Annotated in this window: 49 protein-coding genes and 1 pseudogene; 19 read left to right on the forward strand and 31 right to left on the reverse strand. The window is 65.7% G+C overall.

Features of this window, described 5'->3' with window-relative positions:
* Positions 1-490: 490 nt before the first annotated feature.
* On the reverse strand, positions 491-1,462 hold the full coding sequence (locus NQV17_RS26800) for a LysR substrate-binding domain-containing protein (RefSeq protein ID WP_124485204.1): 972 nt from the start codon (positions 1,460-1,462) through the stop codon (positions 491-493).
* A 136-nt stretch (positions 1,463-1,598) separates the two neighbouring features.
* Between NQV17_RS26800 and NQV17_RS26805 the strand changes: the two genes are divergently transcribed.
* The 4 genes from NQV17_RS26805 (at position 1,599) to NQV17_RS26820 (ending at position 7,000) form a co-directional block, all read left to right on the forward strand.
* Positions 1,599-3,899, forward strand: a complete 2,301-nt coding sequence (locus tag NQV17_RS26805; protein WP_257774588.1) for an NADP-dependent malic enzyme — start codon at positions 1,599-1,601, stop codon at positions 3,897-3,899.
* Positions 3,900-4,023: 124 nt separating this feature from the next.
* Positions 4,024-4,752 (forward strand): transporter substrate-binding domain-containing protein, encoded by a 729-nt coding sequence (locus tag NQV17_RS26810; RefSeq protein WP_257774589.1) that lies wholly within the window; start codon positions 4,024-4,026, stop codon positions 4,750-4,752.
* A gap of 414 nt (positions 4,753-5,166) precedes the next feature.
* Positions 5,167-5,835 (forward strand): hypothetical protein, encoded by a 669-nt coding sequence (locus NQV17_RS26815; RefSeq protein ID WP_257774590.1) that lies wholly within the window; start codon positions 5,167-5,169, stop codon positions 5,833-5,835.
* 145 nt (positions 5,836-5,980) lie between these two features.
* Complete coding sequence (locus NQV17_RS26820; protein WP_257774591.1) at positions 5,981-7,000, forward strand: HEAT repeat domain-containing protein; 1,020 nt, start codon at positions 5,981-5,983, stop codon at positions 6,998-7,000.
* 374 nt (positions 7,001-7,374) lie between these two features.
* Here the strand turns inward: NQV17_RS26820 and NQV17_RS26825 are convergent, their stop codons facing one another.
* The 6 genes from NQV17_RS26825 to NQV17_RS26850 all read right to left on the reverse strand — a co-directional run bounded on the left by NQV17_RS26825 (position 7,375) and on the right by NQV17_RS26850 (position 14,950).
* A complete protein-coding gene (locus NQV17_RS26825; RefSeq protein ID WP_257774592.1) occupies positions 7,375-8,769 on the reverse strand; it encodes a kelch repeat-containing protein in 1,395 nt (464 codons plus the stop codon).
* 210 nt (positions 8,770-8,979) lie between these two features.
* Positions 8,980-9,543: a hypothetical protein gene (locus NQV17_RS26830; protein WP_257774593.1), complete on the reverse strand. Its 564-nt coding sequence runs from the start codon at positions 9,541-9,543 to the stop codon at positions 8,980-8,982.
* 328 nt (positions 9,544-9,871) lie between these two features.
* A complete protein-coding gene (locus tag NQV17_RS26835) occupies positions 9,872-10,999 on the reverse strand; it encodes an aminotransferase class V-fold PLP-dependent enzyme (RefSeq protein WP_257774594.1) in 1,128 nt (375 codons plus the stop codon).
* 144 nt (positions 11,000-11,143) lie between these two features.
* Positions 11,144-12,505: an epoxide hydrolase family protein gene (locus tag NQV17_RS26840; protein WP_257774672.1), complete on the reverse strand. Its 1,362-nt coding sequence runs from the start codon at positions 12,503-12,505 to the stop codon at positions 11,144-11,146.
* A gap of 209 nt (positions 12,506-12,714) precedes the next feature.
* Positions 12,715-13,707 carry a carbon-nitrogen hydrolase family protein gene (locus tag NQV17_RS26845; RefSeq protein ID WP_257774595.1) on the reverse strand — a complete coding sequence of 331 codons (993 nt, stop codon included), beginning with the start codon at positions 13,705-13,707 and terminating at the stop codon, positions 12,715-12,717.
* Positions 13,708-13,912: 205 nt separating this feature from the next.
* Positions 13,913-14,950, reverse strand: coding sequence for a GlxA family transcriptional regulator (locus tag NQV17_RS26850; protein ID WP_257774596.1), 1,038 nt, complete (start codon positions 14,948-14,950; stop codon positions 13,913-13,915).
* Between the two features lie 104 nt (positions 14,951-15,054).
* Here NQV17_RS26850 and NQV17_RS26855 point away from each other — a divergent pair, with 104 nt between their 5' ends.
* The 6 genes from NQV17_RS26855 (at position 15,055) to NQV17_RS26880 (ending at position 21,103) form a co-directional block, all read left to right on the forward strand.
* Positions 15,055-15,600, forward strand: coding sequence for a tautomerase family protein (locus NQV17_RS26855; protein ID WP_257774597.1), 546 nt, complete (start codon positions 15,055-15,057; stop codon positions 15,598-15,600).
* A 5-nt stretch (positions 15,601-15,605) separates the two neighbouring features.
* A complete protein-coding gene (locus NQV17_RS26860) occupies positions 15,606-16,082 on the forward strand; it encodes a hypothetical protein (RefSeq protein ID WP_257774598.1) in 477 nt (158 codons plus the stop codon).
* Positions 16,083-16,125: 43 nt separating this feature from the next.
* Complete coding sequence (locus NQV17_RS26865; protein ID WP_257774599.1) at positions 16,126-16,464, forward strand: muconolactone Delta-isomerase family protein; 339 nt, start codon at positions 16,126-16,128, stop codon at positions 16,462-16,464.
* 82 nt (positions 16,465-16,546) lie between these two features.
* Positions 16,547-17,521 (forward strand): alpha/beta fold hydrolase, encoded by a 975-nt coding sequence (locus NQV17_RS26870; protein WP_257774600.1) that lies wholly within the window; start codon positions 16,547-16,549, stop codon positions 17,519-17,521.
* Between the two features lie 242 nt (positions 17,522-17,763).
* Entirely contained in the window at positions 17,764-19,551 is a 1,788-nt protein-coding gene (locus NQV17_RS26875) for a SulP family inorganic anion transporter (RefSeq protein WP_257774601.1), read from the forward strand.
* Between the two features lie 25 nt (positions 19,552-19,576).
* Positions 19,577-21,103, forward strand: coding sequence for a CHAD domain-containing protein (locus NQV17_RS26880; RefSeq protein WP_308237171.1), 1,527 nt, complete (start codon positions 19,577-19,579; stop codon positions 21,101-21,103).
* 37 nt (positions 21,104-21,140) lie between these two features.
* Here the strand turns inward: NQV17_RS26880 and NQV17_RS26885 are convergent, their stop codons facing one another.
* From NQV17_RS26885 to NQV17_RS26915, 7 genes are all read right to left on the reverse strand, one after another.
* Entirely contained in the window at positions 21,141-21,518 is a 378-nt protein-coding gene (locus NQV17_RS26885) for a RidA family protein (RefSeq protein WP_044847766.1), read from the reverse strand.
* A gap of 133 nt (positions 21,519-21,651) precedes the next feature.
* Complete coding sequence (locus tag NQV17_RS26890; protein WP_374692754.1) at positions 21,652-22,179, reverse strand: cytochrome c; 528 nt, start codon at positions 22,177-22,179, stop codon at positions 21,652-21,654.
* Positions 22,176-22,679, reverse strand: a complete 504-nt coding sequence (locus tag NQV17_RS26895) for a cytochrome c (protein WP_257774604.1) — start codon at positions 22,677-22,679, stop codon at positions 22,176-22,178. The genes NQV17_RS26890 and NQV17_RS26895 overlap by 4 nt, the downstream gene beginning before the upstream one ends.
* A complete protein-coding gene (locus NQV17_RS26900; protein WP_257774605.1) occupies positions 22,676-23,221 on the reverse strand; it encodes a methylamine dehydrogenase light chain in 546 nt (181 codons plus the stop codon). The genes NQV17_RS26895 and NQV17_RS26900 overlap by 4 nt, the downstream gene beginning before the upstream one ends.
* A 39-nt stretch (positions 23,222-23,260) precedes the next feature.
* Positions 23,261-23,896 carry a methylamine dehydrogenase accessory protein MauD gene (gene mauD / locus NQV17_RS26905; protein ID WP_257774606.1) on the reverse strand — a complete coding sequence of 212 codons (636 nt, stop codon included), beginning with the start codon at positions 23,894-23,896 and terminating at the stop codon, positions 23,261-23,263.
* Positions 23,893-24,453, reverse strand: coding sequence for a MauE/DoxX family redox-associated membrane protein (locus NQV17_RS26910; protein ID WP_257774607.1), 561 nt, complete (start codon positions 24,451-24,453; stop codon positions 23,893-23,895). The genes mauD and NQV17_RS26910 overlap by 4 nt, the downstream gene beginning before the upstream one ends.
* 7 nt (positions 24,454-24,460) lie before the next feature.
* Positions 24,461-25,618, reverse strand: a complete 1,158-nt coding sequence (locus tag NQV17_RS26915) for an amine dehydrogenase large subunit (protein WP_257774608.1) — start codon at positions 25,616-25,618, stop codon at positions 24,461-24,463.
* Between the two features lie 241 nt (positions 25,619-25,859).
* Between NQV17_RS26915 and NQV17_RS26920 the strand changes: the two genes are divergently transcribed.
* The 5 genes from NQV17_RS26920 (at position 25,860) to NQV17_RS26940 (ending at position 31,903) form a co-directional block, all read left to right on the forward strand.
* Entirely contained in the window at positions 25,860-26,822 is a 963-nt protein-coding gene (locus NQV17_RS26920) for a helix-turn-helix domain-containing protein (protein ID WP_257774609.1), read from the forward strand.
* Positions 26,823-26,953: 131 nt separating this feature from the next.
* A complete protein-coding gene (locus NQV17_RS26925) occupies positions 26,954-27,898 on the forward strand; it encodes a GlxA family transcriptional regulator (RefSeq protein ID WP_044847758.1) in 945 nt (314 codons plus the stop codon).
* Between the two features lie 474 nt (positions 27,899-28,372).
* Positions 28,373-30,085, forward strand: a complete 1,713-nt coding sequence (locus tag NQV17_RS26930) for a M36 family metallopeptidase (protein WP_257774610.1) — start codon at positions 28,373-28,375, stop codon at positions 30,083-30,085.
* 76 nt (positions 30,086-30,161) lie between these two features.
* A complete protein-coding gene (locus tag NQV17_RS26935; RefSeq protein ID WP_257774611.1) occupies positions 30,162-31,415 on the forward strand; it encodes a M20/M25/M40 family metallo-hydrolase in 1,254 nt (417 codons plus the stop codon).
* A 119-nt stretch (positions 31,416-31,534) separates the two neighbouring features.
* Positions 31,535-31,903: a YbjQ family protein gene (locus NQV17_RS26940; protein WP_257774612.1), complete on the forward strand. Its 369-nt coding sequence runs from the start codon at positions 31,535-31,537 to the stop codon at positions 31,901-31,903.
* Here the strand turns inward: NQV17_RS26940 and NQV17_RS38100 are convergent.
* From NQV17_RS38100 to betC, 5 genes and pseudogenes are all read right to left on the reverse strand, one after another.
* A pseudogene (locus NQV17_RS38100) lies at positions 31,861-32,048 on the reverse strand (hypothetical protein); the annotation flags it as partial. The gene NQV17_RS26940 and the pseudogene NQV17_RS38100 overlap by 43 nt on opposite strands.
* 174 nt (positions 32,049-32,222) lie before the next feature.
* Positions 32,223-33,473: an MFS transporter gene (locus NQV17_RS26945; protein ID WP_257774613.1), complete on the reverse strand. Its 1,251-nt coding sequence runs from the start codon at positions 33,471-33,473 to the stop codon at positions 32,223-32,225.
* A 225-nt stretch (positions 33,474-33,698) separates the two neighbouring features.
* Positions 33,699-34,838 carry a porin gene (locus NQV17_RS26950; RefSeq protein WP_124666898.1) on the reverse strand — a complete coding sequence of 380 codons (1,140 nt, stop codon included), beginning with the start codon at positions 34,836-34,838 and terminating at the stop codon, positions 33,699-33,701.
* A 256-nt stretch (positions 34,839-35,094) separates the two neighbouring features.
* Positions 35,095-36,066: a choline ABC transporter substrate-binding protein gene (choX, locus tag NQV17_RS26955; RefSeq protein WP_257774614.1), complete on the reverse strand. Its 972-nt coding sequence runs from the start codon at positions 36,064-36,066 to the stop codon at positions 35,095-35,097.
* 43 nt (positions 36,067-36,109) lie between these two features.
* The gene (gene betC, locus NQV17_RS26960; RefSeq protein ID WP_257774615.1) at positions 36,110-37,645 is read right to left on the reverse strand and encodes a choline-sulfatase; all 1,536 of its coding nucleotides are present in this window, start codon (positions 37,643-37,645) and stop codon (positions 36,110-36,112) included.
* A gap of 202 nt (positions 37,646-37,847) precedes the next feature.
* Between betC and NQV17_RS26965 the strand changes: the two genes are divergently transcribed.
* On the forward strand, positions 37,848-38,774 hold the full coding sequence (locus tag NQV17_RS26965; RefSeq protein WP_257774616.1) for a choline sulfate utilization transcriptional regulator: 927 nt from the start codon (positions 37,848-37,850) through the stop codon (positions 38,772-38,774).
* A 473-nt stretch (positions 38,775-39,247) separates the two neighbouring features.
* Positions 39,248-40,135, forward strand: coding sequence for a formyltetrahydrofolate deformylase (purU, locus tag NQV17_RS26970; protein ID WP_044844353.1), 888 nt, complete (start codon positions 39,248-39,250; stop codon positions 40,133-40,135).
* A gap of 150 nt (positions 40,136-40,285) precedes the next feature.
* On the opposite strand, the gene NQV17_RS26975 is transcribed toward purU, so the two are convergent.
* From NQV17_RS26975 to NQV17_RS27025, 11 genes are all read right to left on the reverse strand, one after another.
* Positions 40,286-41,941 (reverse strand): APC family permease, encoded by a 1,656-nt coding sequence (locus NQV17_RS26975; RefSeq protein ID WP_257774617.1) that lies wholly within the window; start codon positions 41,939-41,941, stop codon positions 40,286-40,288.
* 179 nt (positions 41,942-42,120) lie between these two features.
* Complete coding sequence (locus NQV17_RS26980) at positions 42,121-42,984, reverse strand: glycine betaine ABC transporter substrate-binding protein (RefSeq protein WP_044844355.1); 864 nt, start codon at positions 42,982-42,984, stop codon at positions 42,121-42,123.
* Positions 42,985-43,133: 149 nt separating this feature from the next.
* Positions 43,134-44,282 carry a hybrid-cluster NAD(P)-dependent oxidoreductase gene (locus NQV17_RS26985; protein ID WP_124521490.1) on the reverse strand — a complete coding sequence of 383 codons (1,149 nt, stop codon included), beginning with the start codon at positions 44,280-44,282 and terminating at the stop codon, positions 43,134-43,136.
* Between the two features lie 27 nt (positions 44,283-44,309).
* Positions 44,310-45,551, reverse strand: coding sequence for an aromatic ring-hydroxylating dioxygenase subunit alpha (locus tag NQV17_RS26990; protein WP_044844357.1), 1,242 nt, complete (start codon positions 45,549-45,551; stop codon positions 44,310-44,312).
* Positions 45,552-45,603: 52 nt separating this feature from the next.
* The gene (locus tag NQV17_RS26995) at positions 45,604-46,389 is read right to left on the reverse strand and encodes an electron transfer flavoprotein subunit beta/FixA family protein (RefSeq protein ID WP_257774618.1); all 786 of its coding nucleotides are present in this window, start codon (positions 46,387-46,389) and stop codon (positions 45,604-45,606) included.
* The gene (locus NQV17_RS27000) at positions 46,386-47,555 is read right to left on the reverse strand and encodes an electron transfer flavoprotein subunit alpha/FixB family protein (protein WP_257774619.1); all 1,170 of its coding nucleotides are present in this window, start codon (positions 47,553-47,555) and stop codon (positions 46,386-46,388) included. Before NQV17_RS27000 ends, NQV17_RS26995 begins: the two co-directional genes overlap by 4 nt.
* 4 nt (positions 47,556-47,559) lie before the next feature.
* Positions 47,560-49,485 (reverse strand): (Fe-S)-binding protein, encoded by a 1,926-nt coding sequence (locus NQV17_RS27005; protein ID WP_257774620.1) that lies wholly within the window; start codon positions 49,483-49,485, stop codon positions 47,560-47,562.
* Between the two features lie 3 nt (positions 49,486-49,488).
* A complete protein-coding gene (locus NQV17_RS27010) occupies positions 49,489-51,552 on the reverse strand; it encodes an NADH:flavin oxidoreductase (RefSeq protein WP_044844361.1) in 2,064 nt (687 codons plus the stop codon).
* Between the two features lie 72 nt (positions 51,553-51,624).
* The gene (locus NQV17_RS27015) at positions 51,625-52,158 is read right to left on the reverse strand and encodes a DUF5943 domain-containing protein (protein ID WP_089475447.1); all 534 of its coding nucleotides are present in this window, start codon (positions 52,156-52,158) and stop codon (positions 51,625-51,627) included.
* Between the two features lie 139 nt (positions 52,159-52,297).
* Positions 52,298-53,269 carry a dipeptidase gene (locus NQV17_RS27020; RefSeq protein ID WP_044844362.1) on the reverse strand — a complete coding sequence of 324 codons (972 nt, stop codon included), beginning with the start codon at positions 53,267-53,269 and terminating at the stop codon, positions 52,298-52,300.
* Positions 53,270-53,312: 43 nt separating this feature from the next.
* Positions 53,313-54,587: a serine hydroxymethyltransferase gene (locus tag NQV17_RS27025; protein WP_044844363.1), complete on the reverse strand. Its 1,275-nt coding sequence runs from the start codon at positions 54,585-54,587 to the stop codon at positions 53,313-53,315.
* Between the two features lie 9 nt (positions 54,588-54,596).
* On the opposite strand from NQV17_RS27025, the gene NQV17_RS27030 reads away from it, so the two are divergent.
* Together NQV17_RS27030 and NQV17_RS27035 are read left to right on the forward strand one after the other, a co-directional pair.
* Positions 54,597-54,821: a hypothetical protein gene (locus NQV17_RS27030; protein ID WP_082088477.1), complete on the forward strand. Its 225-nt coding sequence runs from the start codon at positions 54,597-54,599 to the stop codon at positions 54,819-54,821.
* Positions 54,822-55,045: 224 nt separating this feature from the next.
* On the forward strand, positions 55,046-56,071 hold the full coding sequence (locus tag NQV17_RS27035) for a GlxA family transcriptional regulator (RefSeq protein WP_257774621.1): 1,026 nt from the start codon (positions 55,046-55,048) through the stop codon (positions 56,069-56,071).
* A 64-nt stretch (positions 56,072-56,135) separates the two neighbouring features.
* Here NQV17_RS27035 and NQV17_RS27040 read toward each other — a convergent pair whose 3' ends face one another.
* Positions 56,136-57,548 (reverse strand): discoidin domain-containing protein, encoded by a 1,413-nt coding sequence (locus tag NQV17_RS27040; RefSeq protein WP_044844365.1) that lies wholly within the window; start codon positions 57,546-57,548, stop codon positions 56,136-56,138.
* Positions 57,549-57,671: the final 123 nt, after the last annotated feature.

Below are 57,671 nucleotides of genomic sequence, written 5' to 3' on the forward strand. Positions count from 1 at the left end.
CAAGCCCGCCTCCTCCACGTCTCGACCGTCCGATGCGTTGGCCGGCAACCCATGCCATCACGGCAGCGATGGTGCAACGCATACCATACGAATCGACATGCACGCGTCTGACGTTGATAATCCGCCGAACTGCGACGGAACAAGCGACAAAGACGATGGAATCGATACGGTACGCGGCCGCCGCGAGCCTTCCTTGTGGACCGATTATGAGGGTAGGACAAGCACCGCTCGATGAACAACCACTATTTGGAAATTCACCCATGCCGCTCGTTTCTTGATGACGAAATCGAGTCGTGCCAGCATCGGACTTGCCGCCTCTGTTGCCGGCCATGCGCCGTGACGATCCAGTGATGGTTGACGACGCAGTTGACGATGACGATCCATGCAATTGCAACACGCGCGCCGGAGCACGCCATCTGCATCGGCGGACGATGCAAAGCGGGGATGACGCGGTTGCCGGCCGCGTGCGTACCGGCCGGCAATCGAACGCTTATCGCGGCGCTTCGACGTAGGTTTCCCTGCAGATCTCGCGCAGCGCCTGGACGAGCACATCCCGCGTCGGCGCATGCGATTCGGCAGCGCGGGTAAACAGCGCGATGGGCGGCAGCGTCCAGACCAGCGAGTAAGGCACGATCGCCACGCCGGCGATGCGCACCATTTCTTCCGCGATATCGGCCGGCACGATCGACACCGCGTCGTCGCTCGACGCAATCATTTCGCCGATCAGCTTCGACGAGTAGCTTTCGACGATCGGCACGGGCGGCGCGATGCCCGCCGACAGAAACAGGTCGGTCACCTGCTCCCGCATCGGCGTGTGGGGCGCGCCGAGAATCCAGTCCAGCGCGTGCAGCTTCTCCCAGTCGAGCTTCGTGCGAGCCAGTTTCGCTGCGAGCCGCCGGCTCGCGATCATGCGGGGCTGCTGCTGGTACAGGACTTCGAAGGAGACCTGCCCCAGATCGATCGCCGACGATGCGCGCCCGATCACGAGATCGACGCTGTGGTCCTTGAGCTGCAACAGCAGCTGATCGCTGGTGCCTTCGTGGATCGTCACGGTCAGGCGCCGTTCCATCCGGGACTGCAGCCGCTTGAGCGCCGCCGACAGCATCTGGCCCGAAATAAACGGAATCACGCCGATATGCAGGTGCGCCGCATGGCCGGCGGCGACCGCCTCCATCTCGCGGGCGAGATGGTCGAGATCCTTCAGCATCGCCTTCGCGCGCTCGAGCACGACCGAACCGAGCGCGGTCGGCCGCATGCCGCGCGACGAGCGCTCGAACAGCGGCGTGCCGAACATGCTTTCCAGTTCGGACAGCGCATTCGTCACGGCGGGCTGGCTGCTGGCCATGTGCTCCGCGACGCGCGTCAGCGACCCGTGCTGCTGGATCTGCAGCAACAGCATCAGGTGCCGCATCTTCAGGCGCGCGCCAAGCCGCCTGACCACGTCGTTCGCGTCGAATGTCATTGCCGTCCCGCCGCACCATCATGAAAAAGTGATGAACCGATATTAAAACAGAATCATCTCCTTATGGCCGATCCCTAGAATCACCTCCATGGATCGCGTCGGGACTGGCCTGACGCGCACGCCCGGACCCGACAACATGAAACAGACAGAGACCCAGCAGCAGGCCGCGTACGACTATCACGAGTTTCCGACCCCGGGGAAGATCTCCGTCGTCGCCAGCAAGCCGCTCGTGACGCAGCGCGATCTCGCGCTCGCCTACACCCCCGGCGTCGCCAGCGTCTGCGAGTCGATCGCCGCCGAGCCGCTGAACGCGCACCGCTTCACGAGCCGCGGGAATCTGGTGGGCGTCATCACCAACGGCACCGCCGTGCTGGGTCTGGGCAACATCGGCGCGCTCGCGTCCAAGCCGGTCATGGAAGGCAAGGCCGTGCTGTTCAAGAAGTTCGCGGGGATCGACGTGTTCGACATCGAGATCAACGAAACCGACCCGGACAAGCTCGTCGACATCATCGCCGGCCTCGAGCCGACCTTCGGCGGGATCAACCTCGAGGACATCAAGGCGCCGGAGTGCTTCACCGTCGAGCGCAAGCTGCGCGAGCGCATGAAGATTCCCGTCTTTCACGACGACCAGCACGGCACCGCGATCACCGTCGCCGCCGCGTTCATCAACGGGCTGAAGGTGGTCGGGAAGTCGATCAAGGAAGTGAAGGTCGTGACGTCCGGTGCCGGCGCGGCGGCGCTGGCCTGCCTGGACCTGCTCGTCGACCTCGGGCTGCCGGTCGCGAACATCTGGGCGACGGATATCGAAGGCGTCGTCTATCGCGGCCGCACCACGCTGATGGATCCGGCCAAGGAACGCTTCGCGCAGGAAACCGATGCGCGCACGCTGTCCGAAGTGATCGGCGACGCGGACGTGTTCCTCGGGTTGTCGGTCGGCGGCATCCTGAAGCCGGAGATGCTGAAGGCGATGGCCGCGCGGCCGCTGATTCTCGCGCTCGCCAACCCGACGCCGGAGATCTTCCCCGAACTCGCGCACGCGACGCGCGACGACGTCGTGATCGCGACCGGCCGCTCGGATTTCCCGAACCAGGTCAATAACGTTCTCTGCTTCCCGTACATCTTCCGCGGCGCGCTGGATGTGGGCGCGACGACGATCACCCGCGAAATGGAAATCGCCGCGGTTCACGCGATCGCCGGCCTCGCGCAGGAAGAGCAGAACGATATCGTCGCGGCGGCCTACGGCGGCGACGAAGTGTCGTTCGGTCCGCAATACCTGATTCCGAAGCCGTTCGATCCGCGCCTGATCGTGCGTATCGCACCGGCCGTCGCCAAGGCGGCGATCGAAGGCGGCGTGGCGACGCGTCCGCTCGCGGATCTCGACGCGTATGTCGAGCAGCTGCAGCAGTTCGTCTACCACTCGGGCGCGTTCATGAAGCCGCTGTTCGCGACCGCGCGCCAGCTCGTGCGTGACGGCGGCAAGGCACGCATCGTGTTCACCGAAGGCGAGGACGAGCGTGTGCTCCGCGCGGTGCAGGTGATCGTCGACGAGAAGCTTGCGCGCCCGATCCTGGTCGGCCGTCCGGAGGTGCTGCTCGCGCGGATCGAGCGGTTTGGCCTGCGCCTGCGTCTCGGTCAGGACGTCGAGGTGACCAATCCGGAATATGACGAGCGCTTCCCGCAATACTGGACCACGTATTGGGAACTGCGCTGCCGCGACGGCATCTCGAAGGAAATGGCGCGCGTCGAGATGCGCCGGCGCCTGACGCTGATCGGCGCGATGATGGTGCGGCTCGGCGATGCGGACGGGATGATCTGCGGGACGGTCGGCGAGTATCACAATCACCTGCGCTTCGTCGATGAAGTGATCGGCAAGAAGCCCGATGCATCGACCTACGCGGCGATGAACATCCTGCTGCTCAATCAGCGGACGGTCGCGCTCGTGGATACGCACGTGAACGACAACCCGGATGCGGAGCAGATCGCGGAATTCGCGATCGCGGCCGCGCGGCAGATGGAATGGCTGAACCTCACGCCGAAGGCTGCGCTGCTGTCGCGGTCGAACTTCGGGTCGGGCAGCGCGGCGTCGGGCGTGAAGATGCGCAAGGCGCTCGAGATCATCCGCGCGCACGCGCCGGATATCGAAGCCGATGGCGAGATGCATGGCGACTGTGCACTCGATGAAGCGCTGCGCGCGCGGCTGCTGCCGATGTCGCCACTGAAGGGCGCGGCGAACCTGCTCGTGTGCCCGAACGTCGATGCAGGGAACATCGCTTACAACCTGCTCAAGACGGAAGCCGGCAGCAACGTCGCGGTCGGGCCGTTCCTGCTGGGGGTCAATGCGCCGGTGAACATTCTCACGTCGAGCGCGACCGTGCGACGGATCGTGAACATGACGGCGTTGACCGTGATCGAAGCGAATCGGAACGTGGCGGGTTGAGTGCGGCCTGGGTAGTCGCATGATGGGGGCCGGCTGCTGCCGGCCCTGTCCTGCGAGCGAAGTATTAGAATCGTCGGCAATCGGCTGCCGATTCGGCGACCGTCCCTGCTCGCGAGAAGACGCGATGAAGGTAACGATTGCATACCTCGACGAACCGCCATTTGGATGGACGGAACCGGATGGCACGGCAACCGGTGCCGACCTCGATCTCGCCGGCGAGATCCTTCGGGCGATCGGTGTCACGCGGATCGAACCTCACCTTACGACGTTCAGTGAACTGCTGCCCGGTGTCGCCGCAGGCCGCTGGGACATGAACGTTCCGCTCTTCGTTACGCCGGAACGCGCCGCCATGGTCGCGTTCAGCGTACCCGTGTGGGGAATCGCGGACGGCTTTCTCGTTCGTGCCGGAAACCCGAAGCAACTGACCGGCTATGCGTCGCTTGCCGCGCGTCCCGATGCACGTCTTGGCATCATTACCGGACAGGTACAGCACGACTCGGCGAAAGCCGCGGGCGTGAGCGAGCATCAGATCACCCTGTTCGACCGGCAAGCCGATGCGATCGACGCGGTGCGCGCCGGCACGGTCGACGCGTACGCCAGTACTGCGCTCGGACTTCGGATCGTGGCGAAGCGGATGGGCGGCGCATTGCTCGAGGCCGTCGCGCACGAACCGGTAGCGGACCGGATACACCACCGGCCGCCGTTGGGCGCCTTCTCGTTCAATCGACAAAACAGCGCGTTGCTCGATGCGGTCAACCGGCAGCTGCGCGCGTATCTGGGCTCACCGGAGCATCGCGCGCGCATGGCGGGATTCGGATTGAGCAGCGCCGAAATCGATCCTGCCCTCCGCTGAAACGGTGGCGCGACGATGAGCACCGGTAGCTGGAGAAAGCGCATTCGACATGGTGACGCTGGAAGCTGCGCATCGCGCACGCTCGTGCTCGTGCTCGCGAAAGCGGGCGACGCGGCTGGCGCGCGTCGAGAGCCGAGCTGTTTTCTGGAGGGACGTTCGCCGCTCGACTTACGGTCAGACCGGCTTCCCGGGCTACCTGTGTATGGGCCTGCTTGCGTCATAGATCGGACACACTGATGTCCAATGTAGAGAACAATCGAACGTCGCTTGTTGGCCACCCGTCGCCCGTCACCCGCGGAGGAAGCGGTGATCGCCCCCACGAACGGCTGCCTGGGCGTGCAATTCGCCCCTCGCCCGAAAACGCTTGACCTTGTCACAGTGACAAGGCGTCCACTGTCGGGCGAGGAGGCGTTCATGACCCGTCACTATCCCCCGACTTCCCGTCACGCACTGACCACGGCACTCGAGCATCCGGACGCTTCGCTCCGTCTTGCGGCTGCGCTTGGCGCCGGCACGGCTCCCGATCCAGGCCAGGTCACGCTACTGGTGAAGCGTTGCGGTGTCGAACCGGATTTCTTCGTTCGCGACATGCTCACCTGGGCGCTCACCCGGCATGCGCAGGATCTGACCTTGCCATTGCTGCTTGACGAGCTGCGCTCGCCGTTGGCGCAAACGCGTAGCCAGGCGCTGCATACGCTCTCGAAGATCGGCGACCCCGCAACCTGGTCAGCGATCACGAGCGGGCATCTACATGACCCCGATCCGGAGGTGGCACGAACTGCGTGGCGCACCGCGGCAGGGCTGGTGCCGACCTGGCAACGAGCCGCCTTGGCACGCGAACTGGTTCTCGAGCTGGGCCGCGGCGACAAAGACCTCAAGCGCAGTCTGAGCCGGGCCTTACTCATGCTTGGAGACGACGCCATTGCCCCGCTCGATGCGGCGGCGGCCCGACACACGGACCCGGCGGTTCGCGTTCATGCCTGCGCGAGCCTCAGGCTCATCGCGGACCCGGAGAGTGCGTTTATGCTCGATCCAGCCGATGCGTGGCGCGCAAGTGCACCCTTGCCCTACGCCGATGAATAGGCGGGTTGACGGCGATCGATGTGACGAGCCACGTGTTGGCCGAGGTGATGGAAGCCGTTGGCGGTTTGTTAGAATCTTCGAGGCTCGATGGGAGCCAAGGCCGAGACACGAGGCGGCGTGAACCAGATGACACCGGAGACAAGTGATGCGCATCAGCGAGTTGGCCAATCGTTCCGGCGTCAGCGCGCGCATGCTGCGGCACTACGACGCGATCGGACTGGTCAGCCCATCGGGACGTACGGAAGCGGGATACCGCGAGTATTCGCAAGCCGATGCCTTGCGCCTGTTCCAGGTGGAGAGCCTGCGTTCGCTGGGCCTTGGGCTGGCCGAGGTGCGTCAGGCGCTCAGCCAACAGGCGCCTCACCCCGATGTGCTCATTGACGCGCTGATGGTTCGCAGCCGCGAGCGGCTGGCCGCAGAGCAAGCGTTGCTTTGCCGGCTGACTTCTGTGTCCGCCACCACTCCCGATGATTGGTCAGCAGTGCTTGAGGTCGTGCATCTGTTGAAAGGACTGGAGTCGACGCATGCGCCTGAGAGACAGCGTGCTGCGTTCGACGCCGCGTCCAGCGATGCCCCGCTTGCAGCACTCATCGCCCACGCACTGCTCCAGGAGCAAGAGCCGAATGTCGCAGGTGCGCTGCACTGGGCGCTGGGAAGAACCGTAGGCAGCGGCGCCAGCGTACTTGGCGCGGCGCTTCAACAGCCCGATCCGGCAGTACGCGAACGGGCCGTGCTCGCGCTGGCGAAACTCGGTGGTTCCGATGCGGTGGAGACCTTGCGTGGCTCGCTCCTCGACCCCGCGGAGCGCGTGCGGTATCGCGCTGCGCGGGTGCTTGGCGGATGGGGGATACGCGACGCCATTCCCCTGCTGATCGAGCAGGTTCTTGGCGGGACTCACGATGTCGAGGCGGCCGATGCGTTAGCCGATTTGGCGGAAGACCCCGCGATCGCAAGGCAAATTGTGGAGCGCTTTGAAGCAGCGATCTCGGACGGTCGAGCCGATGTCCAGACCCGTGTACGTGTTTGTCAGGCGCTCGCCGAATTCAATGGCACGGCGTCGGCCCTGCTTGCCCGGCTGGCCGCCGATCCAGACCCGTCCGTGGCACGCAATGCGCGTTACGTGATGGGTATTCGCAACGACACGCGCCAACGTAGTCGAGTTTGAGTTTGATAGTCGGCCTCTTCCTTGGAGGCGAATGCCCTCGTCTCCTGTCTCTCCCGGATCTGTCGGCGGGGAAATAGTCTGCTCGCTTGCTCGGCAGCAGACGTGCGCTTGTCCGGGAGGGTCTCATATCAGGAGCGGCTGGAGATAGCCGAGAAGCCAGCATTTCGACTTCAGACGCCAAATGTCAGCTGGTGGCCGGCTACCGCCCCACGCGGTCGACTGTCGCCGACCCACTGCGGTCACCCGTTTTTCTCCGAACCAGTCGTTCGTGTTAGCGTAGTCTCCTCCCCACCGCTCCGGGTTCTGCTGTGGCTTATCGGTTGTACATGAACGTGACCAACGCAGCGTTTCGCGAGGTGCGTCGCATCAAGTGATCAGTAGCGCAGGATTTCTGCGGAGGAGAGTGCGCTGTTATCGTTGAAATCGCCTGCCCGATAGATTCCTCGCGCCAAACGCTCTCGAAGACCCGGCTTGGACTTGACGTAACCTCGATCCCCGCCCGCAGCGAGCACATCACCACCGGGCAGCACGGTAAGCGTGGCCCCTATGCCCACGCCGTCGTTCATGGGCGCCGTCAGGCGCCACACACCCGTCTTTACGTCATAGATCTCTGAAGAATTAAGGTCGAGGCTTTCGTCATCAGCGCCTCGTGCCACAAGCACGTTTCCATTCGGCAACAGCACAGCGCGAGCCCCAGATCGCGCCGCGTTCAGGTTTCCCGCGGGCGACCACTGGTTCGTGACTGGATCGTAAATTTCGGCCAAGCTTCGATAAGGCCCGGGATCCTTGGCAAGCGCGATGGCCAAGTCGGTCGATGTGAAGTCCGAGCCTTTCTCCTTGACGACTTCCGCCATCGCGGCATCCAACCTCTTGGTGTCGTCGCCGGCTTTCTTGACGTCCTCGCCCCCCACGACGAGTACCTTCCCACTTCGCAGAAGCGTTGCGGAGTGACCGTAACGCGCGTTCCTCATCGGGGCAACCGCTACCCAAGTACCTTTGACGGGGTCAAAGAGTTCAGCCATGGCGGTCGCGTCGCCGTTGCTCCCCGCCATTCTCCCGCCAACCACAAGCACCTTGCCGTTCGGCAACAGCGTGGCAGTGTGGCCCCGACGTCCAATACTCATACTGGCGGTGACTGCCCATTGGCCATCGGTGGGATTGAACAGCTCGGCCGAAGCAAAAGCGTCGTCATCCATCACGTCATCCGCGCGATGGCCGCCGGTGACAAGCACGCGGCCGTCCTTCAAGACAGTCATCGTATGGCCCAATCGCCCCGTCGCCATGTTCCCGACACGATTCCAAACGCCACGGGTAGGGCTATAGACCTCAGCCGAAGGCGTCGCAGAGAGGTTATTTGAGTCAGCGGCCAGCCCGCCGGCCACCAACACATTGCCATCGGCCAACAAGACCGCTTTGTGCGCTTGGCGTGGAAGCACCATGGCGCCCGCCTTGGACCATTTTGGGTGGGCGGGATCGTAAAGCTCGCTCACCGCCAGAAGACCGCCGCCTCCGGGGCCACCGAAACCACCAGCCACCAGCACCTTGCCATTGGGTAGCAAGGTTGCGGTATGCCCGTAGCGGGCGAGCACCATACGCGTCGTGGACTGCCAAACACCAGCGGTCTTGGTGGTTGTTCGCTCAATCGATGGACGATCAATATCTGCTTGCCCGACCTCGTCGGTCGCGTAGTACATAGAGACACCGGTCAACAGGACGATCCCCAGTGCCATCAAAATGCGTCGTAATTCAGAGCTTCCCAAAGTGTTCATATGCATTATTCTGTACCGAATCGCTGGCAAACATTTCTTTGGTCATTGGACATGGTCGCACGGAATATGCTCAACTCGTCGTGATTGTCGCCCATTCCGACTGCGTGGTCGGCCGACCGCTTGTGGCCGGCTGCTGTCCGATGCGGATGCTCGCGCCCGACCCGTTGCGGACTTTCGACCTTCTCCAAAGTGGCCATTCAAGGTGAGCGGCTAGATTGAGTTTTGGTTGGCAAGCAGCGCTGACGACTCATCAAACCACCTGAGGAACTTGTCGATAGCGTCGGCGGTGGCGGGCATCGATGCATGCAAGGACAGAACCGTATCGGAGCCGCGCCGCAGAACAAGAATCTTCGCTGGTTGTGTCGGTGGGCAGAAAATGAAAGTTTTGTCTTCCTGGTCGAATTGCTCACCCCAATTTGTCAAGAAATTGAAGGCACCATATTTTTCCCAATCACGCTTGCATTCGAAGACGGTTCGATCGTCGTCTTCAAGCAATTCATCGCCTTGAGCCCCATACAGCAGCCGATCAAGACGATCAATTAACTGTTCTTCGCTCAGACCATCCAGATCACTTCGCCAAATATTTGGAAGGGCTGCCACGAGTTGTTTGAATCCGAGATATGCCGGATACAAAGAACACCGCGGATTAGAAAAATCGCCTATCGACGTATTTGCGCACCATACTTGCATTCGCCCGTAGACGGCGGAAGGCGGGACCAGATCAGGTTCGATCATGGCTTCGATGGCAAACTCAGATTTTGAACCGAACAACATCAATCAATGTCCGTGGTCTAGCTGGCGGCGTTTTGTGATGGATCGCGGTCATTGTCCTCGATTCGAACAACGATGTCGAACGTCTGCTCCTAGCCGAACCGAGTCAGCCGACCTGACGCTGCCTGTTTGACTCAGTCCAACCTTTTACACATCGGATTCGCACGCAAGCGCTCGTAGCCGGTGCATATCCACTTCGACTCAAGCCCATCCGTTCATCGGCCGATGCTCAATCGCGGCGGCATTCGCAAAACGCGGCGCATCCGTGACCCGTGATCGGATCGATCTCGTCACGTCATGCGCCGCAACGCACGCCTGGATCGGTGACGCGCTACAGCACCCGCTCCAGCGCACTCGCGAACCGCGCAACCGCCGCATCGACGTCATTCAGCTTGTCGAGACCGAACAAGCCGATGCGGAAAGTCTTGAAATCCGCCGGCTCATCGCATTGCAACGGCACGCCGGCCGCGATCTGCATGCCGACATCGGCGAATTTCTTGCCGGACCGGATATCGTCATCATCGGTATAACAGACGACGACGCCCGGTGCTTCGAAGCCTTCGGCCGCGACACTCCGGAACCCCTTCTCCGCGAGCAACGCACGAATCCGCGTGCCGAGCTCCAGTTGCTCCGCCCTCACCTTGTCGAAGCCGTACGCGTCCGTTTCCTTGATCACGTCGCGCAGCGTCGCGAGGCTGTCCGTGGGCATCGTCGCGTGATACGCGAACCCACCGTTTTCGTACGCTTCCATGATCTGCAGCCACTTGCGCAGATCGCACGCGAAACTGCTGCTCGTCGTCGCATCGATGCGCTCGCGGGCGAGCGCACCGAGCATCACCAGCGCACAGCCGGGCGACGCGCTCCAGCCCTTTTGCGGTGCGCTGATCAGCACGTCGACACCGCTCGCCTCCATGTCGACCCAGATCGTGCCGGACGCGATGCAATCGAGCACGAACATGCCGCCGACCGCATGCACGGCGTCGGCGACCGCACGCAGATACGCATCGGGCAGCATCATCCCCGACGCGGTTTCGACGTGCGGCGCGAACACCAGATCCGGCTTGTGCTCGCGAATCGCCGCAACGACTTCATCGATCGGCGCCGGCGCGAAGGCGGCCTGTCTGCCCGCTTCGACCGGACGCGCCTTCAGCACGATCGACTCGGACGGAATGCTGCCCATGTCGAAAATCTGCGACCAGCGGAAGCTGAACCAGCCGTTGCGGATGACGAGGCACTTCCTGTTCGTCGCGAACTGCCGGGCCACGGCTTCCATGCCGAACGTCCCGCTGCCCGGGACGATTGCGACCGCCTTCGCGTTGTAGACCTTCTTCAGCGCAGCGGAAATATCGCGCATCACGCCCTGGAAGCGCTGCGACATGTGATTGATCGACCGGTCGGTGTACACCACCGAGTATTCGAGAAGCCCGTCGCGGTCGACATCGGGAAGTAATCCTGGCACGTTCGCCTCCGGTAAAGGACATGGGATGAGCGCGAGCGGTGTTCATGAGCCGATGCCGCTGCGCCCATGCAACGCTGCTGTTCTCTGATAGTCGAACGATTCTAACGAAAGCTGCCGCTCGTTGGAAATTTCGGCGGTTGCACATCACGCACGCAGCGGTCTCAACCCCGCACGCACTTCATTCGCGAAGATCATCGGTTCTTCCCATGCCGCGAAGTGCCCGCCTGTTGCCGGTTTGTTGAAGTAAATCAGCTTGTGATAAGCCCTCTCGGTCCAGCTCCGCGGCGCCTGGTAGTTTTCCCCCGGAAACGCGCTCACCGCCGCCGGCACGCCGACGTCGGCCGCAAGGAAGAAGTTCGCATGCGATTCCCAGTAGAAACGCGCCGCCGAGACGCCCGTGTTCGTCAGCCAGTAGAGCGTGATGTCGTCGAGCACGTCGTCCCGTGTCAGCGCGCCGGCCGAGTGGCCGTTGACCGGGCGACCCTGCACGGCCGCGCTCAGCGCCGCCGCCGGCTGGCCGTAACCGTCCCCGTGGTCGAGCAGCCACGAAGCCAGCGCGACGGGCGAATCGGCGAGTCCGTACAACGTCTGCGGGCGCGTACCCATTTCGATCGCGTAACCGCGCTTCCTCTTGAAATTGGCGCTCAGCTGTTCATATGCGTGCCGCTCCTCGTCCGACAAGCCGGCAGGTGCGGGATCGCCGGCCGTCAGCGACTTCAGAATTTCCGCCGGCACGGACGCCGGGAAATTCACATGAATGCCCATCAGCTCAGGCGGCGCCTGTTTCGCCATGATGTTCGTGACGATGCCGCCGAGGTCCCCGCCCTGCGAAGCAAAGCGCGCGTAGCCGAGCCGTTTCATCAGCGTCACCCATGCGCGCGCCGTGCGCTCCGGCCCCCATCCCGTCGTCGTGGGTCGCGCCGAAAAGCCATAGCCGGGCAGCGACGGAATCACGAGATGGAACGCATCCGACGCTGGCGCGCCGTACGCAGTCGGATCGACGAGCGGCGCGATGATCTTGAACTGCTCGATGATGGAGCCGGGCCAGCCGTGGGTCACGATCAACGGCATCGCATTCTCGTGCTTCGATCGCACATGGATGAAATGGATGTCGAGGCCATCGATTTCGGTCACGAATTGCGGGTACGCATTCAGCGTCGCTTCGCACTTGCGCCAGTCGTAGTCGCTCGCCCAATACCGTGCGAGCGCCTGAATGGTCGCAAGCTGAATGCCCTGCGACTCGTCGGCCACGGTCTCGCGGTCCGGCCAACGCGTCGCGTTGATGCGGTGCCGCATGTCGGCGAGCTGCGAGTCGGGCACATGCACCCGGAATGGCCGAATCGCCGATTTGTCGCCGCGTGCGGGTTCCGCGGTGCCGATTGCCGGGCTGGTCTGCGCGAGCGCCAGGCGGCTCAGCGAGCCGGCCGCCAGTGCGGCGGCCGCGATACCGACAAAGCGTCGGCGCGACAATGACGTCGTCACGTTGCGACCGGCGCCGGCAGTCATGCTTTCGGCGCCCGAGATCAGGAGTGGCCGATCATCGGCAGCGTTCGTTTTCATATCACACACCTTTCAAGGAAAGATTTCGTCACACCTTTATATGCATATGCACATATTGCGATCAAAAAATGTGCGGTCATGCGGCGATCCATACTGCGACTGCCGGACCGGATCGGCAAGCCGAATGTTCAGTAACGGCCGGGCAAGCCTGCGCATCACGCAGCCGCGGCACGCCAATCGTCCACGCCCACTTCATATCCGGCCACCGGCTGCGCGGCGCGTTCGTGAACATGCGCGGTCGGCGTACGGTCGATCATCAGGCTCAGCAATTCCGAGCGGTTATAGTGACCGGCCGCATCCATCAGCATCTTGCGACGGTCGATCAGCGAGAAGTCCAGATCGACGATGACCTCGCCCTCGCCCGATCGAAGCGGCTCGGCCATCAACATGCCGTCGGGCGACACGATCGTCGTGAAGCAGCCGCCCGAGATCGGCCCGATCGCGCAACCGGTGTCCTTCATGATTTGCGCCTGCTGGTCGGCATCCAGCCACGCCGTTGCATTGACGACGAACGCGCCGGACTCGAGCGCATGCTGCCGGATGTTGATCTCCATGCGCTGCGCGAAGCCTTCCCCGAAGGCCGAACCCGGATACATCGCCGAATGAATCTGCTCGCCGTCGGCGATCATCGCGTAGCGCGCGAGCGGATTGTTGTGCTCGAAACACGCGAGCTGCCCGATACGGCCGACGGCGCTGTCGACCGCGCGCAGCCCCGATCCGTCGCCCTGCCCCCAAACCATGCGCTCGAAGTGCGTCGGCGTGATCTTGCGACGGCGCTGGATCAGTTGCCCGTCCGCGTCGAACAGCAACTGCGCGTTGTACAGCGTGCCGCCGTCGCGCTCGTTGACGCCGATGGACACGACCATGCCGGCCCTGCGTGCTGCCTCGCCGATCGCATCGGTCGCGGCAGACGGCACGGTGACGGCCTGTTCCAGCAGCCGAAGATGCTCGGTACCGGACAGCAGTTCGATGCCCGTCTGCACGGCCGCGAAATACGGGTAATAGGGGACGACCGTTTCGGGAAAAGTGGCGAATTGCACACCTTGCCGGCCAAGGTCGTGGATCTTCTCCACGACCTTGGCGACGGTGGCTTCACGACTGTAGAGCACCGGGCTGAACTGGACAGCGGCGGCCTTGACGACTTTCATGACACACTCCTTGGACAATGCGCGGTGCGGCACTCCGCTCGCGACAGGCGCATTGGAGCAGGCGAACGTATCCCGTTCTTGTCGGAAAGTCGGCGATGTGTATGCGTACGTATCCGCGTCTGTTGCAGATACTTCGGGATACAAAGAAAAGCGGCGACCGGAGCGGCCCTGACCTGACGCGAGCGGCAACGCGACGTCGCGACGCTCAATCGCGCCGATCGCGTGGCTCGGCTTGCACGCTCTTGGCCGCCGCACGCGAGAACTGCACTTGATACTCGCTCGGCGACAACCCCGTCTTGCGCTTGAACAATTGCCGGAACGTACTGACATCGCTGTAACCGACGCGCTGACTCACGTCCTCGAGCCCGATCGGCCGTGTTTCCAGCAGACGTTTCGCGACCTCGACCCGCAGATTCTGCAGATACGTCAACGGCGCGAGGCCGACCGCTTCCTTGAAGCGACGATTGAGCGTACGTTCGCTGACGGCAAGCGATGCCGCCAGATCGCCGAGCCGGAATCCTTGCTGCAATGTCGCTTCCATCCGCTGCTGAGCGCGCGCCACGAGCGTGTCGGTATGGCCGTGTTCGTCGAGAAGCGTGGCAAAGGACGCCTGCGACGTCCGGTTCATGTCGATCAACAGCGCCTTCGCGGTCATCGTCGCGAGTTCTCCGCCGGCGCAGGCTTCGACGAGATGCACGGCGAGGTTCAGATAGGACGTGACGGAGCCGCCCGAGATGATCCCGTCTTGCGCGAGCAGCAGCTCGTTCGCGCGGACTTCGACACGCGGATAGCGGCGCGCGAAATCCGCCGCTCTCGCCCAGTGCGTCGTCGCGACGCGGCCATCCAGCAGGCCCGCCTCGGCAAGCAGGTAATTCGCCGTGCAATACGCGGCGAGCATCGCGCCTGCCTTGTGTTGACGCCGCAGTGCGGAAGTCAGTTCGCTCAACTGCTCGCGATGCCCGAGGAACTCGTCGATTCGCGAAAAGAAAGGTGCCGTCAGCAGCACGGCGTCGGCTCGTTTGCGCGGGTCGATCTTGCCGTCGACCGGAATGATCTGACCTGACGCCGCCTTCACGGGTTGCCCGTCGAGCGACTCCACGCGCCATGTGAACAACGGCGCGGACGGCGCGCCCGGTCCCGCCCGGCGCGCATGGAACTGATTTGCAGCGCTGAAGACATCGACCGGGCCCGCGACGCCGGACGCCAGGATTCCGTCATAGACCCAGATGCGGATGATCGCCATTGCGTGTCCGAATTTCCTTGAATAGTGGCGATGCTGCCACTTTCCTGCGCGCACGTAAACCGCGACGATGGCGCCATCCGATCAACCGAAAACAGGAGCATCCCATGCCGATGATCGACGCGATGTGGCCCGACCACGCACTGACGCCGGACGCTGAAGCCCGCCTCGTAAGGGAACTGACCGATCTCCTCATCGAGGCAGAAGGGTACGATCCCGCGAACCCGGTCGCTCAGCGCGTGACCGTATTCCATCTGCACCGGCCGGCCGCGATCTACATCGGCGGCGAACGTACCGATACGGTGCGCTACCGGATCATTCCTTCGGTTCCCGAAGGGCAATACACCGACGAATCGCGCCGCTCGCTCGTCCGACGCGTCACGGAAGCCGTGGCACGCGCGGAAGGCCGGCCGTTCGACGATGTCGCACCGCGCGTCTGGATCTTTCCGACCGAGATACCGGACGGTGCGTGGGGAACGCGCGGCGCGATCTGGACGCTGCCCGATATCCACGCGCTGCTCGCGGGCGAACCGGAGCGCGACGCGGGCGCCGAGCGCCTTGCTCGACGGCGCCGGGAAAAGGCACGCGTTGCGCTCGCGGCAGCGCTCGATGCCGCAACCGCAGGTGTCACGCGCAACGCGTGCAAGGAGTAACCGCCATGAAATTCAACGACACGGCCCCGATGATGGCACCCGCCGACGGTCCGCCGCGGTGGCTGGCGCGCCTCGCCGAAAACGCGACGCTGGAAGCCACCGTTCTGAAGCGCCCGATCGACGGACGAGCCGACATTCTCTCTGTGATCAAGCACGCGGTCTCGCTCTACGAGTTCCAGCAGCATGCTTACAAAGGCATGATCGGCAACGATCTTTATCTGGAATCCTATCGTTCACGTATCAATGGCGTGCCGATCGAGACGGTGGTCGTCGCCCATATGAACGCGCAAGGCGATACGGATTCCGTCGTCATCAATCATCGACCGCTCGATGCCGCACTACTGTTCTCGCAATTGATGCGCGAGCGCGTGGACGAGCGCTTTCGCGCGTGTTATCTGTCGGAATGGGAAGCCGCTGCGCTCAATGCGGCTGCCGTCCCGCCACCGGGCCCGGGGCCGCAGGATGAAACGCGCTCTTCTTGATTTGACGGCAGCATGCTTGCTGCTCGCTTGCACAGGAGTCTCCATGGCACATTCCGCTGCGTTGCCGACCACGCCCACCACGAAGATACTGGCGATCGGCACGTTTCCTCCGGGCACGGACATGCAGCAGGTCCAGACGATTCTTCCGACCGAAGTCCGCGAGACGACACAGCTGTATCTCGCGGGCAAGATCGATCAGTGGTATTCCCTGCAGGACCGGCCCGGGGTGGCGTTCGTCCTGAACGTGACGGACACGGGTGAAGCGCATGAAATGCTGGAACGACTCCCGTTGGGGAAGGCTCACCTCATGACGTTCATGCTGCTGCCGATCGGCCCGCTCAAGCCATTGAGCAAGCTCTTGAATTCTCCGGCGGCACAGTAGAAACCCCTGCACTCCGCAACCTTTCGAAACAGCGAAGCGCAACGTGTCGCGCGCGATGTCGCACCGAACGAGATCCTCGATCATGACTCAACCCGTAACGAAAACGCCCGCCTCTCCCGCCGCCGCTGCGGGTTCTTCAACGTGCCCGACCGTGCCGGCGCCATCGTCGCCGGAACCCACGGTCGACGTCGGCGACGTGCAGGTCAATGCCGACATCACGCTGCGCCGCATGGTCTACCGCCCCGCACGATCGAAGGGCATCGTGCTGTTCCTGCACGGCTTCCCCGAGACGATGTATGCGTGGAAGCCGATTGCCGAATCACTGTCCACCGACTACGAGGTACATGCGTTCGACTGGCCAGGCTACGGGCAATCGTCGCGTCCGCGCGCAGATCGCTTTTCGTACGCGCCGAGCGACTATGCCCGTGTGCTGAGAGACTACATCCGTACGTCGGGCATCGATGGTTCGAGACTGTTGATTTATGCGACGGATATCGGTGCGCTTCCGGCGCTGCTGGCAGCGTTGGAACAACCGGATATCGCGCGGGAAATCATCGTTGGCGACTTTGCCCCGTTCAACCGGCCGCAATATATGTACGAAAGCCTGCAAGGCCTGAAGTCGAAGCCTTCGTCGGATATCGTGCGCGCCGCCATGAACAGGAATCGCGACGAAATCCTCGCAAACACGTTCTTCCGGGGCATGGAGGATGCGGAGCGCTACACGTTGCCCGAGGAATTCATGAACGACGTGGCGAAGGGATGGGACGGTGACTTGACCGCGGCAGACGCCTTTTTCCACTACTACGCAAGCTTCACCCGGGATCAGGACTACTTCGAAGCCAACATGGCAAAGCTGAAAGTCCCCGTTAAGGTCGTGTGGGGCGGGAAGGACATCTATATCAAGAAGGAAATGGGCATCGAGTACGCGGACCGAAACGGTGTGAAAATTTCGATTCTTCCGGAACTGGGCCACTTCCCGCATCTGCAGGCGCCCGCCCGGACGGTGGACGAAGTTCGGGCTTCGTTCGGCGAGGCGAGCGATCGCGCGACCGAGTAGAGGAGCGGACAACGGCGGGACGATGCCTCTCCCGCCGGCGATTCACCCGCACCGCCGATCACTTCGGCCATCGCCAGCCGGGATCGGACCGGCGTTCGGCGAAGTAGCCGGACAGTCAGGCCGGCGCGCCGAAACGCAACATCGTGAAACCGGGCTTGCGCTCCGAGGGCACGGGAACATAATCTTTAACGATACCGGCGGACGTAACGAACGATTCCGCCCGGGTTCCCTGACGTCCTGCGATGAACATCAAAAGCCGTGCCCGCCAGCACACGGCCCGCCCGCCCCGCAAGCCCGATGCCGGCCTGCTGCAGTGGATCAACGGACTCGCCGCGGCGCGCACGTATCGATTGCATTGGCTGCCGCACGATCTGCTTGCCGGCGTCACGCTCAGTGCCGTGCTCGTGCCCGCCGGCATGGCGTACGCGAACGCAGCCGGCCTGCCCGCCGTCAACGGGCTTTATGCGTCGCTTGCCGCGATGCTCGCGTATGCGCTCTTCGGCCCCAGCCGCATCCTCGTGCTCGGCCCCGACTCCGCGCTGGTCGCACTGATCGCCGCAAGCATCACGCCGCTTGCTCACGGCGATGCCGCGCATGCGCTGGCCCTTGCCGGCGCGCTCGCGATACTCGCGGGCGCGATCTGCATCGCGGTCGGGGTGCTCAGGCTCGGATTCGTCACCGAGTTGCTGTCGCTGCCCATCCGGTACGGTTTTCTGAACGGTATCATGCTGACGATCAGCATCGGACAATTGCCCAAGCTCCTCGGCTACAAGGGCAGCGGCGAATCGTTCATCGAGCAGGTGCACGACGTGGCCGCCGGCATCGCGGCATCGAAGGTGAACGCAACGTCGTTCGCACTCGGTGTCGCCGCGCTCGCGCTGATACTCGCGTGCAAACGGCTCTGGCCCAAGTTGCCGGGTGTACTGCTCGCCGTGGCGGGCGCGACCGCAGTGGTAATGTGGTTCGACCTGTCGACGCGCGCCGGTGTTGCAACCGTCGGTGCGGTCCCGCAAGGCCTGCCGGTGCCGCGCATCCCCGACGTGAGCCTCGACGGCTGGCTGCATCTCGCGGGCAGCGCAGCGGCGATCGCGCTCGTTTCGTTCACGGATATCAGCGTGCTGTCCCGCACCTACGAACTGCGCAACGACACCAGCGTGGACCGGAATCACGAATGCATCGCGCTCGGGCTGTCGAACCTCGCCGCAGGCCTGCTGCAAGGGTTCGCGGTGAGCGCGAGCGGCTCACGCACACCCGTCGCCGAAGCCGCGGGCGCGAAGACGCAGGCAACGGGCGTGGTGGCTGCCGCCGTTGTTGCCGCACTGCTGCTGTTCGCGCCGCGCGCGCTTGCGCACACGCCACAATCCGTGCTGGCCGCCGTCGTGATCGCGGCGTGCGTGAACATGATCGAGGTGCGCGGCGTCGTGCGGCTTTATCGGCTCCGCAAAAGCGAGTTCGTGCAGGCGGTGGCATGTTTCGTCGGCGTCGCAGCCGTCGGGGTCGTGAACGGCATTGCGCTGGCGCTGCTGCTCACCGTGCTGTCGTTTCTATGGCGCGCGTGGCGGCCTTACGACGCCGTGCTCGGGCGGGTCGACGGCAGGAAGGGCTATCACGACGTGTCGCGCCATCCGGACGCGCGGCGCGTGCCCGGGCTCGTGCTGCTGCGCTGGGATGCGCCGCTCTTTTTCGCGAACGGCGAAATCTTTCGGGAACGCGTGTTGCGCGCGGTCGATGAATCGCCGGAGCCGGCACGCTGGATCGTCATCGCGGCGGAGCCCGTGACCGACATCGACCTCACGGCTGCCGATGTCCTCGAACGGCTGCATCTTGAACTTGCCGCGCGGCAGGTCAAGCTGGTCTTCGCGGAGCTGAAAGGCCCCGTCAAGGACAGCCTCAAACATTACGGCATGTACAGCATGTTCGGCGACGACAACTTCTTTCCGACGATCGGCGCAGCGGTAAGCCGTTATGTGGACATGCATCGAATCGAGTGGCACGACTGGGAAGACTCCCGGGGATCGGCGGGGGACTGATGGTCGGCAACATATCGGAGGCGGTATGGAACGAGAGCTGAAGCTGCGGGTTTCCGCAAAGAACCTCGACAAGTTGCGCCACGCGCCGTTGCTTGCGCAGTCCAACGGCGCCGGTGCGACTCAACAGCTGACGAGCACGTACTTCGACACTGCCACGCTCGCATTTCACCGGTGCGCGGCTTCCCTGCGGGTGCGTGCGGCAGGCAATCGCAGGATCCAGACATTGAAACTGGAAGGATCGGCCCGGGCCGGCCTGTTCGAGCGGGACGAATTCGAGACGCCCGTCGACGGCGACGTCCCCGATCTGACACGGCTGCGGGACACGCTCCCCGACGACACCGAGTGCGGCCGTCTGGTTCGCGACCAGGCCACGGCGCCGGATCTTCAGCCCGTGTTCGTCACGCGGATCAAGCGGCGGGTTCTACCGCTGCGCCTGCCTTCCGGCGATGAAGTCGAGGTCGCGCTCGACAAGGGGACGGTCGACGCGGATTCGAAGTCGGTCCCGATCGCCGCGATCGAACTGGAACTGAAGCACGGCCGCCCCGAAAACCTGTACGGCATCGCACTGGAATTGCTCGACATCGCGCCATTGCGCATCGATCACGAGAGCAAGGCCGATCTCGGGTACGGGCTGCTCGTCGCCGAGCACCAGCCGGCCGTCAAGGCGCGACCGGTGCGGCTGAAAAAGCGCGATTCGATCGAAGACGCGTTCTGCCGGATCGTGCGCAACTGCCTGGACCAGATCCGTGCCAACGAACGCGGTGTCGAGTCCGGTCATGATCCGTCGAGCGTGCATCAGATGCGGGTGGGGCTGCGTCGCCTGCGTTCGGCGCTCGACCTGTTTGCGAATGTGATTCCCGCGTATCCCGGCCTTGACGACGAGTTGCGCTGGATCGCCGGCGAGCTCGGCGCCGCGCGCGACTGGGAAGTGCTTGCCGGAGCGACGCTCGACCATGCCGGCACGAACGGCAATCCGGACGAGATCCGTCCAGTGCGCAACGCCTGCAAGCGCATTGCCGCCCTCAATCGCCAGCGCGCGGCTTCCGCAGTCGGATCGGTTCGCTACACGCGGCTCGCGTTACAGCTCGCGTCATGGGTGAACCGAAAGGGCTGGCGGGACGGGATGCCTGACGAACGGCGCGATGCCATCATGCAGCCGGCGAGTCCGTTTGCTCACGAGGTTCTGCGTCGCCGGCACCGGAAACTGATCAAACGCGGCAAAAGGCTGGCCGATCTCGACGATCGCCGGCGTCACCGTGCGCGCATCGCGGCGAAGAAAGTCCGGTACGCCACCGAATTTTTCGCGTCGCTGTGCCGCAAGCAAGCCGTCCGCACGTATGTCGACGCGTTGTCCGAACTTCAGGACGATCTGGGCTGGCGTAACGATGCCGTGGTCGCGGAGCAGTTTCTGAAGGCGCTGCCTCGCACGGCACCCGACGCCGCGCCGGGCGCGGGCTTTGCGCGCGGCTTTCTGGCCGCGCGTGCCGCGGCCGATCACCAGACGTTGAAGACGCTGTGGAGCCGCTTCAAACGGCTGTCGCCGCCGCACTGAAGCGGCACGCGGCCGCATCGACGTGGCGCGATGGCACTCAGGGCTTGCACGCGATCGCCTCGATCTCGATCCTGGTGCCAACCATGTTCGTCGCCTGCAACGTCGAGCGTGACGGCTTGTTCTCGGGGAAGAACTCCGCATAGACGCGATTGAACTCGGCGAAGTCGCGCGCGTCTTCGAGCCAGACGGTGGTTTTCACGACGTCGCCGAGCGTGCATCCTGCCAGCGCGAGCACGTGTGCGACGTTCTTCAACGTCTGACGCGTCTGCGCTTCGATCCCGCCGGCGACGATGCTGCCGTCTTCGTTTCTCGCCACCTGACCGGATACGAATACCAGATCGCCGGCTTTGGTCGCCAACGATCGAGGCAGGTTTCGCGTGACGGGGTTGCTTTCTGCGAAGTATTCGATTGCCATTTGAACCTCCGTTCGATCCGCCTGGCGCATGCGCCGCCCAATGACGACGAGCGTAGCGCGGAACCCGCACGCTGCCAATCCGGTGTGCGCGACCGAAGCGCCGCGACATGCTGCGTCGCCCCGTCGTCGCTAATCAGTAGCGCTCGGACACGCCATCGATCCCGCGCTCGTGCAATTCGCGCACGAGCCTCGCACGCACCGTCGCGACATCGGAAAACGCAGGCCGTCGACGCGCGGCGATTTCGTCAGCCGTATAAGGTTTGAAATCGCGCGGCAGCGCATCGCGATTCATCGTCGTGAGCACCCAGTTCAGTACGTCGGCGAGATCCCGGTCCGACAGCGCCGAGTTCGACGCGCCGGGCACGCGCATCACGTATTCGCGCCCGGCCGGCAGATGCGTGAAATAGCCGAGCGAGTTCGCGAGCGGCGGCACCTTGCCCGGAATGCCGCCGCCCGTCGCCGTGTGGCAGCCCATGCAGTTGAGGACCCAGTGCTGCCGCGCGAGCGTCGCGTCGGCCGCGCCGTCGGCATGCACGGGAGCTGCAATCGCACATGTCGCGACAGCAACCACCAGCGCCGAAGACAGACGGCGTGTCACGAACGAGCCGATCCGCAACGCCGCCGTACGCCGGTCACGACGCCGAATGCCGGCCGCATTCACAGCCCCAGCCCCTTCGTCACGATCGCACGCTGCGCGTGAACGGCCGTGCCGTCCATCTCCTTCGCCCGCGCCGCGCGAATGTCGGCTGCCGTGAACGGCTTCGCGCTACCGTGCCGGTCGTTGAGATCGAACACGACGTAGTTCAGCACGTTCGCGATGTCGTCATCGCTCGCGCTCGCGAACGACGGCATCTTGAAGTTGTAGCGCTTGTCGTGCACCTCGATCTCGCCGAACATCCCGTGCAACAGCGTCGCGACGAGTTGCGCGCGGCCCGCGTCGGCCGTCGCGTACTTGCCCGGATACTCGGTCAGCGGCGGCGCGAGGCCGTCCTGCCCCTTGCCGCCCGCCTGGTGGCACACCGCGCACTGCGCGTCGAACAGGCTCTTGCCCGCCGGGTAATGAACGGCCTGCTGCGCACCGGCCTCGCCCGGCAGCATCAGAAACCCGGCGGCAGCCGCCACGCACGCGGCCACGATCTTTCCAGCTTGCTTCACTTTCATTGTTTTGCCGCTCCCAGCAGGACCGAAACCGAACAGTGGTAATTCGAATTACCGTTCGCCATGCACCAGTTGATGTCGTTGTTCAGCGACAGCTTGTACAGCGGCTTCTCGCGCTCGTTGCGGTTGCAGAAGCACTTGCCGCACGACGTCTTGCCGCAGCAGTCGTTGTACGACACGATGTAGTCCGAACCGTCGTGCGGATTGCGGCAGGTGCCGATCCACGTGATCGGCGAAGGTGTGGTGCCCGGCGGGCAGCTGCTCGACGTCCCGCCGCAGCAGCTGCACAGCCAGCCGTCGATCGCGCAGTATTTCCAGTAGTCGCAGCTCATCGGATCGTCGCTCGCGCCCGATGCGGCGGCACCCGACGCCGCCGATACACCCGAGGCCGCGTCGGCCGCATACGCGGTGCGATCGACGGGCAACAGCGGCAGCATCGCCGATCCCACCAGCACCTTGCCGAGCTTCGCCATCGCGCTGCGCCGCGAACTATGCTGCGCGACGCCGCGCGCCGACCGCTCGAACCATGAATCAAACAGGCCCATTCCGTTGTTCTCCGTTGACGTTGAAGGAAGGTCGGCCGCTCACGCGTGCTGCGCGTGCTCTTGATGGCCTTCGTGGTCGTGATCGCCGTGCACGAACTGCTGCAGCGATGCGACGCCACGCTCTTTCGCTTCGAACAGGCTCTCGAGATGCTCGCGCGTATTGACGAGCCCCTTCGCGCGCACGGTGCCGGTGTCGTCGAGCAGCACCGCGTACGGCAGCTTGCCGATCTGGTACGCGAGGCCGAGCTCCTGCGACAGCACGTACGGGAAGCGCGCGAGGTCGTGCTTCTGCGCGAAGCGCGTGTGTTCGTCGGGATCGCCGTCGCTCGCGAGCACGATGTTCACCGGCGTCGACTCGCTCGCCTGCAGCGACGGCAACAGCGGCAGCAGCTTCTTGCAGACCGGGCACGTCGGCGACAGGAAGAACAGCAGCGTCGCCTTGCCCGCTGCATCGATGCCGCCGACCTTCACCTGCGAGCCGCGAATGTCGGTCAGCTCGAAGGCGGGCGCGATCGCGCCGACCGCCGGCCCCTTGTCGATCATCAATGCGCCGGCCGGCATGATGCGTTCGTACAGGATGCCGATCTGGCGCACGAGCGCGAGGCAGATTGCGCCGAGCGCGAGCACGGCGACCCACAGCAAGGCGGTGGAAACGGTGAGAGCGGTTTGCATCATGAATTCCTCAGGTGTGAAAGGCGCGGTACGTTGGCGAGCAGCACGTCGACGGTGAGCAGCGCGCAGACGATCAGCAGCACGGAAGAGAACAGCGTCAGGTAGTCGAACCACACGACCGCGCGGCTGCCCGGCTCGACGAGCGCGGTCGCGGCCAGCACGACGAGCAGCAGCACGCGCGCGACATGCAGCCAGCCGATGCCGCGCGGCGCATCCGTGCGCGCGGCCGCTGCGGCGAAGCCGGAACAGCCGCAGTCGATGTCGGTGTGGCCGCGCAGGATGTTGATCGTCATGCCGGCCGCGAACACGAGCAGCAATGCGATCAGGCCGAGCGCGCCGGCCGCGCGTGTATCGGGAAACAGCAGCGCCGCGGCGCAGACGGCTTCTGCGAGCGGAATCGCTAACGCGGCGGGCGCGGTGAGCGCATCGGGCAGCAGGCGATAGCCGGCGAGCGCCTGCCGGAACGCGGCCGGCCGGCGCATCTTCGCGAAGGCGCCGAGCAACACGACGACGGCAGCGCCGGCCTGCGCGGTGGTGCCGAGTACGGGATCGAGCGTCATCGCGGCCTCACGGGTTCACGAGCAGCGTCGACGTACTGCCGATCTGCTTCTCGACGTGCTGCAGCTTGCCGCTGTGCGCGTCCATCACGACGAGGTCCGACGTACCCGTCAGCCCGTAGAACAGCGGCTTGTCGTCCTCGCTGACCTGGATCGACACGAGCGGATCGACCTTCTGCTGCGCGAGATCCCAGCGCGCGACGCGCTGTTTCGTCTTCAGGTCGTAGATCCACACCTGCGTGCCGGGATCCTTGTGCGTGCCGTCGCCACCCTTGTGCATCAGCACGTAATAACGGTTCTGCCTGACCTGCACGGCCGTCTGCTGCATGCCGCCCGGGCGCCAGCCTTCGGCGCGCTCGGCATCGGTCAGCAACGACCACGACTTGCCGAACGCGGGCCTGGCGCCGCCGAAATCGACGCTGCGCACGTTGCCGTGATACGTCGTGAACAGATAGCCGCCCTGGTAGCGCGACGCGTTGATGAAAGCCGGATCGTTGTCGACGTCGATGAATGCATCGGACATCGTGCGCTTCACCTCCTTGCCGTTCGCGTCGAGCGTGACCGTGAGCGCCTTGCCGCTTTCGCACAGCGCGGTGAAGCGGTCGCTCCCCGACGGATACGCAAGCACGCATGCCGCGGTGTCGATCTCGGACAGCACCTGCTTCGACACCGCGTCGATCACCGTCACCGACGCGGCCGGCGTGATGTTCGCGACGTACAGCCGCTTGCCGTCCGCGCTGAACGCGGTGTTGTACGGCGACGGCACGTGCTGCCCGTGCTTGGCCGGAATCACGATTTCTCCGGTGTGATCGAGTGTCGTGTTGTCGGTCATCTCGACGACGTCGGTGCGCGTGCCGTGCGAGCCGCGCGAGAAATAGGTCGTCGCGATGAAGCTCGTCCTGTGGTCGGGCGAGATCGCGAGGCCGGGCGCGAAGCCGCCGTCGATCTGGCCGAGCAGCTTCTTCGCGTCGGCGTCGTACACGAAGATGCGCCCGTCGGTCATCGTCGGCATCGCGATGTCGACGACGTACACCGCATGCGGATGCCACGGCGGCATCTTCTGCACGACCAGTTCCTCGGGCTTTTCCGTCGCGTCCGCGCTGCCGGCCCACGCCGCCGCGAACGCCAGCGTCGCCGCGAAAGCCGCGGTGCGTCGCCTTGTTCTCATGTCGCCTCCAGTTGGGATTCAGGTGATGTGGGGCGACTGTAGTTCGACAATAAATCGGTTCAGCACCCGGACCGGCAACGCGTGCGTGCCGATTCGGGATATTGGAAAACCGCCTGAAAGCCACCTGCGGCGCGCCCCATCCGACCCCGCCAGAACCCCTGCCGGACTAGCGCTGATCCGTATTGCACCGACCGCCCGGTCGGTTTAATCTTGCGCGGTCCGAACGATCGCCGGAGGCGCCGTGCTCGTGTTTCACCAGATGTTCGACGACGCAGACCGGCATGCCGAAGCGCTGCGTGGATGGGATCAGCGTTACGACCAGATCGGCTGCGGCTCGTATCGCAGCACGGTCAAGCACGTGGAGCTCGACGGCGTGCAGTTGTTCCAGGAAGCGGCGAACGTGCGCGTCATCCAGCGCGGGCGCCTGCCGGCTGGCCATACGGTATTCGGAATGCCGCTCACCGGCTCGGGCGCCTTCGCCTTCGGCGATGCGCGTATCGAGCGCGGCACGATCGTGATGGCGCGCGGCGGCTCGCCTTTCGAACTGCATTCACCCGACGACATGTCGCTGATCGGCGTGGTCGTCGACGCCGAGCTGATGCAGCAGATCGAGGATGCCGCCGACGTCCGGGTCGACGAGCGCGCGCTGCGGCGCGGCGTCGTCGACGTGCCGGTCGCCGCACGCGAACGCGCGAGCCTGCAGTTCGCGACACTGCTCGAACGCGTGCTGTCGGCCCCCGCTACGTTCGACGCGGCGCGTGCGCAGTCCGAGTTGCGCGGCGAGGTCGCCAACGTGCTCGTCGATCTCCTGACCTACCGGATGCCCGAGCCGCCGCACCGCCTCACGCATGCGTGCCACGCCGACATCGTCCGGCGCGTGCACGACTACGTGATCGGGCACCCGGAAGCGCCCGTCGACATCCTGAGCCTGTGCACGCAGCTGCGCGTGAGCCGGCGCACGATGCAGAACAGCTTCCAGTCGGTCGTGCAGACCGGTCCGCTGAACTACACGCGCTCGCTGCGCCTCGCGCAGGTGCGACGCCTGCTGCTCGATACGCGGCAGTCGGACCTGCCGATCAGCGAGGCGGCCGCGCGCTGGGGCTTCATCCACCTCGGGCATTTTGCGAACGCGTACAAGGCCCAGTTCGGCGAACTGCCTTCGACGACGGCGCGCCGGACGGTGCGCGGCGCAAAAACGCGCTGAGCGCCGGCAAAAACCGCGATAATCGTGCGTTGAACGTTCGGCTCCCGTGAGCCGGGCGCTGTGCGCGCGGGCCTGCCCGCTCGCCGCGCCGCGCAGTACGTGACGACCACCCGCTTCCACCCCACGCCCCGATGCCAGAGGATTTCCACTTCCTGTTGCTGCCCGGCTTCTCCGCGCTCGGCTTCATGTCGGCGGTCGAACCGCTGCGCGTCGCGAACCGCTTTCGCACCGAGCTGTACCGCTGGCACGTGATCAGCGCGGACGGCACGCCCGTCGCCGCGAGCAACGGCATTCCGGTCGCGGCCGAAGCCGCGTACGCGGACGTCGCGCAGGTCGAGACGGTGTTCGTCGTCGCCGGCTTCGATCCGCTCGTGTGCTACGACCGCGCGCTCGCCGACTGGCTGCGCCGCCAGAACCGGCACGGCGCGACGCTCGGCGGCATCGACACCGGCAGCTTCGTGCTCGCGGAAGCCGGGCTGTTCGACGCCTCGCAAACGCTCACACTGCACTGGGAAGCGCTCGCCGCGTTCCGCGAGCGCTACCCGGGCCTGAACGCGACGCAGGAACTGTTCGAGATCGACGACCGGCGCATCACCTGCGCGGGCGGCACCGCGTCGATCGACATGATGCTCGACCTGATCGGCCGGCGGCATGGCGCCGATCTCGCGGCGGCCATCTCCGAACAGTTCGTCGTGAGCCGCATCCGGCAGCGCTCGGACAGCCAGCGGCTCGAGATCGCCGCGCGCTATGGCGTGCACAACCGCAAGCTGATCCAGGTGATCGACACGATGCAGCGGCACATGGAAACCCCGCTCGGCTCCGATGCGCTCGCGCAGGACGTGGCGATCACGCGGCGCCAGCTCGAACGGCTGTTCAGCGCGACGCTGAACGACACGCCGACGCGCTTCTACCTGAACCTGCGCCTCGATCGCGCACGCGAGCTGCTGCAGCAGACCGACATGAGCATCACGTCGGTGTGCGTTGCGTGCGGCTTCGAATCGCCGTCGCATTTCTCGCGCACGTATCGCTCGCGTTTCGGCGTGAGCCCGCGCAGCGACCGCCGCGCGACGCGCTGAACGGCGCCGCTTTTGCGTACAATCCGGCGCGCCATTGCACGCGCCGGCAGCGTTTCCCGCCATTCGCTCAATAATGCCGCCGATTGATCGACGGACCGAAGCGGCCTTCGAAAATAAATTGCAAAGTTGCCGAAAATATTCTGTAACATACCTCGCAATTAGCTAGGCAGCCCTAAGGAGATGAGAGCCCGGGCCCGACGCACGTCGCGCCACGCAGGCTGCCAGACCGATATCAATTCCGAGGGGTATGACATGACGATGCTCGCTTCGCCGTCGCCGCACCTGCCTGCCGTTCGCTTCCCCGCCGCCATTCCGTTCCGATTCGTTTCGACCTGACGCTTAGTTATCCTCAGTCAGTCGAATCTCCCAGCACCGCTTCGCCGCACCGGTTCCATCGAGCCGGCGCGCGAGCCGTGTCGTGCCTGCTCGCCACGAGCGCGCGGGCGTGTCCAACCGTTGAGATGAGGATCACCCATGCAGACATCACGCAAAGCATTGCCGCTCGCCCTGGGTCTCGCGCTCGGTTTCGGCATCGTCGGCGGCAGCGCGGCCGATACCAAGGTCGCGAACCCGCAGGCGTCGAGCCTGCGCGAAAGCCTGACGCGCGGCGTGGCACCGGCCGCGGCCAAGGCCGATACCGCCGCGGGGCAATTCCGCGCCGACGGCGTCGCCGTCACGCTGTACACCCCCGCGTATCGCGCGAACAAGGCGGCCGCCACGCCCGCGGCCGCCGCGCGCGATTTCGTCGCGGCGCAGGCGACGCAGCTCGGGCTCGACCCGGCCGCGCTCGCGAGCCTCGCGGTGACGTCGGAGCGCAGCGATGCCGACTTCACCGTCGTGCGCTTCCAGCAGCAGGCGGCCGGACTGCCCGTGTACGGCAGCGACATCGCGGTGACGGTCGCGAAGGACGGCCGCATCCTGTACGTCGCGAGCAACACGATCAACGGCGTGGCCGTCACCGCGCGCAAGACACAGGCGGTCGACCAGCAGCAGGCGCTCGACCGCGCCCGCGCGTATCTCGGCGTCAGTGGCTTCACGAACCTCGACGCACAGCGCGTCGCGTTCGTCGACAAGGCCGGCACGCATACCGCATGGAAGGTACGCGGCCGCCCGCAGGACGGCCCGAAGGGCGACTGGGAACTGCTGATCGACGCGGACAGCGGCGAAGTGCTGCGCGCCGAGGACAAGGCGTTCTATGCGACCGACGGCACCGGCTTCGTATTCCGGCCCGATCCGCTTTCGCCGACGAAGAGCAGCTACGGCAGCACCGGCTACAAGGACGGCAACGACACCGATTCCACCCAGCTCGCGGCCGCGCGCGTGCGCGTGACGCTGAAGGATCTCGCACAGTCGAACTCGCGCTACGTGCTGTCGGGCCCGTATGCGTCGTGCGTCGACTTCGATGCGCCGCGCGACAACGCGTGCCCGGCGCAGGCGACGCCGACGTTCGAGTTCACGCGCGGCAACCTGTATTTCGAGGCGGTGAACACGTACTACCACATCGACACGTTCCTCCGTTACGTGAACCAGACGCTCGGCATCAAGGCGCTGCCGTACCAGTACACGGGCGGCGTGCAGTACGACCCACACGGCGAATCGGGCGACGACAACTCGTCGTACTCGTCGAGCAGCGGCCGGCTGACCTTCGGCCAGGGCGGCGTCGACGACGCGGAAGATGCGGACGTCGTGATCCACGAGCTCGGCCACGGCATCCACGACTGGGTGACCAACGGCGGCCTGTCGCAGCAGGAAGGCCTGTCGGAAGGCACGGGCGACTATCTCGCCGCCGCGTACAGCCGCGACTTCAATCAATGGAGCCCGTCCGACGCGCAATATCACTGGGTCTACAACTGGGACGGCCACAACGAATACTGGGGCGGCCGCGTGACGAACTGGAACGTCGGGCGCACCTACGCGCAGGCACGCGGCGCCGAGATCCACACGGCCGGCCAGTACTGGGCGTCGTGCAACCTCGTCGCGCGCGACGCGATCGGCGCGCAGGCGATGGACAAGGCCTTCCTGAAAGGGCTGTCGATGACCAACAGCTCGACGAACCAGAAGGCCGCCGCCCAGGCGGTGCTGACGGCCGCCGCCGCGCTCGGCTACAGCAGCGCGCAACTCACGGCGATCGGCAATGCATACAACAAGAGCTGCACGTACGGCGTGACCGTGCCGCAGAAGTCGTAATTCCGCAGCAGGCGGGGGCGCCGCACGACCTGCGCGCGCCCTCTTCCTCGACATCGCCATCCTCACGAGATCGAACATGCCTACTCTGACATTGACCCGCCTGAGCGCCGCGCTGGGCGGCGTGCTGCTGACCGCCGCCGCGCACGCGACGCCGGTGTGGATCACGCTCGGCGACACCGCGTTCCGCCAGCTTCAACGCATCGATGCGAGCGCAACCGCGCAGTACAGCACGGCGGTCGACGCCGGCACGACGGCCGACGGCGCCGTGCACCGCGAAACCGTGCATATCGTCCAGATCGACGATTCACGACTCGGCGAACTCGCCCATGCGGTCCACCATGCGCGCGGCCACGGGCCCGGCTACATCGTGCACGACTCGTTCGACGACGCACGGCAGGCTTTGCAGCCGGTACCCGCGGCACTCGCGAAACAGGCGGCCGTGCCCGCCTACCAGCTATCGAACGCGCCGCAGATCAAGACCTGGATCCAGCAACTGCAGGCCAGCAACATCGTCGGCACGATCACGTCGCTGTCCGGTTTCACGAACCGCTACTACACGACGTCGCACGGCGTTGCCGCGTCGGACTGGCTCGCGCTGCAGTGGCGGCAACTGGCCGGCTCGCGCACCGACATCGCCGTCGAGCAGTTCACGCATGCGGGCTTTCCGCAGAAGTCCGTGATCCTGACGATCCGCGGCAGCGATCCGGCCGCGGGCACGATCGTGCTGGGCGGCCACCTCGATTCGACGGTCGGCCGCACGACGGAAAACACGCGCTCGCCCGGCGCCGACGACGATGCGTCCGGCATCGCCAGCCTGACCGAAGCGCTGCGCGTGCTGCTCGCGAACGGCTACCGGCCGAAACGGACGATCAAGTTCGTCGGCTACGCGGCCGAGGAAGCCGGCCTGCTCGGGTCGAAGGCGATCGCGAAGCAGTTCCGCACGCAGAATGCGAACGTGGTCGGCGTGCTGCAGCTCGACATGACGAACTACCAGGGCGATCCGAAAGACATCTACCTGATCACCGACTACACGAACGCCGCGCAGAACACCTACCTGACGAACCTCGCGAAGACCTACCTGCCCGAGCTCGCGATCGGCACGTCGCAATGCGGCTATGCGTGCTCGGATCACGCGTCGTGGCATGCGCAAGGCTATCCGGCGTCGTTCCCGTTCGAGGCCGACCAGAACGACAGCCCCTATATCCATACCGTGAACGACACGCTGGAGAATTCGGACCGGCAGGCGAACCACGCGCTGAAGTTCGGCAAGCTGGCGCTTGCGTATGCGGTCGATCTCGGCGGCGACGGCAGCACGACCGTCAAGCGCTGACCGGCCTCGGCCGGCGCGAGCCGCACCGGGCGCGCGCGCGTCATACGCGCCCGGTCGAGCGCGTTTCCCGTTCCGGATAGAATCGTCGTTCGACCACTTCCGCACCACGGTGCTCCGCCATGACCGACTTCTCCCGCTCCGTCGACGCCCTCTCGCCCGAGCACGTCACGACCGCGTTCGATTTGCCCGGCCACACGACCGTCCGCTCGCTCGGCGTCGCGCAGGGCATCATCGTGCGTTCGCGCTCGATCGTCGGCTCGTTCGGCGCGGCGCTGCAAACCATTTTCGGCGGCAACATCACGCTCTATACGTCGCTGTGCGAGAAGGCGCGCCAGCAGGCGTTCGACAAGATGCTCGCCGACGCGCACAAGCTCGGCGCGAATGCGATCGTCGCGATGCGCTACGACTCGACCGAGATCGGCTCGGGCGTCACCGAAGTGATCTGCTACGGCACGGCCGTACAGGTCGCGCGCGACGCCGGCGTCTGACCGTCAGCCGTTATGCGCCGGCCGCACACACGATCGCCGATCGTCTTGCGCTTGTTCAGCGCGTCCACAACAGCACGCCGGCGAGCGACAGCTGGATCAGCGCGCCCGCGAGCGTATCGACGAGCAGCACCCAGCCCGCTTTCAGTGCCGATACCTCGCATCACGCGAAACGACAGCCGCCGAATTGATCGTTCAGACGATTATCCCGTCCGAATGCCGTCTGGAATTCGATTGAAACAAGAAAGCAATTTGAAATGAATTGCGACGCATGAGGCCGGTTTCCCGTGAACGGCAAACGCATCGCCCCTCCGACGTCGACTCAATGATCGCGCTCCAGCGACGTCATGTTCCGCAAGGTCGGGAACAACCGCATCCATGTCAGCGCGACGGCGATCGTCGCCGCGCCGCCGACGACGATCGCCACCGGCGCGCCCCACCACGCAGCCGTCACGCCGGATTCGAATTCGCCGAGCTGGTTCGACGTCCCGATGAACAGCGAGTTGACCGCGCTCACGCGGCCGAGCATGTCGTCGGGCGTGCGCAGCTGCACGAGCGACAGGCGCACGACGACGCTCACCACGTCCGATGCGCCGAGCGCCGCCAGCGCGACGAGCGACACCACGAAATTGCGCGACAGCCCGAACACGATCGTCGCGATGCCGAACGCGATCACGCCGCCGAACATCGCGCGGCCCGGCCGCCCTTTCAGCGGAAAGCGCGTGAGCCACAGCGTGCCCGCGAGCGCGCCGACCGCCGGCGCCGCGCGCAACGCGCCGAGCCCCCACGGGCCGACCTGCAGGATGTCGCGCGCGTAGATCGGCAGCAGCGCGGTCGCGCCGCCGAACAGCACCGCGAACAGGTCGAGCGACAGCGCGCCGAGGATCGCCGGTTCGCGCCGGATGAACGCGATGCCGGAAAACACCGACCGCAGCGTGACCGGTTCGCGCGCCGGCGGCGCACTGCGCAGCGGAATCGTGCCGCTCAGGATGGCCGCGATCGCGAACGCCACGACGCTCGTGCCGAACGCCGCGGGCGCGCCGACGCCATACAGCACCCCGCCGAACGCGGGCCCGAGAATCTGCGCGGCCTGGTTCGCGGACGTCGACAGTGCGGTCGCGCGCGGCAGGTCGCTGCGCGGCACGACGGCCGGCAGCAGCGACGACACCGACGGCGATTCGAACGCACGCGCGGTGCCGACGATCGCGGCCAGCGCATACACGCCCGGGGCGGTGAGCCCGCCTTTCGCCGCGCCGAACAGGAATACGCCGGCGGCCAGCGCCTCGACGCCCTGGCAGATCGTCGCGATGCGCCGGCGGTCGTAGCGGTCGGCCACCTGCCCGACGACGAGCGTCAGCGCGAACATCGGCACGAACTGCGCAAGCCCGACGAGCCCGAGCGCGAACGCGCTGTGCGTGAGCGCATAGACGTACCAGCCGATCGCGACCGACAGGATCTGGAAAGCGAGCGACGACATCACGCGCGTGCCCCAGAAGCGCTGGAACGGTGCGTGGCGGAACAAGTTGGCGGGTAACGGCGACGGCGAAGTGGATTCGGGTAACGGGGTGGTCATCGGCGAGACGTCATGGAGGGAAGGCCGGCGATCGCCGATACGCGATGCGGCCAAAGCGCGATGATAGCTTCAACCGCCGAAACCTTGCCGGATGCTCGCCGGACGCGGGCAAGGACGGCGCACACCGCACGACGTTGCATCGCGCCGCAAAAAAAAAAGCGCGAACCGCGGTTCGCGCCAAAGAGAGACCTCGCTGAAGACGTCGAAAAAACTACCTCGCCCCGCTCAGAACGAATGCCGCATCCCGATCCGCACGTCGGCCTGCGTCTGCGTCGTCGACGGCGTGAAGCTGTAGCCGATCACCGCATCGACGCCGTTCGACGCGCGCAGGTAATCGCCGGAGATATACACGTCGGTGCGCTTCGACAGCAGGTAATGGAGCCCCGCCGTGCCCATGTTCCAGTGATGGCCTTCGAAGCGCGTGTGCTGATAGCCCGCGATCAGGCTGAGCGCCGGCGTGAACTGGTACAGGCCGCCGCCTTCATACGACTGCATGTGCGACGACTGGCCGAAGCCCTTGATCGTCGTGTACGAGTAGTTCGCATCGAGCGTCAGCTTGCCGATCGTGTAGCTCGTGCCGACGCCGAACGTGCCCTGGCTGTCGACGTTCATCGGCGTGTCCGCGAACAGGTCGGTGCGCGCGCCGGTCGCCGGATCGACGGTGACGGTCTGCTGGCCGAGGAACGTGTGCGTGCCGATCATCGCGTACGGGTCGAACGCGTAGATGCCGTGCGGATTGTTCAGGCGCGTGTACGCGGCGCCGATCGAGAAGTCGCCCTTCGTGAAGCTCGCGCCCGCGCTCCACGCGCTGTCGCGGTGGAAGTTGCCCGCGACGTTGCCGAACGAGTACATCGCGCCGAACTTGAAGCCGCTGAGATCGTTCGACAGGAACTTGACCGAGTTCGGCAAGCGGTCGCCGTTGAAACGGTCGAAGTCGCCCTGGTGGATCGCGTAGCCGCTGCCCCATGCCGAGATGTTGTAGATCGACACGAGCTCGTTGGTGATGTCGAGCTGGTTGCCGAACGACAGCGTGCCCCAATCGTTCTGGAGACCGACATAAGCCTGCCGCCCGAACTCCGCCCCGCCGAAGCCGAGCTGCCCGTTGCCGAGGTGGAAACCGCTCTCGAGCGCGAATACGGCCTTCAGGCCGCCGCCGAGATCTTCCGTGCCTTTCAGGCCGAAGCGGTTCCCGTACGACACGCCGTCATCGAACTTGACCACGTGCGAACCGCCCGTGTTGTTCACGTACGTGATGCCCGCGTCGAGAATCCCGTACAGCGTCACGCTGCTCTGCGCGTGGCCGATGGCGGGAATACAGGCCGCGCATGCCAGCGCGGCGGCTACGGCAACTTTCTTTTGCTTCATTGTCGACCACCCTCCCTGAACCCTTCGATGGAAAGAATCGAGACCTGGCGCGCGCAGCAATGCGCCGGCCGATTCGAATTCGGTACGTCCGCTGGCTTCGGCATTTCGTTTTCCGCAATAACGCAGCCATTGGCGAAAAATACAAACCCATATTTCAGGTCACCCGTCTGAAGGCGACACCAAATGGTCTCGATGCGACCGTTCGGGAAAACACGGAGGCGGGCGGCGCGGCGAGAAACCGGCCGCCCGGAGGCGGTCAGCGGCCGTCGAGGGCCGCGCGCACGGCCGGCAACGCGGGGGCGCCGGCCGCCGTGGTGACGCCGTCGAGCCACGCTTCGACGAGCGCTGGATCGGCCTTCAGCGCATGCTGCGCGGCGAGCGCGGGCGACGTCTTGTGGTCGAGCATGTCGGCGATCATCCGGTTCTCGACGTCGACGGAGAACGTCATCTGCCTGAACAGCCGCGCGAGGTTCGCGCACTGGCCGGCAAAGCCCGCGCGCGTGACCGTGTTGACCGTCGCGCCGCCGTAGTTCGGGCCGAAATACGCGTCGCCGCCCGACAGGTAGGTCAGGTTGAACTTCGTGTTCATCAGGTGCGGCTCCCACGCGAGAAAGACGATCCAGCGCTTGTCGCGCACCGCGCGCTCGACCTGTGTGAGCATCCCCGTCTCGCTCGATTCGACGAGCGACCAGTTCGCCGCGCCGAGCGCATGGTCGGACAGCATCCGCTTGATGTTCTGGTTCGCGGGCGCGCCGGGCTCGATCCCGTAGATCTTGTCGCCGAAGCGGTCCGCGTAGCGCGCGAGATCGGCGAACGTGTGCACGCCGGCCGCCGCGACGTAGTCGGGCACGGCCAGCGTGAACTTCGCGCCGCTCAGGTTCGCGTGCAGCACGTCGATCGACTTCTCGTCGACGAACGGCTTCACGAGCGGCGCCTGCGCGGGCATCCAGTTGCCGAGGAACACGTCGACCTGCCCTTTCTTTAAGCCCTGGTAGGTGATCGGCACCGACAGGTTCGCGACGTCCTGCCGATAGCCGAGTGCCTTCAGCACGACACCGGCCATCGCGTTCGTCGCGTCGATGTCGGTCCAGCCGGGCGCCGCCATCTTCACGTCGCGGCACGTCTGCGGGTCGGCGGCGCGCGCGGGCTGCTGCATCGCCACCACGCACGCGGCCGCGGCGAGCGCGGTGCCCAGGCTCCGGATTGCTGCATTGCATTGCCGTTTCATGATTCGCTTCCTCCGTCGTTCGTCAATGTCCGCTGCGGCCCGTTCAGCGCCCGACGCGCGGAAAGCGCGCCATCGCTTCGAGCGTGTCGAGTTCGATGTGATTGCGCATGTAGCGCTGGCTCGCGTCGGTGAACGGCTGCCAGTCCCACGCCTGGATGCGGCCCTGCGTCGTCGCCGCGTAATGGAAGCGGCGCCGCCGCTGGCTCGCGCGCACCTGCGCGTCGAGTTCCGGCAGGTTCCAGCGGCGCGCGGCCTCCTCGCGGAATGCGGCGAGCACGCCGGCGGCTTCCGGCAGGCCGGCCAGGTTCGTGCGCTCGCGCGGATCGTCGGCGAGGTTGTAGAGCTGGTCGGGATCGGCCGGGCAATGCACGTATTTCCAGTCGCCGCGGCGGATCATCACGACCGGCGCAACCGCCCCTTCCGCGAGGTATTCGCCCAGCGCGACGTCGTGCGCGGGCGCGCCTTGCAGATGCGGCACGAGGCTCGCGCCGTCGACCGGGTCCGGCCAGCCGCCGGCCGGCGACGCGCCGGCGAGGTCGACGAGCGTCGGCAGCAAATCGACGTGCGACACGGGCCCGCGCACGCGCGCGGCACCGAAGCGGCCCGGCGCGTGGACGATCAGCGGCACGCGGCAGCCGCCTTCGAAGAACGTCATCTTGTACCAGAGCCCGCGCTCGCCGAGCATGTCGCCGTGGTCGGACGTGACGATCACGATCGTGTCGTCGGCGAAGCCGCATTGCTCGAGCGCGGCCAGCACGCTGCCGAATTGCGCGTCGACATAGGACGTCGCGCCGTAGTATGCGCGGCGCGCGGCGCGGATCTGCGCGTCGGTCGGCGGCGTGCGGTCGTTTTCGCAGACGAAGCGCAGCCGCTGCGAATGCGGATCGCTCTGCTGCGCATCGAGCCGCACGGCCGGCATGTCGATCTCGTCGTCGCGGTACAGATCCCAGTATTCGCGCGTGATCGCGTACGGATCGTGCGGATGCGTGAGCGACACGACCATGCAGAACGGCCGCGCGTCATGACCGGCCGCGCGCTCGCGCGCGACGTCGTACAGCTTCTGCTTCGCCGCGAACGTGACCTCGTCGTCGAAATCGAGCTGGTTCGTGCGCACGCACGGGCCGGCCTCGAGCACCGAACTCATGTTGTGATACCAGCTCGGCCGCTCGGTCGGGCGGTCCCAGTCGGGCACCCAGCCGAAGTCGGCCGGATAGATGTCGGTCGTGAGCCGTTCCTCGAAGCCGTGCAGCTGGTCGGGGCCGCAGAAATGCATCTTGCCGGACAGCATCGTACGGTAGCCGCCCGCGCGCAGGTAGTGCGCGAAGGTCAGCGTTTGCGCCGGCAATTCGGCGGCGTTATCGTAGGCGCCGATACCCGACGGCAGCTTGCCGGTCAGCAGCGAGAAGCGCGACGGCGCGCACAGCGGGCTCGCGCAATACGCGGCGTCGAACACCACGCCTTGCGCGGCGAGCCGGTCGAGCGTCGGCGTGCGCGCGACGCGGTTGCCGTAAGCCGGCAACGCGAACGGCGTCAGCTGGTCGGCCATCAGGATCAGGATGTTGGGAGTCGGGTTCGTCATCGGCGGTCTTGGGGAAATCGGTGTTCGAATGGAGCGGCGCGACGCTCGGGCGGCGACACGGTCGGCATGACGGACGCAGCCTGAAGAAAGTGCCGCGCGCACCGGCCGCGACTGGCTAGAATCGCGGAAGGCCCGGCGCGGCGCCGTGCCGTCCGAAGCACTATCCCCCGCCCGAATTCGCGCGGGAAGGCGTCCGGCCCTTATGAGGCCATTAGAGAGACTTATGTCGAAATCCGAACCGTTACCGTCGATGCAGGCGCTGCGCGCGTTCGAATCGGCCGCCCGTCTCCAGAGCTTCACGGCCGCCGCGCGCGAGCTCGGCTCGACGCAACCGGCCGTGAGCCAGCAGGTGTTCCAGCTCGAAGCGGAACTCGGCGTGCCGCTGTTCGAGCGCAGCCCGCGCGGCGTCACGCTGACGAGCGACGGCCAGTGCCTGTACGAAGCCGTGCGGCTGAGCCTCGACACGCTGCGCGGCGCCACCGCGACGCTGCGCGCGCGCCGCGAGCACGGCGCGCTCACGATCGTCACGGATTTCGGTTTCGCGACCTACTGGCTGATGCCGCGCCTCGCGGGCTTGAAGCGCGTGATGCCGGACGTCGACGTGCGGGTCGTCACCTCACAGGATTACGACGCGCAGCGCGACCATGCCGACATCGCGATCCTGTTCGGCGACGGCCACTGGCCGTCGTGCACGGCCGCGCGGCTCTTTCCCGAATCGGTCACGCCCGTCTGCTCGCCGGCATTTCGCGACGCGCATCAGCACGTCGCGCGGCCCGAGCACCTGCATGCGCTGCCGCTGCTGCACGTGCAGGCGACGCGCCCCGAACGCTGGCTGTCGTGGGCCGGCTGGTTCGACGCGCACGGCCTCGACGCGCCGGCCGCCGCGCGCGGCGTGACCTTCAACAGCTATGCGCTGGTGATCCACGCGGCGCTGCTCGGCGACGGCGTCGCTCTGGGCTGGTCGCCGCTCGTCGACGAGCTCGTCGCGTCCGGGCAGCTCGTGAAGCTCGTCGACGCACCCGTCGTGACGTCGCGCGGCTACTTTCTCGTGCGGCCGCCGCAGCGGCCTGAGCCGGACGCGACACATGTGTTCCGGCGCTGGCTGCTGGACGCGTGCGCGCCGGTCTGAGCGGGCGGCTGGCCGGCGGAGCGCTGCCTGACGCTTGCTGGAGCGGCTGCGGCTGTCCCAACTGACGCGCACTGGACTGGCTGCGCCTGCCCGCTTGACGTCCGATGAAGCGGCTGTATGTGCACCGCCTGACGCCCGCTGCAGCCGCTACGACTGCGCCGCCTGACGCTCGCCGGACGGGCTGCGGCTGCACCGCCTGACGCTCGCTGGACCGGCTACGGCTGCACCGCCTGACGCTCGCTGGACCAGCCGCGCCCGCCCCGCCCGACACCCCGCCCAGCGTCCCCAAAACCCCCGCCTCGAGCCTCGCCACCGCCCCGCCGCGCTGGCGCGCCGATACCAGCCACACGGCGGGTTGGTTCTATCCGCGCCCAAATCGTCCTGATTTACTTGAGCCTCCCGCTACCTGCGTAGCGTGGCGCCCCGTCGCGCCGCCGCGCGCGCGTTGCGTTCCCTGACATCCGAGGAATCTCATGACCGCCGACTCACGCCCCGATCAATTCGTCCTGACGCTGTCGTGCCCGAGCGCGGCCGGCCAGGTCGCCGCCGTCGTCGGCTTTCTCGAGCGCCATCGCTGCTACGTCGATGCGCTGAACGTGTTCGACGACGATCTCAGCAACCACTTCTTCGTGCGCTGCGTGTTTCATCCGACGGATGAGACGCTGCAGATCGACGCGCTGCGCCAGGAGTTCGGTCCGATCGCGACCGCGCTCGGCGGCGGCGGTGACGGCGACACGCAATGGGCGATCCACGACGTGAACGCGCGCCCGAAGGTGCTGATCATGGTGTCGAAGCTCGAGCACTGCCTCGCGGACCTGTTGTTCCGCTGGCGGATGGGCGAACTGAAGATGGACATCGTCGGCATCGTGTCGAACCATCCGGATTTCGAGCCGCTCGCCACGCAGCACGGGCTGCCGTTCCGCCACTTCCCGATCACGGCCGACACCAAGGCACAGCAGGAAGCGCAGTGGCTCGACTTCTTCGAGTCGAGCGGCGCCGATCTCGTGATCCTCGCGCGCTACATGCAGGTGCTGTCGCAGGAAACCAGCGCGAAGCTCGCGAACCGCGCGATCAACATCCATCATTCGTTCCTGCCCGGCTTCAAGGGCGCGAAGCCGTATCACCAGGCGCATGCGCGCGGCGTGAAGCTGATCGGCGCGACCGCGCACTTCGTGACCGACGATCTCGACGAAGGCCCGATCATCGAGCAGGTGGTCGAACGCGTCGATCATGCGCTGCGTCCGGAGCAATTGCTCGCGGTCGGTCGCGACGTCGAGTGCATCACGCTCGCGCGCGCGGTGAAGGCGTTCATCGAGCGGCGCGTGTTTCTGAATGGGGATCGGACGGTGGTGTTTCCGTAAGCGCATTCGTTCGGCGCGCGGCCAACAAAAAACCCGACCGGCAGCACCTACCGGTCGGGTTTTTTATCGCGTTGCGTTCGACGCGTCGCGCGACGGCCCCGGGTGCGGTGTCCGGGTTCGCCGCGCGACGCGCGTGCCGCGTTCAGATGCTTACTTGACCCACGCGAAGTAGTACGACAGCCAGATCGTCAGCGCTGCGCCGACCAGCGCCGCATACGGCATCAGGTTCAGCCACATCGCGCGCTTCGGCACTTCGAGTTCCATGTCGCGCTGCATCTGCGCGGGGAAACGGCCGCGATCCTGCCAGTAGTGACGATAGAGAAACACCGGCACGATCAGCAGCATCGCGATCAGCCCGTTGCGCAGCGTACCTTCGCCCTGCAGGTTCGCGCCCGCGCCGACATAGACGAGATTCGCGTAGCCGCAGACCGAGCCGGCGACAAGCAGCCAGGTCGGGCAGCGGAACGGCCGATCCCAGCTGCCGCGGTCCATCCGGTGGATCCAGCCCGACTGAAGATTCAGGAATACGAACAGCATGTAGCAGACGTTCGAGATCGCCAGCACCGTCATGTAGTCCGACATCATCAGCAACACGAGATTGAAGCCGAGGTCGGTCCACATCGCGCGCGTGGGCGAGCCGTGCTCGTTCACGTGCGACAGGTACTTCGGCAGCCAGCCGTCGACCGATGCCTGGTACAGCGTGCGCGACGAGCCCATCATCGACGTCATCACGATCAGCAGGATCGACAGCATCAGCATCACGACGACCGCGTTCGCGACCCATGCGCCGCCACCGACGATCTTCGCCATCGCGGCCGCGACGCCGGTGCCGTCGCCGATCGCCGGATCGAGCATCGCCTGCGTGCCGAGCGCGCCCTGGAACGCCATCGGCACGAGCGTCATCACGACGAGACACAGCGCGCCCGACCAGAAGATCGCCTTCGCGGTGTCGCGACGCGGATCGCGGAATTCGCGCGTGTAGCAGACCGCCGTTTCGAAGCCGTACGACGCCCAGCCGGCCATGAACATCGCGCCGAGCGCCATCGTCACGCCCTGCCCGTTCCACGAACCGAAGGTCGCGGTCGTGAGGTTGCCTTGAGCATCATGACCGAGCGGCAGCAGCGGGAGCAGGTTCGACATCGGCACGTCGCCGGTGACGAACGGCACGATGCCGACGATCAGCAGCGGCGTGAGCGACGCAATGCCGAGAATGCGCTGCGTGCGCGCAGCTTTCGATGCGCCGCTGTGCTGAAGCTTGAACGTGATGAGAAGCAGAATCGTCGCGATGATGAACGTCGCGTTGATTCGCAGGGAAAGACCCGGCTTGATGAACCCGAGATCCGCAACCTTGAGCTGCCAGTGCAGCACCGCCGCGTCGGCGGGAAAGAGACTCGTGAGCGCATAGCTCGCCGCGAGGCCGCAGCCGAGCGCGAGCATCGGCGACCACGCGAGCCAGTTGCACCACACGGAAACCGGGGCAATCAGCTTGCTGTAACGGACCCAGCCGATCGCGCCGTATACCGACGCGCCGCCCGATTTATGGGGAAATAGTCCCGATATTTCCGCATAAGTCGCGCTTTGAATCAGCCCCATCGTGATCGCGGCGATCCAGATCGCCCACGCGGGCTGGCCGATCGTCGCGCATACGCCGCCGATCGTGAACAGCACGCCTGCCGGCACGCCGCTCGTCACCCAGAATGCGTCTTTCCAAGTCAGGCCACGATGCAGCGTGTGGCCCGTCGAATCATGTGAGATGGTTGCCTCAACGTCACTGGTGCGATTAGCACGCAGTCCTGCCTGACTCATCCAATTCCTCCTGTGATGACTCCGCACAAGGGCCGTAGTGTAACAACTTATGGGCTTTTTTGCAGAATCAGTAAAAGAAAGCCGGGATATGGCCGCATGAATTCACGATTGTTTCGGATTCCTGCATGCCATTCCCGGCGTATTTATTTATGATGATTCGCGCGACGAAGCGCCGCGGCTTACTGCGCGCCTTCAGTCCACGAATTCACGCGGTCAGCATGCGCGGCAATCCATGCGTCGGCGGCCGCTTCCGGCTTCGAACCGTTCTGGATCGCGAGCATCACGCTGTCGATCTCGCCCGGCTTCCACTGGAACTTCTTCAGGAACGCGACGACCGGCTTGGCCTTCGTTTCGAGCTGCGGGTTCGCGACGCTGTCGACGTGCTCCGCGCCGCCGAACACCTTCTTCGGATCCTCGAGGAAGCGCAGCTTCCACTTCGCGAACATCCAGTGCGGCGCCCAGCCGGTCACGATCACCGGCTTGTTCGCGCCGACGGAGCGCGACAGCTCGGCCGTCATCGCGCTGCCCGAACTCGGCATCAGCGTGTAGCTGAGGCCGTAGCTCTTGATCGCTTCGTCGGTCTTGCGCATCACGCCCGCACCCGCATCGATGCCGACGATCCGGCCGCCGAAGCTGCTTTTCTCGGCATTCAGATCTTCGATGCTCTTCGCCTTCACGTAGTCGGGGACGATCAGGCCGATCTTCGCGTCAGGGAAGTTCGCACCGAGATCGACGACCTTCGACTTGTATTCGCCCCAGTAGGAGCCGTGCGTGACGGGCAGCCATGCGGACAGCGTCGCGTCGAGGTCGCCGCGCGCCACGCCCTGCCACATGATCCCGGCAGCCACCGGCACGAGCTGGACCTGGTAACCGAGCTTCTTCTCGATCACGCGTGCCGCGACGTTCGACGTCGCCACACTGTCGTCCCAGCCTTCGACGTAACCGATCTTCAGCGTAGGCTTCGTATCCGCGAGCGCCGACGCGCTCAATGCCACCATCGCCGACAGTGCGCCGGTCCACAGCAGTTTTCCGAACAACTTCATGGTCGATCTCCTTGAAATGCGCACCGTGCGCGTTGTCTCTCTAGGTTCTTCAACCACAAATCCGCGGTATCGTTGTTTTCCGACGGATGCTTGTCCGGAGGCGACGCAACGCGACGCGCCGCGCCCGGACCGGCGATGGCTCGATACGACTACTTGTCGATCACGAGATCCGACAGCGGCTTGCTGCAGCACAGCAGCACCATCCCCTGATCGATCTCGCGCTGGCGGATGCCGCCGTTGTGCTTCATCTCGACCTGCCCCGACACGAGCTTCACCTTGCAGGTGCCGCACATGCCCTGCGTGCACGACGCCGGCAGCCGCACGCCGGACTGGCGCGCCGCGTCGAGCACGTGCTGCTCCGAGCCGCACGAAATCTCGCGATTGCTCTTCGCGAAGCTGACCGTGTACTGCTTCGTCGCGACGTCGCCGTCGTTGGCCGCCGGCGCGAGTTCGGCGATCACCTCGTCGCTCGCGGTCTGCGCGAGCGTCTCGAACGAGAAGCTTTCCTCGTGATACTGCTTGCGGTCGAAGCCGGCTTCGTCGAGCAGGTCGCGCACGGCCTTCATGTACGGCGCGGGGCCGCACGTGAAGATCTCGCGCTCCATGAAGTCCGGTGCGATCAGCTTCAGCAGCGGCAGCGTCAGGAAGCCCGTGACGCCCGGCCAGTTGGTGCGTGCACCGACGCGCTCGACGACGAACGACGTACGGAAATTCGTATGGTTCGACGCGATCAGGTCGAGCTCGCGCGCGAAGATGATGTCGTCCGGCGTACGTGCGCTGTGCACGAACAGGATGTCGCGATCCTCGGCGAGATCATGATGCGCGCGGCTCATCGACATCAGCGGCGTGACGCCCGAACCGGCCGACAGGAACAGGTACTTGCGCGCCGGATGCCGCGCGCACGTGAATTCGCCGGCCGGGCCGAGCACGCGAACCGACGCGCCCGGCTGCAGGTTGTCGTGCAGCCAGTTCGACACCTTGCCGCCCGGCACGCGCTTCACCGTGATCGAGATCGTGTGCGGCCGCGCGGGCGACGACGAGATCGTGTAGCACCGGTTGATCGTCTCGCCGTCGATGTCGAGTTCGAGCGTGATGAACTGCCCCGGCTCGAAGGAAAACGCACGGCCTTGCGGCGAACGGAAGAAGAAACTCTTCACGTCGTGGGTTTCCTGACGCACGTGGCAGCACACCAGCGTTTCCTCGACGTCGCTCGTCCAGCGCTCGGGCAGCGCGCTCCAGAACGCCGGGTGCGTCACTCGGCTGTCCACCGGCTCGAAATTGGCCGAATCTCGCATCATGTGTAGCTCCACTTGCTGTCCGCTGTACTACGCGCCGATTTTTTCGGCGAGCCGGCCGATGTACCAGGCCGAGAATTTTTCGACGAGACCTTCCGTGTACGGCGAATACGGGCCCGGCTCGTATGCGCTGCTGGTCGCGCCGCGCTGCGAGAATTCGACGAGCGCGCGATCCTGGTCGTTGGTCGCGTTCCACACGGCCGTCAGGTTCTTCACGTCGTAGTCGATGCCTTCCTTCGCATCCTTGTGGACGAGCCACTTGGTGCGCACAAGCGTCTTGCCGGCCGACAGCGGAATCACCGAGAACGTCACGATGTGATCGCTCATGAAGTGATGCCACGAGTTCGGCTGCGTCCAGAACGACAGGCCGCCGAGGTCGGCCTGGTCGAACTGGCCGAGCAGCTTCTTCGATGCGACCTTCGCGTCGAGCGTCTGCGATTCGCCGTGGCGGTCGAGCGGCAGGCGCTGCGTGCGGAAGCCCGTCACGTCGAGCAGCTTTTCGATTTCGGCGGACGGCAGGCCCATCTCGGCCCACTCCTTGCCGCGGCGCACGCAGGTTTCAGCGAACGCGTCCATGCCTTCGGCATTCGCGTCGGAGCGCTGGTAGCCGAAGCCGTATTCGTACAGCGAGATCGTCAGCTCGGGATGGTTCGCGACGCAGTGATAGCACTCGCGGTTGTTCTCCATCGTGAGCTTCCAGTTGCCTTCCTCGATGATGTCGATCTGCGCGGCGATCTTCGTGTTCGGCAGATCGTGCGGCAGCAGATACGGCTCCATCTGGGCGCGCAGCTGCGCGAAATCGACCGGCGGCTCCTCGGCGAGGCAGATGAAGATCAGGCCCGCGAGGTTCTGCACGTGCACCGACTTCAGGCTGTGCTTGCAGCGGTCGAACTTCTCGCCCATGTGCTCGGCGAACATCAGCTGGCCGGTCAGGTTGTAGGTCCAGCTGTGGTACGGGCACACGATGTTGCCGACCGAGCCCTTATCCTCGTTGCACAGGCGCGCGCCGCGGTGGCGGCACACGTTGTGGAACGCGCGGATTTCCATGTCGTCGTCGCGCACGATCAGGATCGAGTCGCTGCCCAGTTCCACGGTCACGTAGTCGCCCGGCTCGGGAATGTCCGGTTCGACCGCGACCTGGATCCAGTGCTGGCGGAAAATCGCCTCCATGTCGAGGGCGAAGATGTCCTCGCTCGTGTAGAACGGCGCCTCGAGGCTGTAACCTTCCTTGCGTCGCTCGATCAGTGCACGAATGTCTGCCGATACTTTCATCGTTTGCTCCGGATTCCTTGCGTCCCAGTGTGGTTGCCGACAGGCATCAAAATCAGTAGTCGATGAGCTGATGCTCGCGCAAATACGCGAGGATCACTTGTGCTTTTTCGACTGAACTCCCTTCATTTACGACGTTGCCGCCGCGGCTTTCGGTCGTGGTCGCGGACAGCATCCGGGCATGCCCCGAGCGCTTCTCGGCGGCGACCAGCTTTACGGGTTTACGCTCGACCGGGCCGACCTTCCAGGCCGCCGCATCGGCGTCCGCGCCGGTCGACGTGAGTGCCGGGCGGATCGCGCCGGCGCGCAGCCGCGCATACGCGTAGCGCGGCGCCACGTTGGCGAGCGGATGGACCGCGACGACGGCCGGCAGCGCCGCGTCGACGCGCCGCCGCAGCCCTTTCGGCAAGAATTGCCGGACCGCCGCGCGGCCGCCGTCGACCGTCACGTCGACGGCCGAGCCGACGAGCGGATAGCCGAGCGCCGCGGCGACGCGATACGGCAGCATCCCGGTGTCGTACGCGCCCTCGGCGCGCGTGCCGGTCAGCACGAGGTCATAACCTTCGACGCGCGCGGCGAGCGCATGCGCGGCATCGTCGCCGTCGTGGCAGGCCAGCACCTCGACCTGCCGCGCGCCGAGCGCGAGATATTCAGCAAGCGCTTCATTCGCGGGATCGCCCGCATGGATCACGTCGAGCTGCGCACGATGCCGCTCCGCGAGCTGGCGGCCGACCTCGAGCGCGGCCGCGTCGTTGCGGCTGTAGCGCGCGGTGCCGCTGACGGGGTGCCGGCCCACGGACACGAGCACCGCGATGCGTTGCAACTGGCGGGGGGCGTTCATGCTGCGACTCCTTCGGTTTCACGCGAGCCGACCGCGGCCGGCGATTGTCCGCGCGACGCGCGCGCGGCCTGCACCTGTTCGATCAGCGCGGCGATCGTCGCCTGCGCGTCGCCCACCACCGTCAGGTTCGCGCGCTTCGCGATCGGCGCGCTGCCGTCGAGGTTCACCGCGATCACGTGGCGGCAGTCCTTGATCCCCTGCAAGTGCTGCACCGCGCCCGAGATGCCGAACGCGATGTACACGCTCGCCTCGACCGTCTTGCCGGTCGCGCCCACCTGCTTGTCGCGCGTGAAGTGACCGTTGTCGACCGCGACGCGGCTCGCGCCGATCGCCGCGCCGAACGCGCCGGCCAGTTGCTCGAACGCGCCGATGTCGGACACGCCATTGCCGGCCGACACGATGAAGTCGGCTTCCTCCAGCGCGACCTGCGCCGCGTCGATTTCCTCGAGGCCGAGATCGCGGTACGGCTGCGCCGCGTCGCCGGCCGGGCGGATGAAGTCGGCGGCCAGGCGCTCGCCCGCGCCGACGAACGGCAGTTTCGCCTCGACCGCGTTCTGCGCGAGCAGGATCACGTCGGGCAGCCCGCGCGTCGCGAACGCGCGGCCGGCCTGCGCATACGCGCCGACATGCTTCGCGTCGATCTCGACCACGTGGGTCGCGACGCTCGCCCCGGCGGCCGCCGCGTAACGCCGGCCGAGATCGCCGTCGCCGGTCGCGTTGTCGGGCACGAACACGTGCTTCGGCGCGAGCGCCGCGGCGCATGCCTGCAACGCTTGCAATTCGCTTTCGGGCGCAAACGCGCGACGGTCGAAGCCGGCCAGCTCGATCAGCTTGTCGACGCCGAGTTCGGCGGCGTCATCCTTCAGTTCGCCGAATGCCAGCAGCGCAACTTCCGTCTGCGCGTCGGCGAGCACCGCGGCGGCGGCAATCGCCAGCCGCGCATGGTCGTCGAGCGCGCCGCGCTCGGCGTGTGCCACCACCAGCATCACGTGCTTCGGGTCCTGCACCGCGCGGCGCGGCTTCGCGGCCGCGGCGCCGTGGCCGTGCGCGGACCACTGCGCGGCGCTCGCATCGGCGCTGCCTTCCTCGCCGAGCGTGATGCGCTTCAGGCCCGCGGCCGTGATGATGAACGGCCGGCGCGGATCGATTCGTTTGATCGTGTTCATCGATTCACTCCAGCGAGGCGGCAACGAGTTCGGCCACGTCGAGCACGTCGGGGCGCGGGCCCACGACGCCTTCGAGCATCGCCGTGCAGTTCGGGCAACCGACCGCGACCACGTCCGCGCCGATCGCGCGTGCGTCGGCGATGCGGATGTCGGGGATACGCTGCTTGCCCGGGATATCGGTCAGCGGCGCACCGCCGCCGCCACCGCAGCAGCGGCCGCGCATGCCGTTGCGCTCCATCTCGACGACCTGGATGCCGATCGTCTTCAGCAGCTTGCGCGGCGATTCCGTCTCGCCGTTGTAGCGGCCGAGGTAGCACGGGTCGTGATACGTGGTGCGCTTCTCGCGCAGCGACTCGACCGCCTTCGGCGCGATCTTGCCGCTGTCGGCCAGCTCCGCGAGGTAGGTCGTGTGATGCTTGACCGTCACGCGCAACCCGAGCGCGCGGTATTCGTTGCGCAGGCTGTGCATCACGTGCGGGTCGGCCGTCACGATCTGCTTGTACGACAGCGAGCCGAGCGTGCCGATCAGGCGCTTCGCCATCTGCTGGAACGTCGCTTCGTCGCCGAGGCGGCGTGCGACGTCGCCGGTGTCGGTCTCGGTCCCGCCGAGCACCGCGTAGTCGACGCCGGCCTTGTTCAGCACCTTGACGAACGCGCGCAGCGTGCGCTGGTAACGCATGTCGAACGCGCCTTCACCCGCGACGAACAGCACGTCGACCGGCTTGCCCGGTTGCGCGACCGGCGCGTTCAGGTCGACCGACCAGTCGTAGCGCGCAGCCGTGTCGTAGCCGCCCATCGTGCCCGTCTCGCGCAGGTTCGCGAGCACTTCCTGGCCCTTGCCCGGCACCGTGCCGTGCACCAGCGTGCGGTTGCGGCGCATGTCGACGATCGCGTCGACGTGCTCGATCAGCATCGGGCACTCCTGCACGCATGCGCGGCAGGTGGTGCACGACCACAGCGTCTGCTCCTCGATCAGGCCCGACACGATCGGGCCGTTCGGCTCGCCGCGATGCTGGCCGACCGCGAGGCCCGGCGTCGGGCTGCCGGCGTACGCGGCATCGGTGCCGCCTGCCATCCCGACGACGAGATCCTGGATCAGTTTCTTCGGGTTCAGCGGCTGGCCCGATGCGAACGCGGGGCACGCGGCTTCGCACTTGCCGCACTGCACGCACGCGTCGAAGCTCAGCAGCTGGTTCCAGCGGAATTCGACCGGCTTCGCGACGCCATACTCCTCGTGCTCGATGTCCGGCAGCTTCAGCGCGGTCGGCGGCGTGGCCGTGCCGTTGCCCGTGAACGAATCGCGGGTGGCCGCGAAACGCTCCTGGCGCGGGTGGAACGCGAGGTGCAGCAGGCCGGCGATCGCATGCTTCATCGGGCCGCCCTTCGCGGCGCCGACGGTCATCGTGAAGGCGCCGGCGCCGATCAGCAGCGCGCAGAGCACCGCGAACGCGCCCGACATCGCACCGGTCGGCACGACCATGAACAGCACGAGGCCGAGCGCGAACGAGCCGAGCAGCCAGGGCAGCGCGTTCCACGGGCCGCGCGACAGGCGCGCCGGCACGTCCTTCGCCGCGCGGCGGCGCCAGACGAACACCACGCCGACGAGCATCGCGAGCGCCGCGAGGAAGATCAGCTTGTCGAGCCACGGCGAGTAGATCGCGAGGCCGTAGTTGACGAACACCAGCGCGAGCGCGGCGATCGCGCCGCCGGCGGTCGCGACGTGGGTCTTCGCGATGTACGGATCGCGGGCGACCACATGGTGCAGGTCGACGAAGTAGCGCTTCGGGATCGTGAACAGGTTCGCGATGCCGAACGAGCCGGGCGCCGTCGCGCGCCCGAGACGCCAGTAGGACGAGCGCTTCGCGACCGCGAACGCGAGCCCCGCCACCGACAGCCACAGCAGTGCGGTAATGAGGAAAGCCGGATTCATTTTTTAGAAATCCTTGACGAGGCGCAGCGAGTCGTAGATCGCACCGTGGACGTTGTGCATCGAGATGCAGTCGCCGACACGGAACAGCAGGAAGCGGCCGTTGCCCAGTTCTTCCGACAGGCACGGCTGCGGCTCGGCCGCGAACAGCGTGTGCGGATCGATCTGGCCGCGGTTCACCGACTCCGGCTTGAGCTTCCAGTACAGCTCGTCGTTCGGCGACGAACCGTTCTCGATCACGACCTGGTCGACCGCGCGCTCTTCCAGCTCCTCGGTGTATTCGTTGCGCAGCACGGCGATGATCTTGCCGTCTTCCTCGTACACGCGATCGAGCATCGTGTTCGGCGTCGGGATCACGCCGAGCGCGTACAGGCGGCGATAGAAGATCGGGAACGTCGTGCCGCCGCAATCGTCGGCCACCTTCACGTCGGGCGTCACCACCTCGACCTTCGAGCCGCGGCTCGCCATGAAGTCGGCCACGCCGGCGCCCGCATGCGTGCTCACGCCGTCGAACAGCAGCACGTTCTGCTTCGGCTCGACCTTGCCGGTCAGGATGTCCCACGAGCTGACCGCGAGACCTTCGGCCACGCCCCACGCCGGCACCTGCCACGTGAAGCTCGAACCGCCGGTCGCGAGCACGACGATGTCCGGCTTCTCGGCCATGATCATCTTCTCGTCGGCGGCGACGCCGAGGCGCCGGTCGACGCCGAGACGCTTGGTTTCCATGTCGAACCAGCGGATGATCCCCGACATCTGTTCGCGCTGCGGCGCCTTCGCGGCGATCATCACCTGGCCGCCGACTTCGGCGTTCTTCTCGAACAGCACGACGTCGTGGCCGCGCAGCTTCGCGACGCGTGCGGCCTCGAGGCCCGCCGGGCCCGCGCCGACCACCACCACCTTGCGCTTCGGGCCGCGCGACTTCTCGATGATGTGCGGCATCGTCGCCTCGCGCGACGTCGCGGCGTTCTGGATGCACAGCACGTCGAGGCCGTTGTACTGGCGGTCGATGCAGTAGTTCGCGCCGACGCACTGCTTGATTTCGTCCTCGCGGCCGTCGCGGATCTTGATCACCATGTGCGGATCGGCGATCTGCGCGCGCGTCATGCCGACCAGGTCGATCATGCCGTTCGCGAGCAGGCGCTCGGCCTGCCCCGCATCGCGGATGCTCTGTGCGTGCATCACGGGAATCTTCACCACCGACTTGATGCCGGCCGCGAGGTGCACGAACGGCTCCGGCGGCAACGCCATCGGCGGCATGCAGTTCGCGATCGTGTTGTGCGTGTCGCCGCCCGAGCCGACCACGCTCAGGTAGTCGATCAGGCCCGTCTCCGACATCGCCTGCGCGATTTCCTTCAGCGCTTCGTGATCGAGACCGTCCTCGTGGAATTCGTCGCCGCACATGCGCAGGCCGACGCAGAAGTCCTTGCCGACCGCTTCACGCACGGCCGTCAGCACTTCGATGCCGAAGCGCAGGCGGTTCTCGAGGCTGCCGCCCCATTCGTCGGTGCGGTGGTTCGAACGCTTGCTCCAGAACTGGTCGATCAGGTGCTGGTGCGCGGCGGAGATTTCGATGCCGTCCATGCCGGCCGCTTTCACGCGCTTCGCGGCGGCCGCGAAGTCGCCGATGATGCGGCGGATTTCCTCGATCTCGATGATCTTCGCGTTACCGCGGTGCACCGGCTCGCGCACGCCCGACGGCGACATCAGGTGCGGCCAGTGCTCGCCGTGGAACGACGAGCGGCGGCCCATGTGCGTCGCCTGGATCATGATCTTCGCGCCGTGCTTGTGCATCGTGTCGGCGAGACGCGTGAGCGGGTCGATGATCTTGTCGTTCGACAGGTTCACCGACTTCCACCAGCCCTGCGGGCTGTCGATCGACACGGGGCTCGAGCCGCCGCAGATCGCGAGGCCGACGCCACCCTTCGCCTTCTCTTCGTAATAGCGGATGTAGCGGTCGCCCGGCAGGCCGCCCGGCTCGGCATACACCTCCGCGTGCGCGGTGCTGACGATCCGGTTGCGCAGCGTCAGCTGGTTCAGCTGCATGGGTTTGAACAGGTGGGGATAACGCATCGCAGGCGACCTCTGGCGTTCGAATGTCTCGTGTTGCGGGTGTTGTTTGTTGCTGTGTCTCGGGTCGGCGCGTCAGTGCGCGATCGGCGACACTTCGAAGACGCAGTGATCGTGGTGCTCGGCCGCACACTGCACTTCCAACGACCGCGCGCGCGGCGCGCCCTTGCCTTCCGGCGTCGTGTCGTTGACCCAGTCCATCGCGCCGGCGAACCAGCCCGCGAACATGTAGCAGAGCTTGCCTTCCTTGCCCGGCTGCTGGAGCACGAACGACGAGTGGCGCAGCTCGATCTTCGCGCGTGCGCTGGCCGGATCGGCCTCGATGATCGAAAACAGGCCCCAGCCGCGTTGCGACAGGCGTTTCAGGTAGTGCTCGAACACCGCCATGCCGGTGAGGCCGTGCAGCTTCGCTTCCTTGTCGCACCAGTGGTACGCGGACTTGTAGCCGGCCTTGTAGAGGATCTCGGCATACGCCTCGACGCCGAGCGCTTCCTCGACGGCGACGTGATTGTTCGTGAAGAAGTGACGCGGCACGTACAGCATCGGCAGCGCGTCGGTGGTCCAGACGCCGGTATCGGGATCGACGTTGATCGGCAGTTGCGGTTGCATCGTGGTGACTCCGTGAGGAAAATTGGCCGCGCGACTCAGGCGCAGGCACGACATCGTCCGCGTGCCCGCGCGACAGGCGCCGGCACGTCCCGATTGTTCTAGTGTTGAATCGCGGGTGGCGGTTCGGCTCGGCGGACGCTTACGCGCCCCACACGTCCTTGAACACGCGCACCCAGTTCTCGCCCATGATCTTGCGGATGCGCGACTCCTTCCAGCCGTGGCGTTCCATCGCCGCGGTCAGGTTCGGGAATTCGCCGATCGTGCGGATGCCGTCCGGGTTGATCACCTTGCCGAAGTTCGTCAGCTGGCGATAGCGGCCCTTGTCATGCGTCAGCATGTCGAAGAATTCCTTCGCGAAATCCTGCGTGAAGTCCGTGCCGATGCCGACCGCGTCTTCGCCGATCAGGTTCACGACGTAGTCGATCGCCTCGATGTAGTCGTCGATGTTCGCCTCGATGCCGCGCTTCAGGAACGGCGCGAACATCGTCACGCCGACGAAGCCGCCGGCGTCGGCGATTTCCTTCAGCTGCGCGTCGCTCTTGTTGCGCGGATGTTCCTTCAGGCCCGACGGCAGGCAGTGCGAGTAGCACACCGGCTTCTTCGAGAACGCGATCGCTTCCGACGACGTGTTGCCGCCCACATGCGACAGGTCGACCATGATGCCGACGCGGTTCATCTCGGTGATCACTTCGCGGCCGAAGTCCGACAGGCCGCCGTCGCGCTCGTAGCAGCCGGTGCCGACCAGGTTCTGCGTGTTGTAGCAGAGCTGCACGACGCGCACGCCCATGTCGGCGAACGCCTCGATGTAGCCGAGGTTGTCCTCGAACGCGTGCGCGTTCTGGAAGCCGAGGATGATCCCGGTCTTGCCTTCCTTCTTCGCGCGGAAGATGTCGTCGGTCGTGCGCACCAGCGTCAGCAGTTCGCCGTTCTCGCGGATCTTCTGCTTCATCACGCCGATGTTGTCGACGGTCTTGGTGAAGTTCTCCCACACCGATACCGTGCAGTTCGCGGCCGTGATGCCGCCCTTGCGCATGTCCTCGAACACCGGCTTCTCGAACTTCGAGATGTTCAGTCCGTCGATGATGATGCTGTCCTGATGCAGCGTGCTCATATCTGCCTCTCGCTCCAGTCTCTGCTGTATGTGGGGTCGTCGATCAGTAAATCGGGAAGCGCTCGCAAAGCGCGAAAATCTCGCGGCGCACGCGCTGTTCGGTCGCGTGGTCGCCTTCCGGGTTCGCGCGCAGCGCGTCGAACACCTCGAGAATCAGGCGGCCGACTTCGCGGAACTCCGCGACGCCGAAGCCGCGCGTCGTGCCGGCCGGCGTGCCGAGACGGATGCCCGACGTGACGGTCGGCTTCTCGGTGTCGAACGGAATGCCGTTCTTGTTGCAGGTGATGCCCGCGCGTTCGAGCGCCTGCTCGACCGGCGCACCCTTCAGGCCCTTCGGGCGCAGGTCGACCAGCAGCAGGTGGTTGTCGGTGCCGCCGGTGACGAGGTCGACGCCGCCCGCCTTCAGCACTTCGCCGAGGGCCTGCGCGTTCGCGAGCACGTTGTCGATGTAGGTCTTGAAGTCCGCATGCAGCACTTCGCCGAACGCGACGGCCTTGCCGGCGATCACGTGCATCAGCGGGCCGCCCTGCAGGCCGGGGAACACGGCCGAGTTGATCTTCTTCGCGATCTCTTCGTCGTTGGTCAGCACGAAGCCGCCGCGCGGGCCGCGCAGCGTCTTGTGCGTGGTCGACGTGACGACGTGCGCGTGCTCGACCGGATTCGCATGGCGGCCGGCGGCGATCACGCCCGCGATGTGCGCCATGTCGACCATCAGCTTCGCGCCGACGCTGTCGGCGATCGCACGGAAGCGGGCGAAGTCCAGCGCGCGCGGGTACGCCGAGAAGCCGGCGATGATCAGGCTCGGCTTGTGCTCGTGCGCGAGTGCCTCGACCTGGTCGTAGTCGATCCGCATCGTGTCGCGGTTCACGCCGTACTGCACGGCGTTGAACCACTTGCCCGACAGCGCCGGCTTCGCGCCGTGCGTCAGGTGGCCGCCGGCGTCCAGCGACATGCCGAGCACCGTGTCGCCCGGCTTCGCGAGCGCGAGCATCACCGAACCGTTCGCCTGCGCGCCCGAGTGCGGCTGCACGTTCGCATAGCCGGCGTTGAAGATCTGCTTCACGCGCTCGATCGCCAGCGCCTCCACCTCGTCCGCGAACTCGCAGCCGCCGTAGTAGCGCTTGCCCGGATAGCCTTCCGCATACTTGTTGGTCAGCACCGAACCCTGGGCCTCCAGCACCGCGCGCGACACGATGTTTTCCGACGCGATCAGCTCGACCTGCGACTGCTGGCGCTCGAGCTCCTTCAGGATGGCGCTGCGCACCGGCGCGTCGCGCTCGGCGAGGGGCTGCGAGAAGAAAGGCTGGGTGTTCGACATAGTGCGTCCGTGACGAAGAATAAAGGGCGTGAAACCGAAGCTCGAGGCCCGCCATACCTGGGTTTCCAGCGCATCCAGTGCAAGGCTGCCGACGGCTCTATTCTTGTCGTTCGGATTTTCGACGGATTGATGAATTTAGACGCGTTCTTTACCTTTTCCGCCATGCGCGTCCGTTTTGTACAAGTGACCGGTCGTGCTTTTTGGGATGACCAGGCAAGCCGGCGTGTGCAGTGAATTCGCGATTCATCGGTGGACAGGCACTTCGCCGGTGCCTGCGCTGTGCGTCCCGGGTGCAGCGCGGCCCGCTTACGGTGCAGTGCAGCATCCGCCCCGCGCCCATACAACGTATGGAGCTAGGGTTTAGCCGTATGGCACGGTTGTTGCGCTCGCTCCCACAATACGGCAGCCCGATCCGTGCCTCGGGCTAAAAGCTATTAGAGATTCAAGGAACGCTCCCCATGTCGCCCGACCGCACAGCGTCGCTGTCCCACTTCGCGTTCATGCCTTTACCGAACTTCACGATGATCGCGTTCACCAATGCGATCGAGGTGCTTCGGATGGCGAACTACCTGAGCGGCCAGCCGCTCTACCGCTGGTCGATCATCAGCCCGGACGGCGGCCCGGTCACGGCGAGCAATGGCCTCACGGTCGACACGGGCCCGGCCGAGTGCGTCGGGCAGCCGGATATCGTATTCGTGTGCGGCGGCGTCGACGTGCAGCGCGCGACCACGCCCGCCCATCTGTCGACGCTGCGCCGCTTTGCGCGTTCGGGCATTCCGCTCGGCAGCCTGTGCACGGGCACCTATGCGCTCGCGAAGTCGGGGCTGCTCGCGGGCTACGCGTGCGCGATCCACTGGGAAAACATGTCGGCGCTGAAGGAAGAGTTTCCGGACACGCGCTTCCTGAAGGAACTGTTCGTGGTCGACCGCGATCGCATCACGTGCACGGGCGGCGTCGCGCCGCTCGACATGATGCTGAACCTGATCGCCGCACGGGTCGGCACCGCGCGCGTCACGCAGATCGCCGAGCAGTTCATCGTCGAACACGTGCGCGACACGAGCGCGCAACAGCGGATGCCGCTCGTCGCGCGGCTCGGCTCGGCGAACAAGTCGCTGTTCGAAGTGATTTCGCTGATGGAGAACAACATCGAGGAACCGCTGTCGCGCGAGGAGCTCGCGCGGCTCGCGAACATGTCGCAGCGTCAGCTGCAGCGCCTGTTCCGCGAACACCTCGGGATGACGCCCACGCACTATTACCTGACGCTGCGGCTGCGCCGCGCGCGCGAGCTGCTGCTGCAGACCGACATGTCGATCATGCACATCACGATGGCGTGCGGCTTCCAGTCGGCATGCCACTTCAGCAAGAGCTATCGCGACGCGTTCGGCGTCGCGCCGACGCGCGAACGCCGCAAGCAGGTCGCGCCGCTCGCGCAGGGCGCGGCGGCATCCGCGCCGGCGTTTCCGGCGCATGTGATTCATGCGTGACGCACGAGTTGCGCGCGTTGCGCGATAAAAAAAAGCGGCCTCGAAGGCCGCTTTTTGCTGGTGCTTACGATCCCCACACCTGCATTTCGTCGAGCGAGTACCCCCACTGCGTCGCCCGCTTCGTGCCGAGCATCCGCACGTAGCGCCCCTGCGCATTCAGGTTCGGCAACGTGACGTGACCGTACGACACGCCGTTGTTCGTCGAGTAGACCGTCGTCCAGTTCGCGTTGTCGTTCGACGTCTGGATCTGGTACACGAGCGCGCCCGCGTCCCAGTAGAGATCGACGCTGCTGATCTTCTTCACCGCGCCGAGATCGACGGAGATCCATTGCGGATCGACGCCCGCGCCTTCCGGCGAATCCCAGCGCGTGCTGGTCGTGTTGCCGTCGAACGCCTTGTCCGCCGTCAGCGATGTGTTGTAGCTCGCCGACGCAGCAGCCGGCCGCCCTTGCGACAGCAGTGTCGGCTGCGCGGCTGCCGGGCCGCCGTAGTAGCTCGAGCCGAGCTTCGCCTTCGTCGTATCGGCATTCACGCCGAACTGCGACAGGCTCCAGCGCTGGCCGGTCGTCACGTCGCCGACGTAGAGCTGGTAGCCGCCCGCCGTCGTCGACGAGAAGAACACGTAGTTCGTGCCGGTCACCGGCGCCGGGTCCGAGTTGTTGCTCACGCAGTCGTTGATCGGCAGCGCGTTCGGCGTCGATGCCGGGTCCGCGGTCTTCGTGTAGATCTGGTCCGCGCCGCCGCTATCCTTCCAGCGTGCATAGAACACCATGCCGTCGCCGCGCACGATCGGATAGTAGGTCTGCAGACCGGCCGGATGATCGAACGTGGCGGTCGCGCCGGTCGCGATCGTGCGCTTCATCAGCCCCATGTTCGAGCCGGTGCCCGTCGCGTAGTAGACGGCGCTCGCGTCCGGCGCGAGGAACGGCATCGAGTATTCGGCGCCGGCCGGTGCGTTCGTCAGGCTCACGACCGACGTGAACACCGGGCCCGCGCTCGTGTACGACAGCGTGCCCTGCTTCACGTCGCCGTTCTGCTTGAACACGAGCGTCTTGCCGTCGGCGCTGAATTTCGGATCTTCGTTGCGCGTCGCGCCGGTGCTGTTCGTCAGGTTCACGGGCGGCGTGCCGGCGCCGAGCTGCAGCATGAACACGTTCCATGCGCCGTTGCTGATGCCCATGAACGCGAGCCACTTGCCGTCGGGGCTGAACACGCCGTTCATCGGATCGGTGATGCCCCAGCTGCTCTTGCTCAGCTGCGTGAGCGTATGGGCCGAAAAATCGTACAGGAACAGCTGGCTCGTGCCGTCGCCGTAGTTGACGTAGCTGTGATAGACGAGCTTGCCGGTCAGCGCCGCGGGAAACGACGCGTTGGATTGAGTCGGAGGATTGCTGATGCAGGCCGCTTCGGCGGCACCGCTGGACAGGTTGAGAGCGATGCCGGCCACGAGGCCCGCAGCGAGGAACTTCGATTTCACGCTGATTGCTTCCGGGAAAGGTAGGGACGGAGCGGCCCGGGTCCCGCACACGGTGCACGGGGATCACGGGTCCGCCATCGGAGGGCGCGAACTCGGTATCGATCACGCATCGGGAATGAAACT

The organism is Burkholderia sp. SCN-KJ (genome assembly GCF_024656005.1).
Classification (GTDB): Bacteria; Pseudomonadota; Gammaproteobacteria; order Burkholderiales; family Burkholderiaceae; genus Burkholderia.

Bases quoted from the DNA above. Each gene is read 5' to 3' on its own strand.
- NQV17_RS26865 (WP_257774599.1), top strand. From the start codon at position 16,126: ATGGCACATTCCGCTGCGTTGCCGACCACGCCCACCACGAAGATACTG.
- NQV17_RS26940 (WP_257774612.1), top strand. From the start codon at position 31,535: ATGACCGACTTCTCCCGCTCCGTCGACGCCCTCTCGCCCGAGCACGTC.
- NQV17_RS26805 (WP_257774588.1), top strand. From the start codon at position 1,599: ATGAAACAGACAGAGACCCAGCAGCAGGCCGCGTACGACTATCACGAG.
- NQV17_RS26950 (WP_124666898.1), bottom strand. From the start codon at position 34,838: ATGAAGCAAAAGAAAGTTGCCGTAGCCGCCGCGCTGGCATGCGCGGCC.
- NQV17_RS27015 (WP_089475447.1), bottom strand. From the start codon at position 52,158: ATGCAACCGCAACTGCCGATCAACGTCGATCCCGATACCGGCGTCTGG.
- NQV17_RS26935 (WP_257774611.1), top strand. From the start codon at position 30,162: ATGCCTACTCTGACATTGACCCGCCTGAGCGCCGCGCTGGGCGGCGTG.
- NQV17_RS26855 (WP_257774597.1), top strand. From the start codon at position 15,055: ATGCCGATGATCGACGCGATGTGGCCCGACCACGCACTGACGCCGGAC.
- NQV17_RS26850 (WP_257774596.1), bottom strand. From the start codon at position 14,950: ATGGCGATCATCCGCATCTGGGTCTATGACGGAATCCTGGCGTCCGGC.
- NQV17_RS26880 (WP_308237171.1), top strand. From the start codon at position 19,577: ATGGAACGAGAGCTGAAGCTGCGGGTTTCCGCAAAGAACCTCGACAAG.
- NQV17_RS27005 (WP_257774620.1), bottom strand. From the start codon at position 49,485: ATGAATCCGGCTTTCCTCATTACCGCACTGCTGTGGCTGTCGGTGGCG.
- NQV17_RS26930 (WP_257774610.1), top strand. From the start codon at position 28,373: ATGCAGACATCACGCAAAGCATTGCCGCTCGCCCTGGGTCTCGCGCTC.
- NQV17_RS26985 (WP_124521490.1), bottom strand. From the start codon at position 44,282: ATGATGCGAGATTCGGCCAATTTCGAGCCGGTGGACAGCCGAGTGACG.
- NQV17_RS26860 (WP_257774598.1), top strand. From the start codon at position 15,606: ATGAAATTCAACGACACGGCCCCGATGATGGCACCCGCCGACGGTCCG.
- mauD (WP_257774606.1), bottom strand. From the start codon at position 23,896: ATGATGCAAACCGCTCTCACCGTTTCCACCGCCTTGCTGTGGGTCGCC.
- NQV17_RS26830 (WP_257774593.1), bottom strand. From the start codon at position 9,543: ATGTTGTTCGGTTCAAAATCTGAGTTTGCCATCGAAGCCATGATCGAA.
- NQV17_RS26980 (WP_044844355.1), bottom strand. From the start codon at position 42,984: ATGAAGTTGTTCGGAAAACTGCTGTGGACCGGCGCACTGTCGGCGATG.
- NQV17_RS26885 (WP_044847766.1), bottom strand. From the start codon at position 21,518: ATGGCAATCGAATACTTCGCAGAAAGCAACCCCGTCACGCGAAACCTG.
- NQV17_RS26845 (WP_257774595.1), bottom strand. From the start codon at position 13,707: ATGAAAGTCGTCAAGGCCGCCGCTGTCCAGTTCAGCCCGGTGCTCTAC.
- NQV17_RS26810 (WP_257774589.1), top strand. From the start codon at position 4,024: ATGAAGGTAACGATTGCATACCTCGACGAACCGCCATTTGGATGGACG.
- NQV17_RS26815 (WP_257774590.1), top strand. From the start codon at position 5,167: ATGACCCGTCACTATCCCCCGACTTCCCGTCACGCACTGACCACGGCA.
- NQV17_RS27020 (WP_044844362.1), bottom strand. From the start codon at position 53,269: ATGAGCACGCTGCATCAGGACAGCATCATCATCGACGGACTGAACATC.
- NQV17_RS26870 (WP_257774600.1), top strand. From the start codon at position 16,547: ATGACTCAACCCGTAACGAAAACGCCCGCCTCTCCCGCCGCCGCTGCG.
- betC (WP_257774615.1), bottom strand. From the start codon at position 37,645: ATGACGAACCCGACTCCCAACATCCTGATCCTGATGGCCGACCAGCTG.
- NQV17_RS26820 (WP_257774591.1), top strand. From the start codon at position 5,981: ATGCGCATCAGCGAGTTGGCCAATCGTTCCGGCGTCAGCGCGCGCATG.
- NQV17_RS26965 (WP_257774616.1), top strand. From the start codon at position 37,848: ATGAGGCCATTAGAGAGACTTATGTCGAAATCCGAACCGTTACCGTCG.
- NQV17_RS26925 (WP_044847758.1), top strand. From the start codon at position 26,954: ATGCCAGAGGATTTCCACTTCCTGTTGCTGCCCGGCTTCTCCGCGCTC.
- NQV17_RS26900 (WP_257774605.1), bottom strand. From the start codon at position 23,221: ATGGGCCTGTTTGATTCATGGTTCGAGCGGTCGGCGCGCGGCGTCGCG.
- choX (WP_257774614.1), bottom strand. From the start codon at position 36,066: ATGAAACGGCAATGCAATGCAGCAATCCGGAGCCTGGGCACCGCGCTC.
- NQV17_RS26990 (WP_044844357.1), bottom strand. From the start codon at position 45,551: ATGAAAGTATCGGCAGACATTCGTGCACTGATCGAGCGACGCAAGGAA.
- NQV17_RS26910 (WP_257774607.1), bottom strand. From the start codon at position 24,453: ATGACGCTCGATCCCGTACTCGGCACCACCGCGCAGGCCGGCGCTGCC.
- NQV17_RS26995 (WP_257774618.1), bottom strand. From the start codon at position 46,389: ATGAACGCCCCCCGCCAGTTGCAACGCATCGCGGTGCTCGTGTCCGTG.
- NQV17_RS27000 (WP_257774619.1), bottom strand. From the start codon at position 47,555: ATGAACACGATCAAACGAATCGATCCGCGCCGGCCGTTCATCATCACG.
- NQV17_RS27010 (WP_044844361.1), bottom strand. From the start codon at position 51,552: ATGCGTTATCCCCACCTGTTCAAACCCATGCAGCTGAACCAGCTGACG.
- NQV17_RS26915 (WP_257774608.1), bottom strand. From the start codon at position 25,618: ATGAGAACAAGGCGACGCACCGCGGCTTTCGCGGCGACGCTGGCGTTC.
- NQV17_RS26840 (WP_257774672.1), bottom strand. From the start codon at position 12,505: ATGACTGCCGGCGCCGGTCGCAACGTGACGACGTCATTGTCGCGCCGA.
- NQV17_RS26895 (WP_257774604.1), bottom strand. From the start codon at position 22,679: ATGAAAGTGAAGCAAGCTGGAAAGATCGTGGCCGCGTGCGTGGCGGCT.
- NQV17_RS27035 (WP_257774621.1), top strand. From the start codon at position 55,046: ATGTCGCCCGACCGCACAGCGTCGCTGTCCCACTTCGCGTTCATGCCT.
- NQV17_RS26875 (WP_257774601.1), top strand. From the start codon at position 17,764: ATGAACATCAAAAGCCGTGCCCGCCAGCACACGGCCCGCCCGCCCCGC.
- NQV17_RS26975 (WP_257774617.1), bottom strand. From the start codon at position 41,941: ATGAGTCAGGCAGGACTGCGTGCTAATCGCACCAGTGACGTTGAGGCA.
- NQV17_RS27025 (WP_044844363.1), bottom strand. From the start codon at position 54,587: ATGTCGAACACCCAGCCTTTCTTCTCGCAGCCCCTCGCCGAGCGCGAC.
- NQV17_RS26800 (WP_124485204.1), bottom strand. From the start codon at position 1,462: ATGACATTCGACGCGAACGACGTGGTCAGGCGGCTTGGCGCGCGCCTG.
- purU (WP_044844353.1), top strand. From the start codon at position 39,248: ATGACCGCCGACTCACGCCCCGATCAATTCGTCCTGACGCTGTCGTGC.
- NQV17_RS26945 (WP_257774613.1), bottom strand. From the start codon at position 33,473: ATGACCACCCCGTTACCCGAATCCACTTCGCCGTCGCCGTTACCCGCC.
- NQV17_RS26825 (WP_257774592.1), bottom strand. From the start codon at position 8,769: ATGAACACTTTGGGAAGCTCTGAATTACGACGCATTTTGATGGCACTG.